This is a genomic window from Bacteroides mediterraneensis (assembly GCF_016900355.1).
Lineage (GTDB): Bacteria > Bacteroidota > Bacteroidia > Bacteroidales > Bacteroidaceae > Phocaeicola.
Map to the genome: position 1 here is coordinate 1 of NZ_JACJKA010000028.1, position 49,087 is coordinate 49,087.

Here is a 49,087-nt window from a genome sequence, read left to right on the forward strand (position 1 = left end):
TTATCAAACTGAATACCGAAAAACAAATATTTATAAAACAATGACAGATGGATTCAATTTTTATCAGCCATGCAAACTGTTACAGGACTATGTCAGATATTACTGGATATTTAAAAGTAATCAGGTGATTGAGACTTATACTTTTCCAACCGGTTGCCCTCAAATTATATTCCACAAGAGGTCTACTTTATATATTCCTGAATTAAATACGAGACAAGACAAACTGACAATTAGCGGACAGGTAAATTTCTCATCACATATCAGCGCAGCGAATAGTGTGGAAATGATTGTAGTTGTATTTCACCCTTACGCCATGAATATCTTTCTCAATATCCCCATGTCTCTGTTATACAATAGAGAAGTTTCCGGTTATGGATTAGAGAATAAGAAATTAAATTATCTCGCTACTAAAGTTTTAGATTGTGAAAACAATAATCTATGTATAAAACTTATCGAGCAATGGTTGATTTCACAATTAAGAGCCAATTCTACTTCAAAACCTAAAATAGACATTGCCCGAATGGCAACAGTCATCCGTCAAATGTATTTTACCCCCAACAAGCAGATTTCAGAACTGGCATCCATAGCTTGTCTGAGCACGAAACAATTTGAGCGCATATTCCTTTCCACAATAGGGATGAACCCGAAAGAATATGCGCGAATAGTACGTTTTCAGAAATCTCTTCAACTTATGCAAAATCAGACTGAAAACATCAGTCAAGCCCAGATAGCCTATCAATGTGGTTATTCAGACCAGTCGCATTTCATTCGGGAATTTAGAAAACTCAGCGGATATACTCCCTTGTCACTAAAAGAAATAGGCGAGCCATATTCCGATTTATTTACCACCCCCGTATAATGTCTATTTTGTTCTATCCGTAGCCAGAGGCTCTCTCTATTTTTGCATTATAGCTTAAAAGAGACAAAAATGAAGAAGGAAATAAATCCCGCAACGACAACACGTGCATACGCATACGAAATGTGGATGCAGGCCCCCATGCCGATGGTCACATTCTTCAAAACAATTGATGTGACTAATCTTGTAAAAATTAGTAAAAAGAAAGAAGTGAAACTGAATATGATGATATGCTGGTGTATAGGAAAAGCTGCTTCCGGTATCAAAGAATTCTATATGCTTCCTGTTAGCAACAAACTAATTCAATATGATACAATTGCTGTAAATACAATTGTAGCAAACAAAAATGGGGAAGTAAGTTCCTGCGATATTCCGTTCTCAGAAGACATAAATCAGTTTAATCATGACTACCTCCGATTAACTAGACAAGTAGCTGAAACCTGTCAGAACTACGATCTAACGGAAAGTATGGTTATTGGTACCTCAGCACTCGTAAATTATGAAATAGACGGTGCAGTTGGCATGTATAGCGGTATCTTCAATAATCCATTCTTAATATGGGGAAAATTCAGAAAACATTTATTTAAAAAATACCTGACCGTATCATTTCAGTTTCATCATACACAAATGGACGGAGCTCATGCTGCACAATTTTTGAAGCAACTCCAACTTGAAATAAACAATATCCAACAATAATTGAGAAAATACCTCAACTAATTGTATCATCTGATGAATTATTTTCCATATTTCTCACCTAAAATCATACAATTTCTGCCTGAGAGACATAAAAATCTCAGGCATACTTTTCATCTGCACCAGTGAATTTTCCAATCCATATAAAAGAGGAAAAATTAGAATCAGAAAAGATGCTTGCGCATCACAAACTCCTCCCCTGTCTCTTTTATAATCTCAAATCCAAGCTTTAGATACATACGGACAGCGTAATTAGCCTTTTGAACGGAAAGAGAGACATGATGATAACCTTTATTTTCAAGCAGATTCAGCATCTCCTTCATCAACCGGCTGCCCATTCCTCTGTTCCGATATGCTTTATATAAGGAAATGGAAAGCGAAGGGGTATTCTCATCCACATGACCATAATCCTTCATGATACGTGTCCACACTGCCCCAACCACCTTGCCATCCTGCTCAACTACCAAGCAACAATCATCTTTTTTCTTGCCAAAATCCTCCACATACAGCCTCAACTCGGGCAAATCCACCACATCCCTCGACGGAGGTTCAACTCCTTCGGGAATAAAAATCGCTTCATAAAGAAAATCCCTCAGCAAATGGATTTCCTCTGGATACAAAGGACGAATCATATAGTCTGCTACACTTTCCATGGAATCAATTATTCGTTTTTTCCCAGTCCTTTTTCGTCAACAAAGTAAAATGTTCCATCCGTACATCACCTAATGGAGAAAGTTTGCACTCTTCTGTATGATGAAACTTGAATCCACATTTATCCATTACTCGACGGGATTTGGTGTTCCCATTATAATAACCACACCACACTCGTCGTATCTCCAACTCCTCAAAGCAACGACTCAGTAGGCGATTGACAGCCTCAGGAATCAAACCGTGCCCCCAATAAGGAACTCCAATCCAATAACCAATTTCTGCATCCCCCTCCTGCATCTCGGCACTATGTATGCCATCTCCAAACATAATGCCCACACTGCCAACAGGTTCATTAGTTTCCTTCAACACTACCGCATAAGTTTCCGGAGCCGAAAGAATATCCCGTATCACTTCCCTACTATTTTCTACAGACGTATGTGGTGGCCAACCGGCAATCGGTCCTACAGCCGGATCCTTGGCATATTTATAGAGCGAAGGTGCATCTTCCTCACGCCACGGCCTGAGAATCAATCTTTCTGTTTCCATAATTATGTATGTTTTTTATACGTTGCAAGATTATCCATCATCTTTTTCAAATTGGCTTCATTCTCCTCATCCGAAATGGAAGGGTCTTTCATAAAACGGCTACAAGGTAAATCCGGGCATCCTCCACAATTTTCCCGCTTCTTTTCCTTGCAGCATTTCCAGATGGGACATACGGTATCGCCCGTGTATTGAAGCCAGTGCACCTTGCCTTTTATCTTTCTGCATCCTTTGCATACCTTTGGGAATGACGAGCAATCCACACACCTTGCTCCACACGGAGAGGGATAAAAATAATCATCTTCCCAGTACCACCATCTGCATTTCTCTCTATCAGGATTTTCCGTATGAACAAAATATTCTAAAGCCCGATACAGATAAAGCTGGCAACGGTCTATCATACACCCACGCAAACGACATTCTTCCTCATACAAATCCTCTGCTTTCTTTCCTTTCAGCGATTCGACAGAGGTATATCCCATTGCTATCAGGTCTTGTTCGGTCTGTGAACCTACGTTGGGAATTTGTCGCAGAGAAGAATTTCCCCGACTTGACTCTGTTTCCTTCATCAATGATTCCACTACTTTCATTGCATTTCTCCTGGCAGCCGCAATACTTGGCGCCATTTCATATTCCAGCATATCCAGACAAACTTTCAATTCATTAGCCAACTCCGGAACCAACCGACACATCTTGGCTGCCAGATTAATCATCATCGAACGACTACTGTCTGCTTCCCTTTTATCGGCAATATGAGCGAGACAAAAATCAAACAAGTCCGTTCTGAAATTACTATCGGTCACCAAGTCCAGCAAAATTGAAAGTACAAGTCCCCGTCGCATCTTCAATTCAGGTGCCATGCCCAAAGTTGCAATCTCATCATAAAAAGGAAAGAGATAGATCCTTTTGTCTGCTGTCGGTAAATGATAGAGTATCCATGCCGCATTGGAAGCCACCCGGGCATCTTCCGCAGAAAGCATAAGACGACAAAACGTACGGATACCAGCCTCATCATGGTGCAACTCACGGGAGAGAGCCATTACTTGCCGCTTAGACAGCCTGTCATGCAAATGTTCCATTACTTGTTCGCTTTTTCTATACTATAGCGACAAATCTAAAAAATAAGCTCCAGAATAACAAACGGAAAGCAGTCTTCTCCCCGCAAAACAGACGTAAAAACAACCCATTTCAGACTCACTCCACCCTCTCTAAAAAACGCAAGTGCGTTTCGGTTCAAACGCAAGTACGTTTTCAATAAAACGCAAGTGCGTTTCAATCCAAACGCCAAAGCGTTTTCTGTCAAACGCACTTGCGTTTTTTCCAAACCCTCAGAATTCCTGAAAAATCTTTTTTTATTCAAAAAATATACGGTTTAAAAGGATTTTACTATCTTCGCCCACAAACTAACTAACCTAGCTAACCCATGTCTTCCTTCCAACATCACATAACCTTGTTGAAGTACTCCGGAGGAGTGCTGTCTCTACTTTTATGCATGCTTTTCTCATGCACTCCATCGTCTCATAAAGTGCCTTCCTCACAGACTGAAGAAACGAACCCTCAAACCGACAGCCTGCTGCAGTTCAAGATTTATCTGGAACAAGCCCGCATCAGCCGTTTCAAAGCAGATACCCTGGAAGAAAAACGCGCTTTAGAAGAAGCTGAAAAAATGGCCCGGTTCTTGAACGATTCAGCCTCATATGCCGACTTATGGCAGGAAAAAGCATTGTATTTTCTACCGCAGAATCCTGAAAAAGCCAAGGAGTATTTCCAAAAGGCACTGACCTACATGGCCTCCGGAACCTTGACAGCCACCGTACACAACGAACTTTACCTTTCACGCATCTACCTGGAACAAGGACAAGCGGACAGTGCATTCCATTATATTGACAATGCCATCCACAATAACCTTTCCCACAAAGAGACGCCCATCCTGCACCTTCAAAAAGGATACATTTTTGCCTCCCTTTTGCAAGCTGATTCAGCCGTACATTATATCCTGCCTATTCTGCCCAATGTGTCCCTGAAGCAACGTACAGAGGCTTATCGTCGTCTGTTTGAAATGTACAGGAAAAAGAAAGACGTGAAACAGGAAAGCCACTATATGCGTAAATACATCCGCTCACACGACTCGCTGAGCACGGAGCGGAAGGAAATGGTCATCGGAAAAATACAGGATATGCAGGAATATAAACTGCAACGCGAACGGGCCAACAAGGCAGAAATGGAAACAGCTCACCACAAGCTGATCTTCTACCGGATTGTGGTGGCACTGGGACTGGTAATTCTGATTCTGCTACTATTACTCCACCGTATCCGCACGCACAAACAGAAACTGACCGCAGAACTCAAGGAAAGCCAGTGGATGCGGATGGAAGAAAGTTTGAAACGGAAAGAGGCAGAAGTAGCCCTGGCTCACGAACAGGAACGACTGAAACAACAGGAAATTGACCGGCTACACAAAAGTGTGGAATATTACCAGCAACTGAATGCCATTACCCTTCCCTCACTGCTGCGAAAAAGAAATTCCCAAGGAGCCCTTCACCTGACGGAAGAGGAATGGGATATCATCCAGCAGAATACAGACACGTGCTTTGACCGCTTCACCACACGCCTGAAAGAGCGCTATCCCCAACTCACGGAAGAAGAGCTACGCTTCTGCTGTCTCATAAAAATGAATCTGCCGCTGGCCATGCTGTCCGAAATCTACCACATAGCCAAGGGTAGTATCTCCCGCCGGAAAATGAGACTGAAAGAGAAAATGCACATTGAAAATATCAGTTTTGATGAGTTCATCGAGGCCTTTTAAGTACGATGTACATCAGAAAAACTATCAAACACTTAGTATTCAATGATTTATATATAGTCTGTGTACATCATTATTTGCTGACAGTTACGGGCAGACGCTCTATCTTTGCCACCGTAAATCTAACCCAAACATGTGCAAATTTATGAATGTAAAACAACTCTTTTGTTGGATGATGTATGGCTTATTGGTTTTCTTCACTGCGGGATGCAGTGGAGAAAACTCCGAAGATTTGCCAGACAACGTATCAGTCTATCAGAAATATCTGGTCGCTTTTTCCGACTCACAACCTACACTGGCCTATGCCCATTTTTCACGGGAAAAAGATACTCCCCTGAAAGATATCAGGCTGACAGGAGGCTCATCCGTCAAGGCAAACGGCAAGGAAATGGAATTCAACTCTTTGGACAGAAACGCCATTTTCGGTTATTCTTATTTCGTTTCACTCGGAAAAGACGAAACAGTGTCGTTTGTGTTCCAGCGTACCCAACAAAAAGAAACGCGCATGTGGGTCAACTATGCCTATAAAGAATGGATTAATCCCATACATATACCTTCCACACGCACCACGGTGACCAATCAGGAAATGATAAGATGGACGGGAGAAAAAATAGCGGCCAATGAAGAACTGGAGGCCACATTGGATAACCCCAACCGTCAGGAAGAATATACCGTATATTATGGAACCCTGAACAAAAGTCGTGACGGAGTTTCTTTCGATAAGGTGCCCAAAGGAAAATATATGCTGACGTTGAAACGAAGCGTAAAACTGGAAACCAAAGACAACGATACTCCAGCCAAAGGAGAAATCGTATTGGTCTTCTATGACAAGAAAGAAGTGACCGTTGAAGAACAAACTGAATAAAGAAAAAGGCAGCAGAATGAAAATCCTGCTACCCTTATAACCCTGGCTATATCCCTAATTCCACAGGTGTATGGACTCCTATGAAGAAAATCACAACTTCCCCCTCTGGAGTCTTTATCCTTTGATAATCTCTCTCTGGGATACACCTTCTCTAACCTTGACCCTTACTCTCTGGCGTCCGGGAAATTGTTTTCGATGGAAAACGAGCCCCATCCCGGGAAAAAACGCCCATTTTTTCATTCACTCTCTCGTTTGGGATAGGCTGGCGGTTTTAGGAACTGGGTCGGATTAACGTCCGGCCCAGTTTTTTATTCTACTCATGGCTTCCTGACAGTCTTCTCGGTTACCGAAAGCGGTCAGACGTAAAAAGCCTTCTCCGCTGGGTCCGAAACCTACTCCAGGAGTACCCACTACATTCACTTCGTGAAGCAACATATCGAAGAAGCTCCATGAATCCAGACCTTCCGGTGCTTTCACCCAGATGTAAGGTGCATTGACACCTCCATAGAGGGTAAATCCGGCACCCTGCAGACCCTCGCGCATCAGACGGGCATTCTCCATATAGTATTCAATGGTTTCCTTGATTTCTGCCTGACCTTCGGGGGTATAGATAGCCTCTGCACCACGTTGGGTAATGTAACTGGTACCGTTGAACTTCGTACACTGACGGCGGTTCCACAAATGGTTCAAAGCTACCTCTTCGCCTGAAGTCGTCATGGCCTTCACCTCTTCCGGTACCACGGTATAACCGCAACGTACACCGGTAAATCCGGCAGTCTTAGAGAAACTGCGGAATTCTACGGCACAAGAACGTGCTCCTTCAATCTCATAAATGGAATGAGGCACATCGGCTTCGTGGATGTAAGCTTCATATGCTGCATCATATAAAATCAGTGCCTTGTGCTCCAATGCGTATTCTACCCACTTCTGCAATTCGGCCTTCGTCAGTGTAGTTCCAGTCGGATTGTTCGGATAGCACAGGTAAATCATGTCTACCGGTTCTGTGGGAAGAGACGGCACAAAATGGTTTTCTGCCGTACAGGGTAAATAAGTCAAGTGGCTCCACTGGCCGTTTGCTTTCAGGTCACCAGCGCGTCCGGCCATGACATTGCTGTCGATATATACCGGATATACCGGGTCGGTCACGGCTACCTTGTTGCCTGTACCAAGAATGTCGCCGAAGTTACCCGTATCGCTTTTCGCTCCATCGCTCACAAAGACTTCCGTAGGACGCAGTTCGATACCTCTCGGCTGATAATCATGAGCCAGAATAGCCTGAATCAAGAAATCATATCCTTGTTCGGGACCGTATCCATGGAAAGTGTCTGCACTGGCCATTTCGTCTACTGCATGGTGCATGGCCTTGATGGCAGCAGGAGGAAGTGGACGAGTCACGTCGCCAATCCCCAGACGAATCAGTGCAGCCTCCGGATGGGCTGTTTTAAACGCATTTACTTTTTGGGCTACGCTCGAAAACAAATAATTTCCGGGCAATTTAATGAAGTTTTCGTTAACTTGTATCATGTGATGTTCTGTCTTACTCTTTTAATTCTATTGTTCCGTCAAATACTTTGACCGCAGGACCAGTCATATACAAATGGGCTCCCTCTCCTTTCCAGTCGACGGTCAGCTTGCCTCCGTCCATACAGATGGTAGCATGATCGCCGCATCTGCCCGTGAAAGCTGCTGCAACCGCAGTCGCACAAGCACCTGTGCCGCAGGCCTGCGTAATGCCGGAGCCTCTCTCCCACACCCGCATGCGGATGGTTTCATTATCCAATACCTGGGCAAACTCCACATTCACCCGGTCAGGAAACAGCGGATGATGCTCAAGCACCGGTCCTACTGTGGCCAAATCCACCTCTTCCATCTTCTCCACGAAGATGACCAGATGAGGATTTCCCATGGACACAGCAATTCCCTTCTGATAAGGATAAGACTCACCCAAATCCACCGGATGAATATCGGCCGGAATACCCATATCGACCCGTACGCTCTCCACTTTCCCCTCATTTACCTGCAGATGCAGTTCCTTGATACCGGAAAGCGTATCCAAAAGAATGTCGGTCTTTGTAGTCAGTCCGTATTCGTATAAATATTTTCCGATGCAGCGGCTGGCGTTTCCACACATCTTGGCTTCCGAACCGTCGGCATTGAATATGCGCATGCTGAAGTCAGCCTTGTCTGAAGCACCGATCAGCACCAGTCCGTCACTGCCTATCCCCGTATGAGGACGGCTCCACTCAATTGATTTTTCTTCAGGGTTCGTCAACGGGTATTTCATCGTATTCACATAGATGTAATCATTACCCAAACCATGCATCTTTGTAAATTCAATCTTCATAAAAATTTGTTTAGTTTTTATATCCTTCTTCGTGTACATCGGCCACCGCACGTCCGCTCGGCTCATTGACATTTGCGAAAGCTTTGTCCCATGCCAGTGCTTCAGCTGTAGAACAAGCGACACTCGGCACACTCGGTACACTCTTAGCCGCGCTGTCGCTCGGGAAGTGTTCCTCGAAAATAGAACGATAATAATATTCTTCCTTGTTGCGTGGAGGATTGATGGGGAAACGTTCAGCTGCATGAGCCATCTGTTCGTCGGATACCTCTTTGGAAGTAAATTCCTTCAGCGTATCAATCCAGCTGTATCCCACTCCGTCACTGAACTGTTCTTTCTGACGCCATGCCACGCTCTCAGGCAGCATGTCGGAAAAGGCCTCGCGCACAATCTTCTTCTCGATGGTCTTTCCCGGACACATCTTGGCTTTCGGGTTCAAACGCATCGCGATATCCAGGAACTCTTTATCCAAGAAAGGCACACGTCCTTCCACTCCCCAGGCAGCCAATGCCTTATTGGCCCGCAAACAGTCGTACAGATAAAGTTTTGACAACTTACGTACCGTTTCTTCATGGAAAGCACGTGCATCGGGAGCCTTGTGGAAGTAAAGATAACCGCCGAAAATTTCATCAGCACCTTCACCACTAAGCACCATCTTGATACCCATGCTCTTGATGACACGAGCCAGCAAATACATCGGAGTAGACGCACGGACGGTGGTCACATCGTAAGTTTCAATGTAATAAATCACATCACGAAGTGCATCCAGACCTTCCTGAATGGTATAATGAATCTCGTGGTGCACCGTACCGATAAAATCTGCCACCTCACGTGCCTTGGCCAAGTCGGGTGCTCCTTCCAGACCAATGGCAAAGGAATGAAGCTGGGGCCACCAAGCAGCCATCTGTCCGTCAGTTTCTACACGGCGGGCTGCATAACGCTTAGCAATGGCAGAAATAACAGAGCTGTCCAGACCACCTGAAAGCAATACGCCATAAGGCACATCACTCATCAGCTGTCCACGAACCGCCTTTTCCAGTCCTTCGCGCAGGGCGCTCACTGAAGCCGGTGCGTCGGCCACTGCCTCATAGCTGGTCCAGTCGCGCTTGTACCAACGTACCATCTTGCCTTCCTTGCTGGAATAATAATGTCCCGGCAGGAAAGGTTCATAGCGTTCGCAAAATCCCTCCAGCGCTTTCAGTTCGCTGGCACAATATACTTTTCCATCGCTGTCATAACCGATGTAAAGAGGAATTACTCCAATCGGGTCGCGGGCAATCAGGAATTCATCCTTCTCTGAATCGTAAAGAACAAAAGCAAAAATACCATTCAGTTCTTCCAAGAAGTTGATACCATGATTCCGGTAAAGCGCCAAAATCACTTCACAATCGCTACCGGTCTGAAACTCATACTTACCTGCATATTGTTTACGAATGTCGCGATGATTGTAAATCTCGCCATTGACAGCCAGTACGACCTTCTTGTCGGGTGAATACAATGGTTGTCCCCCACTCTCAGGGTCAACAATTGACAAACGTTCATGAGCCAAAATAGCTGACCCTCCGCAATAAATTCCACTCCAGTCTGGTCCGCGGTGACGAATCTTACGAGCCATCGCCAAGGCTTTTCCACGTAATTCTGGAGTTTGTTGTTTAATATTTAAAATAGCTGCAATGCCACACATAATCGTTCTATTTATATTTTGTATGAAAATCTATTATTTCCGGCTCAGATAGGCATCAATGTCGGCAGCTGCTTTACGTCCGCCTGCAATGCATTTTACTACCAGGCTGGCTCCCGTAGCAGCATCACCTGCCACAAACACATTCTCCGGGAACTCCGGCTGTACCGGACGAAGGAAGCCCATGGCCAACAATACCAACTCAGCTTTCAACACTTCTTTCTTACCAGTCGGCTTCATGACCGGACGTTCGCCTTCTGCACCTGGAATCCATTCAACCTCTTCTACTTCCACTCCACAAACTTTTCCATCCTTTTCCAGGAAACGATTGGAAGTCAAGCTCCAGCGGCGTACACAACCTTCTTCATGGCTGCTGCTGGTCTTCAGCACAATGGGCCACTGTGGCCAAGGAGTTTTTGGATTATAACCTACCGGTGGTTTCGGCATGATTTCAATCTGTGTCACGCTGAGTGCTCCCTGACGGTTGCTGGTACCGATACAGTCGCTACCGGTATCTCCACCGCCAATAACCAGCACGTTCTTTCCTTTGGCACTGATGCGTTCATCTTTCGGAATCTGCTGACCGGCCAGTACACGGTTCTGCTGTGCCAGCATCTCCATGGCAAAATGGATACCTTTCAGTTCACGGCCCGGGATGTTCAAATCACGTGCCTGCGGCGTACCCGTACAAACACAATATGCATCGAAACCTTCGGGCAGATGAGTGACATCAATATCGGTATTCACTTGGAAAGTAATTCCTTCTGCTTCCATTACCGCAATACGACGGTCTATGACCGACTTGCTGAGTTTGAAGTTCGGAATACCGAAACGCAACAGTCCGCCTACATATTCCAGCTTTTCAAAGACTGTGACCGTATATCCTTTCTGATTCAACTGGTTGGCTGCAGCCAGTCCGGCAGGACCGGAACCGATGACGGCTACCGATTTCCCATTCCGTTTATACTGACGAGGCTGTACGTAGCCTTCACGGAAGGCAGCTTCAATCACTGCCGCCTCATCCTCACGGATAGTGACCGGCGCATCCATACTCAGTTTCAATACACAACTTTTTTCGCACAATGCCGGACAAATACGTCCGGTGAACTCCGGAAAGTCATTGGTTTCGGAGAGTATTTCATAAGCTTCTTTCCATTTTCCCTTATAAATGGCATCCTGGAACTCAGGAGGACGATTGCTAATCGGGCATGCCCAATGGCAAAAAGGTACCCCGCAGTCCATACAACGTGATGCCTGAAGCTTGCGCTCACTTGTGTTCAACGTCTGTTCCACTTCACTGAAGTCTCTGATACGGTCGTGTATCGGACGATATCCGGCTTCTTGTCTGGGAACGGTCAGAAATGCTTTTGGATTTCCCATATATTTAGTTTTTTACTATTCAACAATTAATTAATAATCACGCTGTACTTCTGCAATTTTCTGCTGCAATTTCCGCATCTGTTCTTCAGCCAGAACTTTCTTGTACTCAATCGGAGTTACCTGTATGAATTCTTCCACATAGTGTCCCCAGTTATCGAGCATCGTACGAGCCAGCTGAGAACCTGTGTACAAGTAGTGCTGACGAACCAGCTCATGCAGTTCCTTGCGGGCAGTAGCATCTTCCAGCAAAGAAAGTTCTACCATCTCCATGTTGCAGAAATAATCGAAGTTGCGGTCTTTATCCCATACGTAAGCCACACCGCCACTCATACCTGCGGCAAAGTTACGTCCGGTCTTACCCAAGACTACCACACGTCCACCGGTCATGTATTCACAGCAGTGGTCGCCCACTCCTTCTACTACGGCAATAGCTCCGGAATTACGTACAGCAAAACGTTCGCCCACGCATCCGTTGATGTATACCTCACCGCTGGTGGCACCATACAACAGGGTATTACCTGCAATCACATTGTTTTCTGCCAGGAAGTTACTTCTTACAGGAGGCTGTACGGAAATGTGTCCGCCGCTCAGGCCCTTGCCCAAATAGTCATTGGCTTCACCTTCCAGCTTGAAGCTGACGCCGTGTGGCAGGAAGGCACCGAAACTTTGTCCGGCCGAACCTTTGAACTTCACCTGAATGGTCTGTGCCGGCAAACCTGCCTGACCATATTTTGTAGCTACTGCTCCCGACAACATCGCACCTACCGAACGGTCTGTATTGGATATGGCATATTCCAATGATACTTCCTTACGGTTTTCCAATGCTTCACGTGCGGCAGCCAGCATGCTGACATCCTTCACATTTTCAATCTCATGACGCTGTTCGGTCACATTATGCAAAGCAGCTCCGTTGTCAACCTTATGCAACAGTTTGCTGAAATCAAGCAACGAAGCTTTTTCGTTGGTAGTCGGGCGTATTTCAATCAAGTCTGTACGACCTACGATATCTTCCAGACGAGAGAATCCCATTTCTGCCAGATACTCACGAACCTCCTGAGCCAGGAAGCGGAAGAAATTGACTACATAACGATAGTGACCACGGAAATGTGCCCGCAGTTGCGGATCCTGTGTAGCGACTCCCACCGGACAAGTATTGGCATGACACTTACGCATCATCACACAACCCAATACAATCAGTACGGAAGTTCCGAATCCAAACTCTTCTGCACCCAGCAAAGCCATGCTGATGATGTCACGTCCGGTCTTCAACTGACCATCGGTCTGCAAACGTACCTGACCGCGAAGGCCATTCAGTACCAACGTCTGCTGTGTCTCGCTCAATCCGATTTCCGGAGAGATACCTGCATAACGCATGGAAGAGGCAGGAGAAGCTCCTGTACCACCTTCTGCTCCAGAAATGACAATCAAATCGGCCTTGGCTTTTGCCACACCGGCCGCAATGGTACCGATACCACTTTCAGCCACCAGCTTCACACTGATTTTAGCCTTCGGATTAACATTCTTCAAATCGAAGATCAGCTGTGCCAAGTCTTCAATTGAATAGATATCGTGATGAGGTGGAGGTGAAATCAAGGAGATACCCGGAATTGAATGACGGGTCTTGGCAATCACTTCGTTGACCTTGAAGCCCGGCAGCTGTCCACCTTCACCCGGCTTGGCACCCTGAGCCACCTTAATCTGAATTTCTTGGGCATTTACCAAGTATTCAGTCGTGACACCGAAACGTCCGGAAGCCACCTGTTTGGTCTTGCTGCACAAAGAGATGCCGTCGTAAGTTTCATGGAAACGATCGGAATCCTCACCTCCTTCACCCGTATTACTACGTGTGTTGAGCTTGTTCATGGCCAAAGCCATGGCTTCGTGTGCTTCCTTGCTGATAGAACCGAATGACATGGCTCCTGCCACAAAATGTTTCACGATTTCTTCCACCGGCTCTACATCGTCCAATGGAATCGGGTTACGACGGAAAGTGAAGAAGTCGCGCAAGAAAATCGGACTTTCCTTCTCGTCTACCCGACGAGTATATTCTTTAAATTTGGCATAGCTACCTAAGCGAGTAGCCAGTTGCAAGGCACTGATAGTTTCCGGATTCCAAGCATGTTTTTCTCCATCCTTACGATAAGAGAACTGGCCGATATAAGGCAGCAAATCGCTCACCTCTTCTTCTTCAAAGCCAGCATCATGGAATGCCTTGTAATCTTTGGCAATGCTTTCCAGTCCCACACCACCAATAGAAGAAGAAGGAGTACCGAAATAAGTAGAAAGGATTTCACTACCCAAACCCACAGCCTCAAAAATCTTGGCTCCACGGTAAGAACGTATCGTACTGATACCCATCTTACTCATTACTTTATAAAGTCCCTTGCAAACAGCCTTAATATAATTCTTTTCTGCAGTCTCATAGTTCAACTGTACGTCGCCCTTCTTCACCATGTCGTCCAAGATGGCAAATACCATATACGGATTGATGGCGCTGGCTCCATATCCCAACAGCAGAGCAGCATGCATCACTTCACGAATTTCACCGCTTTCTACAATCAACGCAGTCTGTACGCGCTTCTGTACAGAAATCAGGTGATGGTGTACGGCACTAACTGCCAGCAAAGAAGGAATAGCCGCATGTGTCTTGTCAATTTCCCGATCAGAAAGAATCACGTAATTTACGCCTTCGTCTACAGCTGCTTCCGCCTTCTTGCACAATTCGTTCAACGCTTCACGCAAGCCTTCAGCTCCCTTGGCGGCATCAAACAACATCGGAAGTTTTACAGTCTTGAAACCTTTGTAGCGGATATTACACAAGATATCCAACTGTGTATTGTTCAAGATAGGATGCGGCAGACGCACCATCTTACAATGTGATTCGCTCGGCAACAGAATGTTCGTACCCACCGCACCGATATATTCCGTCAATGACATTACCAACTCTTCACGAATCGGGTCGATAGGCGGATTGGTTACCTGTGCAAACTGCTGGCGGAAATAGTTGAACAACACCTGAGGCTTATCTGACAAGACTGCCAACGGAGTATCATTACCCATGGAAGCAGTCGGTTCTGCTCCGTTGATACACATCGGAGTCAATGTACGTTCGATATCTTCACGCGTAAAACCGAAAGCCCGCAAACGACGCTCGTAGTCTGGCACGGAATTGGAAATCTTACGGCCACTACGCAGCGTATCCAGCTCGATACGGTTAGTAGAAAGCCACTGACGATAAGGTTTGGCTGCTGCCAACTGGTCTTTCAACTCGCCATCGTAATAGATACGTCCTTCCTGAGTATCGACCAACAAAATCTTACCCGGCTGAAGGCGACCTTTCTCCTTGATAGCCTCCGGTTCAAAATTGATGACACCAGCCTCACTGGCTACCACCATCATGTCATTTTTCGTAATCAGGTAACGTGCCGGACGCAATCCGTTACGATCCAGCATACCTCCGGCATAACGTCCGTCGCTGAACAGCAAAGCAGCCGGACCATCCCAAGGTTCCATCAAAATAGAATGGTATTCATAGAAAGCCTTCAAATCTTCACTAATCGGATTCTTGTCATTGAAAGATTCCGGTACCAGCATTGCCATGGCATGGGGCAAGCTCAAACCAGACATGACGAAAAATTCCAACACATTGTCGAGTGAAGCACTATCACTCATTCCCGGCTGGATAATCGGACCAATCTTTTTCACATCGCCCAGCAAAGGAGTGGAGAGCACACTTTCACGTGCTTCCATCCATCCGCGGTTTCCACGAATGGTATTGATTTCTCCGTTGTGTGCCAGCAAACGGAACGGCTGCGCCAAACTCCAAGTAGGAAATGTATTCGTACTAAAACGAGAATGCACAATGGCCAGTCCACTGGTAAAGTATGGTTGAGTGAGGTCCTGGAAATATTCACGCACCTGCACGGAAGACAACATACCTTTATATATAATGCTCTTGCTGGACAAAGAAACAATATAAAAATCTTTATGATGTACACGACGTTCAATCTTCTTGCGTACGATATATAAGGTACGTTCGAAGTTCTCCAAATCGGTGGCTCCGGTGATAAACACTTGTTTGATGTCCGGTTCTGTTTCCTGCGCACTCTTTCCCAAAATGGATGAGTTCACCGGTACAGAACGCAAATGCATCAATGACAGGCCTTCACGTTCCACCTCTTCTATCATGATACTTAAAATAGACTCTTGTTCTTTCAAATCTTTTGGAAGGAACACCAAACCCGTACCATATTTACCTTTTTCAGGAACTGGAATTCCTTGCAGCAGAATGAACTCGTGCGGAATCTGCAACAGAATACCCGCACCATCGCCCGTCTTGTTATCTGCTCCTTCCGCGCCACGGTGTTTCATATTTTCCAACACCTTCAGGGCAGCATCCACCAAATCATGCGATTTATTACCGTGAATGTCTACAATCATTCCTACACCACAAGCATCATGCTCGTACTCCGGATGATAAAGGCCGGAAGAAGCCGGACGACTTTCCGCAACTTCTGCTTTTTCTTCTTTCTTCATAAAATCTCCTGCTATCCTCATTTTGTCTTTCTTATTTAGCACCTAATTCACTATTTTTCATTCTATTTGTCCACAAAAATAAGAATATTACTTCCGATATGACACTTTCAGACAAATTTTCATAGCAATATTTTCCTTACTATATAGAGCACCTTTCAATTTATAGAAATAAACCTATAAAAAACATCAATATAAAACCGAATTTAATTGTTTTTATTACAATTATAAAATCAGGTGAGAATAAATCTATTTTTTCATCTACATGCATTTAGGGTTTTAAGAATTGTCTGTTATTTTGTAAAAGGAAAATTTTTCAATAATAGGAACCCAATAATAAATGGAAACATTAAAACATGAATGTGGCGTAGCCCTTATACGGCTTTTGAAGCCACTGGAATATTATCAGGAAAAATATGGCACGTGGATGTATGGCTTGAACAAGCTGTACTTATTGATGGAGAAACAACATAACAGAGGACAAGAAGCAGCGGGATTAGCCTGCGTAAAACTACAAGCCAACCCGGGCGAAGAATACATGTTCCGTGAACGAGGATTAGGGGCCGGAGCTATTACTGAAATTTTCAACAATGTACATCAGCAATACAAGGATCTGACAGAAGAGCAACTGCACGATGCGGAATTTGCCAAAAAATGTCTGCCTTTTGCAGGTGAACTTTACATGGGGCACCTCCGCTACTCTACCACAGGCAAAAGCGGAATCTCTTACGTACACCCCTTCTTACGCCGCAACAACTGGCGGGCCAAAAACTTGGCATTATGCGGGAACTTCAATCTGACCAATGTTGATGAAATCTTTGCTGAAATTACTGAAGCCGGACAACATCCGCGGAAATATGCCGACACCTATATTATGTTGGAACAGGTGGGTCACCGTCTGGACAGGGAGGTAGAACGCCTCTACAACCAATGCAAGGAAGAAGGACTGAAAGGCATGGACATCACTCATGTCATCGAAGACCGGATTGACCTGACCAACGTGCTGAAAACATCTTCCCCCAAATGGGACGGTGGATATGTAATCTGTGGAATGACGGGAAGCGGTGAAGCCTTCGCTGTACGCGACCCATGGGGCATCCGTCCGGCATTCTGGTATCAGGACGATGAAATCATGGTATTGGCATCAGAACGCCCGGTTATCCAAACCGTGTTGAATATTTCAGCAGAAAGCATTCATGAACTGATGCCGGGACAAGCCCTCCTGGTAAACAAAAAAGGACAACTCCGCCTAGCACAAATCAACAAACCGGCTGTGGTGAGACCCTGCTCATTCGAAAGAATTTATTTCAGCCGCGGAAGTGATATAGATATCTACCGCGAACGAAAGAAATTAGGAGAAATGCTGACAGAGCCCATTCTTTCGGCTGTAGGACACGACATCGCACATACCGTCGTTTCTTTCATCCCCAATACGGCAGAAGTAGCCTTCTACGGTATGTTGCAAGGACTCGACAATTACCTGAACAAACAAAAAATCAAAGAAATAGAGGCTCTTGGACACAAGCCAGACCATCAGGAACTGGAAAAAATCCTGTCACAGCGTATCCGCAGTGAAAAAGTAGCCATCAAAGATATCAAACTGAGAACCTTCATCGCAGAAGGCAACACAAGAAATGATTTGGCCGCACATGTGTACGACATTACTTATGGCAGCTTAGTTCCCAAGGAAGACAACTTGGTCATCATTGATGACAGTATCGTACGCGGTACAACCTTGAAACAAAGTATCATCAGCATTCTTGACCGTCTGGAACCAAAGAAAATTGTCATTGTTTCTTCGTCACCTCAGGTTCGCTATCCGGACTACTATGGTATCGACATGGCCAGCATGGAACAATTCATCGCCTTCAAGGCAGCCATCGCCTTGCTGGAAGAGCGCGACATGCAACACGTCATTGAGTATGCCTACAGAAAATCAAAAGAACAGTTGGCTTTGCCGAAGGAAAAGATGCGCAACTACGTAAAAGAAATTTATGCACCTTTCACCGACGAAGAAATCGCCGAAAAGATTGCCGACCTGCTGACTCCTGCAGGGACACGGGCAAAAGTTCAAATTGTATACCAGACCTTGGATGGCTTGCACGAAGCTTGTCCGGATCACCCGGGAGACTGGTACTTCAGCGGAGACTATCCTACTCCAGGAGGAACCAAGCAAGTAAACAAAGCCTTCATCAACTGGGTAGAAGAGAACTACCAGTTTTGACAAACAGACAATATAGTCCTATCAAATACTCCTTAAAAGCATCTTTGTTTTTCAATCCGGAAAGCAAGGATGCTTTTAAGTTTATCCCCTTTTTCTCTACCAATGGCAGACAAAAAAAGACTCAAAAAATCTTTTTAAAGAGATGAATTTTTGACAACTCCAGTTTGCAATATTATGAAGTATTCGTATCTTTGCAGCGTAGAAAAAGAATTCATGGAAGCATTTTACAGAACACATAGCTATTTGGTAGAACATACCAATGCCCCTGTACGTCGTGACCTGATGGACGAGATTGACTGGAACGACCGATTGATTGGCATTAAAGGTACAAGAGGAGTAGGAAAAACCACCTTTCTTTTACAATATGCAAAAGAAAAATTCGGGACAGACCGTTCATGCCTGTTTGTCAACATGAATAATTTCTACTTTTCAGAATACAGTCTGGTGGATTTTGCAGGAGAATTCGTCAAACGAGGCGGAAAAGTACTGCTCATCGACCAAGTGTTCAAACTTCCTAACTGGAGCCATGACCTCCGCACATGTTACGAAAAGTATCCGCAACTTAAAATCGTATTTACCGGTTCATCCGTCATGCGACTGAAAGACGAAAACCCGGAACTGAACGGCATCGTCAAATCGTATAACTTGCGAGGATTCTCTTTCCGTGAATTTCTGAATCTACAAACAGGAAATCATTTTTCGTCTTATACCCTCAATGAAATCCTGCAAAACCATGAGCACATCGTAAAAACGATTCTGCCTCACATCAACCCGCTGAATTATTTTCAAGACTACATTCATCATGGTTTCTACCCCTTCTTCCTGGAAAAAAGAAACTTTTCGGAAAACCTGCTGAAAACCATGAATATGATGATTGAAGTAGACATTCTTCTCATCAAACAAATTGAACTGAAATATCTGTCTAAAATCAAAAAATTACTATATTTGCTCGCCGTAGACGGACCGGTTGCACCGAATGTCAGCCAGCTGGCCAGTGAGATACAAACCTCACGTGCTACGGTCATGAACTACATTAAATACCTGGCAGATTCGCGACTGATCAACATGGTTTATCCCAAGGGCGAAAGCTTCCCGAAAAAGCCCGCCAAAATCATGATGCACAACACGAATCTGATGTATAGTATCTATCCGGTAAAGGTGGAAGAGCAAGATGTTCTCGAAACTTTTTTTGTCAATACATTATGGAAAGACCATAAGGTAAATAAAGGAGAAAAGGGCACCTCTTTCATTGTAGACGATACCCTTCATTTCCGGATATGTGGAGAAGGCAGTAAATACAGAAGCAATCCGAATATTTACTATGCCATGCACAAAATGGAAATAGGACACGGCGACCAAATACCTTTATGGCTGTTTGGCTTTTTATACTGATAACAACATAACTGTATTACTCAATATTTAATTAGTAATTATATGACTAAACAAAAAAAATTCATCACTTGTGATGGTAACGAAGCTGCTGCTCACATTTCGTACATGTTTACGGAAGTAGCTGCTATCTACCCTATCACTCCGTCATCTACCATGGCTGAGCATGTAGATGAATGGGCTGCCGCAGGTCGTAAAAACATCTTCGGCGAAACTGTATTGGTTCAGGAAATGCAATCTGAAGGTGGTGCTGCCGGTGCAGTACACGGTTCTCTTCAGGCTGGTGCATTGACAACTACTTATACCGCTTCTCAGGGTCTTCTGTTGATGATCCCTAATATGTACAAAATCGCAGGTGAATTCTTGCCTTGCGTATTCCATGTTTCAGCACGTACACTGGCTTCTCACGCACTGTGTATCTTCGGTGACCATCAGGATGTGATGTCTTGCCGTCAGACTGGTTTCGCTATGTTGTGCGAAGGCTCTGTACAGGAAGTCATGGATTTGGCTGGAGTAGCTCACTTGTCTACAATTAAATCTCGTGTTCCGTTCGTAAACTTCTTCGACGGTTTCCGTACTTCTCACGAAATCCAGAAGATTGAAAAACTGGACAACGAAGACTTGGCTCCGCTTATCGATCAGAAAGCTTTGGCTGAATTCCGTAACCGTGCTTTGTCTCCAAACAAACCGGTAGCTCGCGGTATGGCTGAAAACCCGGATCACTTCTTCCAGCACAGAGAAGCTGGCAACCCGTTCTATGATGCAGTTCCTGCTATCGTAGAAGAATATATGAACGAAATCAACAAGATCACAGGACGTAACTACGGTCTGTTCGACTACTATGGTGCAGAAGATGCAGAAAACATCATCATCGCCATGGGTTCTGTAACAGAAGCTACTCGTGAAGCTATCGACTACCTGACAGCTCAGGGCAAGAAAGTAGGTTTGGTAGCAGTTCACTTGTTCCGTCCGTTCTCTGCTAAGCACTTCCTGGCTAAGATTCCTAAGACTGTAAAACGTATTGCAGTTCTTGACCGTACTAAAGAACCGGGTGCAAACGGCGAACCGTTGTATCTGGATGTAAAAGACGTATTCTACGGACAGGAAAACGCTCCGTTGATCGTAGGTGGACGTTACGGTCTGGGTTCAAAGGATACTACTCCGGCTCAGATTCTGTCAGTATACGAAAACCTGGAACTCCCGATGCCGAAAGATCACTTCACTATCGGTATTGTGGATGACGTTACTTTCACTTCTCTGCCTCAGAAAGAAGAAATCGCTCTCGGTGCAGAAGGTGTATTCGAAGCTAAGTTCTATGGTTTGGGTGCTGATGGTACAGTAGGTGCTAACAAGAACTCTGTAAAAATCATCGGTGACAACACAGATAAATACTGCCAGGCTTACTTCTCTTACGACTCTAAGAAATCTGGTGGTTTCACTTGCTCTCACCTGCGTTTCGGTAATCACCCGATTCACTCTACTTACCTGGTAACTACTCCGAACTTCGTAGCTTGCCACGTTCAGGCTTACCTGCACATGTACGATGTAACTCGTGGTCTGCGCAAGAACGGTACTTTCCTGTTGAACACTATCTGGGAAGGTGAAGAACTGGCTAAGAACCTGCCGAACAAGGTGAAGAAATATTTCGCAGAAAACAACATCACTGTTTACTATATCAACGCTACTCAGATTGCTCAGGAAATTGGTTTGGGCAACCGTACCAACACCATCCTGCAGTCTGCATTCTTCCGTATCACAGGCGTTATTCCTGTAGACTTGGCAGTTGAACAGATGAAGAAGTTCATCGTGAAGTCTTACGGTAAGAAGGGTGAAGACGTTGTCAATAAGAACTACGCTGCCGTTGACCGTGGTGGTGAATACAAACAGTTGACTGTAGACCCGGCTTGGGCTAATTTGGAAGTAGAACCTGCTGCTGCTAACAACGATCCTGCATTCATCAACGAAGTAGTTCGTCCGATCAACGCTCAGGATGGTGACTTGCTGCCGGTATCTGCATTCAAGGGTATCGAAGACGGTACTTGGCATCAGGGAACAGCTAAATACGAAAAACGTGGTGTAGCTGCATTCGTTCCGGAATGGAATCCTGAAAACTGTATCCAGTGTAACAAGTGTGCGTATGTTTGTCCTCACGCTGCTATCCGTCCGTTCGTACTCAACGCAGAAGAACAGAAGGGTGCAAACTTCCCGATGCTGAAGGCTGTCGGCAAACAGTTCGACGGTATGACCTTCCGCGTACAGGTAGACGTTCTCGACTGTCTGGGTTGTGGTAACTGTGCTGATGTATGTCCGGGTAACCCGAAGAAGGGTGGCAAGGCTCTGACAATGAAACACCTGGAAAGTCAGTTGCCTGAAGCTGCTAACTGGACTTACTGCTCAGAAAATGTGAAGTCTAAACAGCACTTGGTTGACATCAAGGCTAACGTGAAGAACTCTCAGTTCGCTACTCCGTTGTTTGAGTTCTCTGGAGCTTGCTCTGGTTGTGGTGAAACTCCGTACGTAAAACTGATTTCTCAGTTGTTCGGTGACCGTGAAATGGTAGCCAACGCTACTGGATGTTCTTCTATCTACTCTGGTTCTGTTCCTTCAACTCCGTACACTACCAACGAAAAAGGTCAGGGTCCTGCTTGGGCTAACTCATTGTTCGAAGACTTCTGCGAATTCGGTTTGGGTATGGAATTGGCTAACAAGAAGCTGCGTAACCGCATCGAAGACGCTATGAAGGCTGCTATCGCTGCTGAAGGTACTCCGGCTGAATACAAGGAAGCATTCCAGGAATGGATTGACGGACGCAACGATGCAGAAAAGAGCAAAGCTGCTGCTGAAAAGATCATCCCGATGGTAGAAGCTGCAAAAGACAAATGTGGCTACTGCGCTACTATCGCTGAATTCAAAGACTACCTGATCAAACGTTCACAGTGGATCATTGGTGGTGATGGTGCTTCTTACGATATCGGTTACGGAGGTTTGGATCACGTCATCGCTTCTGGCGAAGATGTAAACATCCTCGTACTGGATACAGAAGTTTACTCTAACACTGGTGGTCAGTCTTCTAAGGCTACTCCGCTGGGTGCTATTGCTAAATTTGCGGCTTCTGGTAAGCGTGTACGTAAGAAAGACCTGGGTCTGATTGCAACTACTTACGGTTACGTATACGTAGCTCAGATTGCAATGGGTGCTGACCAGGCTCAGACTTTGAAAGCTATCCGCGAAGCTGAAGCATATCCTGGACCGTCATTGGTTATCGCATACGCTCCATGTATCAACCACGGTTTGAAAGCTGGTATGGGTAAATCTCAGGCTGAAGAGGCTAAGGCTGTAGAATGTGGTTACTGGCACTTGTGGCGTTTCAACCCGGCATTGGAAGACGAAGGTAAGAATCCGTTCTCACTCGACTCTAAAGAACCGGCTTGGGATAAGTTCCAGGATTACCTGAAAGGTGAAGTTCGTTTTGCATCTGTAATGAAACAGTATCCGACCGAAGCTGCTGACTTGTTCAACGCTTGCGAAAAGATGGCTAAGAAACGTTACGATTCATACAAACGTATGGCTGCAATGGACTGGAGCGACGAAAAAGCTGAATAATCTTATTTAGCCCTCATCATAGAAACGGCTGCCTGCATAAGGTGGCCGTTTTTTTATGACAAATGCCCGCTTTTCACTAAGTTTGCAACAATTCTAATATAAAATGACCTTTTTAATATGAAGTATTTAATTGTCTCAGATATCCATGGATGCCTGCCTGCTTTGGAACAGGTACTGCAATTCTACCACCAACATCACTACGATATGCTGCTCATCTTGGGAGATATATTGAACTATGGGCCCCGCAACGGACTCCCAGAAGGGCTGAATCCCAAAGGCATTGCTGAAAGACTCAACGAAATGGCTGTACAAATCGTAGCCATACGTGGCAACTGCGATTCTGAAGTCGACCAGATGCTGTTGAACTTTCCTATCTTGTCAGACTATACACTTATAGTAGACGAAGGAAAGAAACTGTTCCTTACCCATGGCCATGTCTATCATGAAGAAAAACGACCCTGCAATGGATATGACGCTTTTTTCTACGGACATACCCATCTGTGGAAATTGGAAAAAACAGAGAAAGGCATCATTTGCAACACCGGCTCCATCACTTTCCCCAAAGGTGGAAACCCTCCTACCTTTGCCAGCTATGAACAAGGAAAAATTACCCTCTACCAGCTGAACGGAGGAAAATTAAAAGAACTCTCCCTCTGAAAAGACATGAAAAAGACTGCCCCCCACGTAACCCGTCACAGACAAACACACGATTACGCTGGCAAGGCAGTCTCTATTTTATAGCAACAGATAATGATTTTTACAATTCAGAGAAAGGCTTCTGACCTCCTCCTAACGGGAAAGAAATGCCCAGGAAAGCATTCACAGCACGAGAATTGCTACCAAAGAACATATAATCAGTTCCCACAAACAACGAACCCAGTTTCACAGCCAAACCAAATGATTTACCTCCCGCCTGAATTGGAGAATAACTGATGGCCGCATTCAACCAGTTCTTAGGACGAACCGTAGCCAGGAACGTCAATTCATTCAATGTTTTCGGCTGAGCAAAACGGGTGGTATACATTGCCCCTACACTCACTTTATTATTCAACAACCCATATTCTCCTGCCAACAGCAAGGTGGAATACAAGCGAGTTTTCGTCTTTACCTTGTCGGGAGAACCTTCTTTAAAGTCAAACCGTTCGAATGACAAGAAATCGCCTCCAATATAGCGGTCATAGTTTGTAGCATCAATCGTCACATCATCTCCTCCTGTCACCGTAGCGACGGTGGTTTCACTTTCCTTCCATTTCAAGAATCCCAAATCGAGGATAGAAGCCGATACAGTCAGGTTATCCCAAACCTTATAACTTGCACCCAAATCGATACCGAATCCGGAACCTGCAATACCTAAATCTCCCCCGTCAAAATCAAAATCATCAATCCTTCCGTCACGGTCAAATGTCATGCCTCCCCCTTTCAAGGTCGTAATCACATTGCCGTCTGCCGCATAATCATAATGAGTCCCATACCAATTCTCAGGCTCCAACTCTCCACGCGATGTGGATCCGTAACGATTCAATTCAGGAACCTCCATATTCACGTTGAACTTGTTCACATTCATTTCGGCGCGGGCCAATCCCAGCAAAATCTTTACACGTGCACCTACAGTCAGTTTTTCTGTAATCCGTCGGGAATATCCTAAACCTACTTCGGCATACATCTTCATATTCAACGTCTGATTAGACATATTGTAACTCTGACTGGTACCTGCAATATCTTCCAGTGAAAAACCGTTCATGGTACGCATCATGGAAAACATATCCTTTGCCAATGCTACGCCAAAATCTGCACGCAAACCGGCATTGACACTCCAGAAACCCTTTCCGCTATACCAGCCAAAAGATAAAATATCTGTATTCAGATTGATATTAAACCGGTTGTCATCTTTCAGACGATCAAACAATTGCCCATTTGAATAAAGTTCACTCCCAGAGCCTACCAGATCAATGATATCACTCATACCCAACACATTGGAAGAGGCAGACATATTGAACGAACCCAGCACAGGGATATTAAAATAACCTTTTGTCGGTTGCAATCCCGGATTCAACTGTAAACGTGCACTTGTCCCTTCCATAAAATAGGAGGAACGCAGATACTGAGCCTGTAACGTTCCTCCCCATACCAGCATGCCCCCCAACAGAAGCAAGCCTTTACATCCTAAGTTTTTCATACCCTCTATGATTAAAATATAATACAAAAATAAAAATATTCATCATAGAGAAGAAAGCGGAAAGTGCACTCTTGCAACCAAACGACAGATATGTACCACCAAGCGCTTGTTTTTTGCAACTAAATAGTCAAAAACTGTTTACTAAAGTTGGCAAAAGCGTTCCATCATCTCTTTCCGGTATTTTTTAGAGACCTGCAATTCATCCACTTCATTAAAAGGAGGATACATCACACATTTCCCTCCTTGCACCATCAGCAAATAATTCATGTTAATGATATAAGACTGATGAATCTGTACAAAAGCGGCGTCATAAGCACACAAATTTTCGGCTCTCGTGTTCCGTTTCAAAGGAATAAACGAACCGTTGGTCAAAGCCACTTCCCAAATTTTCCGGTCGGACACATACCGGAAATAACCAATCTCCGATACACGCAATATCCGTAAATCTCCCATCGGAGTAACCACCATAAAAGATTTTTCTCCCTCATGCCCATTAGTCACCAAGAAATTCGTAGGGTTCTTCATGCCATCCGCTTCCCGCAGACGTCCTAAAGCCTTCGACAACTCCTCTGAGTCGACAGGCTTCAACAGAAAATCAAAGGCATAACTTCTCAATGCATCTATCAGGTATTTATTGTAGGCCGTGTAAAAAATAATATGCATGTCCCAGTTTTGAATCTCACGTACCTTGATAGCCACATCCATTCCCAACATGTCGGGAAGTTCCACATCCAAGAACAAGAGCTCCGGATGTTCTTTTTCAATCAAGCGAATGCCCGATTTACCATTATGGGCTACCCCATCCACGGATATCCACGGATACTTTTTTAACTCAAAACAAAGATTATCAATAGCCGCTTCCTCGTCATCTACAATAACCGCTTTCATTCTATCATTCATGTTTCTTCGTTTTCTTTAGTTGATAAGAATAATTCAAAGGAACCACAAACCGGACTTCACATCCCATTTCCTTCTCCTCTCCCATTTCCACGTTATTAATCCTCACCGCAATAGGACGTGAATTATACATATTCAGCAACTGAATAGTTTGAGTAATCACCTTCATACCGGTACCTGTACCATGGTTCACACTCCCTTGCCGGTAGCCTCCTCCATTGTCACAAACAGTAATCTCAGCCTGGTTATCCTCTGTCCGACGTACCTTTATCTGCAACAGTCGTTTTCCTTCCTTTAACCTCAGGCCATGCTTGATGGCATTCTCTACTGGTATCTGCAACAGCATGGAAGGTACTTTCACAGCTTGCAGGTCTATCTGTTCATCCACCTCCAGCTGATAATGAAAATCGTCTCCCAATGAATCCTTCTCCAGATTCACATACGTATCCACGAACTCCAGCTCATCTGCCAGCGACACCGCCAAACAATCCGTCAGTTCCAGGTTACGACGTATCAGCTTTGTCAATCCAATCAGATTTTTACTTTCTTCTTTTCCCTTATGCAAATTCATTTCCCGATTCAAGACATTAAATACAAAATGCGGAGAAATCCGGTTACGCACATTCTCCAGACGCAACGAAGTAATGGCATTCTGCATACGCCATTGCTCCTTCTCGCGCAGACGCTTCCGATATAAAATTATGAGAAAGACTACAGCTATCAGCAAAAAGCAACCACCCACAATGACATACATCCACTGGTGCAACTGAAGTACCTGATTTTCTTTCTCACGGATAAAAATCTCCTTTTTCATCAGTGTACTGTCTTGCGCATACTTCAGTTCAATTTCTGCTGCCCGCATTTTCACTCTCTCATTCCGTATGGAGTCGTCCATACGATGGTTTTCTTGCAGATAATGATAGGCCTGCTTGTAGTCTCCCACCTTCTCGTAATACCGTTGCAGGTAACGATTACGCACATGAATCATATTGGGCTCCACCTGATCGTATTTCCGGGCATTTTTCAATCTTTCCCTGGCCAACGGCACATTTCCCTGTTTCAGCGCCAACTCCATCAGCTGTGTGTCAATGCAATACAAAGCCGTTGAATGCTGGATGGAGTCAAAGAACCGACGACATTTCTGCAAGTAATAAGAAGCTGAATCCAACTGGTTCAGCAGTAGGAATATCTCTCCCAAGTTAATCATGGTCAGATTCCGTTCAAAATTCATATCCGGATATTGATTGACCACCTTTAACGACCGACGAAAATAAGTTAAAGCAGTCTTATAATCCTGCCGGTAATAATACGAGTTACCTCGGTTGTTCAGGTAAATATGCTTCTCAAAAGGATGCATCTTGTCATAATACCGCGAAGCTAAATTATAATAATAATCACATGCTGCAAAATCACGTAATTCCATATTCACCTGCGCCAACCCATAATAAGCCGGAAATCGCTTTTCATCAGGCATATCCAGCGAATCTGCAATAGACAATGAACGGTTATACCACAAAGCCCCTAAATCATAACGGCCCTGTTTCACGTACACATCGGCCAGATTCAGACAAATGTCAGGCAAAGATCCCTTACTACCTCCTCGCGTAGCATATTCAAAAGATTTCAAATAGCATTGACAAGCAGAATCTGCCAGCGATTTACGCACATAAATGTTTCCTCTTGCATTATAAGCCATCGCATACAACTGAGCTATTTCCGGACTTCCGGCATGCGCGTCACAAAAGGCACTGATTCTATTTATAAAATAAGAGGCAGAATCCAATCTGAACGACAGGAAACAACTTCTTACTTTCAAAAACATCAACCGATAATACATCAGACTATCTTTGACAGACGGCATAATCTGGTCGACCATCCGACTGACATGTTCCGGAGAATCAGCAGAAATTCTTTCCATCTGCTGGTAGAACCTTTCGAAATAATCCACCGTATTTTTATGGTCCTTTCCCCCACACCCCATCATCAACAACAAGAAAAAAAGACCAATTCCTATTCCTCCTTTATAACAATTCTTCATAAAAAACTCGTTTCCTTTATCTATATAACAAAAATATAAAAAAATATTTCAATAAACAAAAAAGATTCCATTCTTTCTTACAAGATCCAAACTTGTTTTACGGATAGACAAATTTGTAAAGAAATTAGACAAAACAGATACTTTTTTTTCGTACAAAACTCTTACCCATAAAAAGTGAATTCTCAAACGAACCTCCCATGTTTTGCGAGGAAATGTGTACATTTGCAATTATAACTTCAAACTGACACACCCATGAATGATAAAACCTCTTACGAATTGCCTGATTTGAGTCACTCCATGGGAGCTCATTTAGGTATTCAGTTTCTCGAAATGGAAGAGGGATATGTCAAAGCCCAAATGCCGGTCGATGAAAAGACCTGCCAGCCATTTGGCATACTGAATGGAGGAGCTTCATTGGCTCTTGCAGAAATTGTAGCCGGACACGGATCCATTCCATTGTGTGCCCCGGGAGAGATGCCCTGTGGCATTCAGGTCAGCGCCAATCATCTCCATATGGTCCCCAAAGGCGACTATGTGATTGCGACCGGACGACTGATTCACCGAGGTCGTACCTCCCATCTGTGGAACGTAGACATCACCAACTCCAACGGGAAATTGATTTCCACTGCACGTATTGTCAACCAAATAGTCAAGAAACGTCCATGAAAACGCCGGAAACCACTTACCACCACCTCATCGACTCATTTACCCGACAAGGAGTCTGCTTTGCCTTGTACCGACTCCCGTGGACAGACGAACCGATTCTGGTCATGCAGGAAGAAGGAGAGCCTACCTTCTTGTCCAATTTAGAAGCCCTCAACCAAAAGAAAGGCTTTCTTCTGGCCCCTTTCCAACTGACTGAGGCACGTCCGGCAGCACTGATTCAGCCGGATATCGTGGCGCACGACTGGGAAAATATCAAACAGGCCTTGCAAGAATGGAGCAATCGCCACAAGGAATATACCGTGGAATCTTCCGCTCTCCCGCCAGAGAATACGGCTTCTGTTACACAGCCTTCCGAAAAAGAAGAAAAGGAACGCTATACCGAAACCTTCAGCCGCTTCATCTTACCACTGAAGGAAAAACAATTCCGTAAACTGGTACTTTCCAGAAGTACCACTCATGCGCTTCCCCCACAATTCTCTCCATTGGCTACATTCATTCAGGCCTGCAACAGCTATCCGCGCATGATGATTTCCTTGTGCCACACTCCTTCTACCGGTACATGGATAGGCAGTACCCCCGAAATCATCCTCAGTGGGCACGAAAAGGAATGGCACACCGTAGCCTTGGCCGGCACCATGCCCATGCAGGGAGAAACCATGCCGACGGAATGGAGCAAGAAAAACCAGGAAGAGCAAGCATTCGTGGGAGAATACATCCGCAAAACCGTCAAGAAGTTCGGCACCAAACTGACCGAGAAAGGACCTTATACAGCCCGCGCCGGCCAGTTGGTACACCTGAAAACTGATTTTCATTTCTGCCTGAAGGATACCGACCATCTGGGCCACATACTTCAGGAACTACATCCCACACCCGCTGTCTGCGGTTTGCCTAAGGAAGAAGCCTATCGGTTCATTCTACAGACCGAACCGCACGACCGACTCTTCTATTCCGGCATCATCGGATGGATAGACCCAGAGGGCGATACCACCCTTTACGTCAACCTTCGCTGCATGCATTTGGAAGGAAATACGGCCACCCTCTATGCCGGAGGCGGCATCCTGCCCGACTCCACGGCCGATTCCGAATGGGAAGAAACGCAGCAGAAAATGAATACCATGCGCAATATTCTGTCAACCTAAAACGTATAAAGAATCATGTACACAGATAAAAAAAATATCCTGCAGCTGGTGGCCTTGCTGAAGGCCCACCGGATACAGAAAATCGTGTTGTGCCCTGGAAGCCGCAACATTCCGATTGTACAAACCCTGACCAACATGCCGGAATTCACTTGCTATCCGGTAACCGATGAACGGAGTGCCGGATTCTTTGCCTTGGGACTGGCCCTGAACGGCGGCAGTCCGGCAGCGATCTGCTGTACCTCGGGTACGGCTTTGCTGAACCTGCATCCGGCCGTGGCCGAAGCCTTCTACCAGCAAGTACCGCTCGTAGTCATTTCAGCCGACCGTCCTGCGGCATGGATTGGACAGATGGACGGGCAAACCCTTCCCCAGCCTGGCGTATTCGGTAATCTTGTCAAGAAATCAGTCAACTTGCCGGAAGTACAGACGGAAGAAGACGAATGGTACTGCAACCGCCTCATCAATGAAGCTCTCATGGAACTCGACCACCATGGGAAAGGACCCGTACACATTAACGTGCCTATCAGTGAGCCCTTCTTCAAATTACCAGTGACAGAACTTCCCGAGGCCCGGGTGATTACCCGTTACCAGGGGCTGAACGTGTACGACAAGGACTACCAGCCACTCATCGACCGCCTGAACCGCTACCAGCGACGCATGGTGGTAGTGGGACAAATGAACCTGATATACCTGTTCGACAAGAAATATACCAAGATGCTCTACAAGCATTTTGCCTGGTTCACCGAGAACATCAGCAACCAGACCATTCCGGGACAGCCCATCCGCAACATCGAGCCTTTGCTTTGCTCCATGGATTTTGAAGCCCAGCAGAAGATGCGCCCGGAACTACTCATCACCTACGGCGGACACATCATTTCCAAACGGCTCAAGAAATTCCTTCGCCGTCATCCGCCGGTAGAGCACTGGCACGTGGCTCCCGACGGACAAGTGGCCGACCTTTTCGGTTGCCTGACTACCGTCATCGAGATGGACCCGTTTGAATTCCTTGAAAAGATTGCCCCGATGATGGACAGCCGTACACCGGAATATCCGCGTGCCTGGGAGGCTTTGTCCAAGCAGATTCCACAGGCCGAATTCCCCTATTCCGAGATGAGTGCCATCGGGAAAGTCATCGGCCACCTGCCGACACCTTGTTCGCTGCACCTGGCCAATAGTTCCACCGTACGCTATGCCCAACTGTTTCCTCTCCCTCAGGAAGTAGAAGTCTTGTCCAACCGGGGAACCAACGGCATTGAAGGTTCCTTGTCTACGGCCCTCGGTTACGCTACCGCCTCCGACAAGCTTAACTTCATCTTCATCGGCGACCTGAGCTTCTTCTACGACATGAATGCGCTCTGGAATGCCAACTACGGAAGCAACGTACGCATCCTCCTGCTCAACAACGAAGGAGGAGAAATCTTCCATGCCCTTCCGGGACTGGAGATGCAGGAAAACAGCCGCCGCTTCATTACGGCTACGCACCGCACCTCGGCCAAAGCTTGGGCCGAAGACCGCGGCTTCCAGTATCTTTCTGCCCATAACGACGAGGAACTGGACCGGGCGGTAGAAACCTTCACCCAACCTTCCATCACTTCACAACCGGTGCTGCTGGAAGTGTTTACGGAGAAGGACAAAGATATCGAGCATTTAAAAACGTATTATCACAACTTAAAATAACCATATTATGTCACAACCCAGAGAATGGAAAACCATCAAAGAATATCAGGATATTCTGTTTGATTTCTATCATGGTATTGCCAAAATTACCATCAACCGTCCGCGATATAGAAACGCGTTTACCCCGAAGACTACTTCTGAAATCAGCGATGCCCTGCTCATCTGCCGTGAGTGCCAGGACATCAACGTGGTGGTACTGACTGGAGCCGGCGACAAGGCCTTCTGCTCCGGCGGCGACATGCACGTGAAAGGTCACGGAGGTTATGTAGGTACCGACGGGGTACCCCGCCTGAACGTGCTCGACGTACAGAAACAGATTCGCTCCATCCCGAAACCGGTCATTGCCATGGTCAACGGATATGCCATCGGGGGCGGACACGTGCTCCACGTGGTCTGCGACCTGACCATCGCTTCTGAAAATGCCATCTTCGGACAGACAGGTCCTCGGGTGGGTAGCTTCGATGCCGGATTCGGTTCTTCTTACCTGGCCCGCATTGTGGGACAGAAAAAGGCTCGTGAAATCTGGTTCCTCTGCCGTCAGTACTCTGCCCAGGAAGCCCTGGAAATGGGACTGGTGAACAAGGTGGTACCTTTCGACCAGTTGGAAGACGAAGTAGTGGAATGGGCCGAAACCATGATGCAGCACAGCCCGCTGGCCCTGCGTATGATCAAGGCCGGACTGAACGCGGAACTGGACGGACAGGCCGGTATCCAGGAACTTGCCGGAGATGCCACCATGCTGTATTACATGACCGATGAAGCGCAGGAAGGTGGAAAGGCATTCCTCGAGAAACGGAAACCCGACTGGAGCAAGTATCCTAAATTCCCCTGATTAACTATCTGAATAAGTATATGCCGGACAGAAAGCAGACCCCTCTTTTGCTCTCTGTCCGCTTATTGTTTCATCCCTTACAGAGTTTATCATGTATTCACTGAAAATATTTCCGCGTACCCTCCATTTTAAACAACCGGCCGGTACTTCCCGTGGGGTGTATCACGTACGGCAAGTATGGTACCTCCTGCTTACCGATACAGAAACCGGACAGTACGGTGTGGGCGAATGTGCCCCCCTGCCTGCCTTGAGCTGTGACGACCTACCTGACTACCCTCGCCTGCTGGCCGAAATCTGCGAAAAGACCGCAGCCGACGGTCGCATCGACTACGAGGCGCTTCGTCCTTATCCTTCCATCCTCTTCGGACTGGAAACAGCCTTTGCCCACCTGCAGGCCCAAAGCCTGAGATTCTGGGACACCCCCTTCAGCCGGGGTACACAAGGCATTCCTATCAACGGACTGATTTGGATGGGCAACTTTGACGAGATGTACCGCCGCATCGAAGAAAAGATGAAAGCCGGATTCCGGTGCATCAAAGTAAAAATCGGTGCCATCGAATTTGAACAAGAACTGGAATTACTGGCTCACATCCGCCAACATTTCTCCGCTTCCGACATCGAACTGCGTGTAGATGCCAACGGAGCTTTCCGGCCGGAAGATGCCCTGCGAAAACTGACACAGCTGAACGAGTTCCAACTTCATTCCATCGAACAGCCGATACGGGCCGGACAATGGGAAGCGATGAAAGCCCTGTGTGTCGCCTCTCCTTTCCCCATCGCACTGGACGAGGAACTGATTGGCGTAAACGAAATTGAACGGAAAAAAGAACTGTTAGATACCATCCGCCCGCAATACATCATCCTGAAACCGTCGCTCCACGGGGGCATCCGAGGAGCCGAAGAATGGATTTCCCTGGCCCAGGAAAGAGGTATCGGCTACTGGGTAACTTCAGCACTGGAATCGAACATCGGCCTGAATGCCATCGCACAATGGTGTGCCACGCTTCATCCCACCATGCCGCAAGGACTGGGCACTGGACTGCTCTTTACCGACAACCTCGACTATCCGCTGCACATCGAGGGGGACTGCCTGTGGTTCCACCCTGAAGAAGAGACACCCGATTTTCTGACTTTCTTGAACCGTATCTGACATGAGCCATCCTACCTTTATCACCGACATTGCCCGCCAGCACATCCGGATAGAAGGAGTAGACTATTCGGCCGCAGAGGCCCGTTCCCGCCAGGAAGGACAACTTAGCCTCCTGCAGGAAACTTTCTATACCCGATACGGAGCAAACAGTTTCCAAGCCTCTTTGGCTGATTTCCTGCATGAATGGTTCGATGACCACGACACCGTACTGGTACACACATCCGGCTCGACGGGAACCCCCAAACCGCTGCGCGTAGAGAAACAACGCATGATGCAGAGTGCCATGCTGACGGTCCGTTTTTTAGGATTACATACAGGCGACACCGCCCTGCTCTGCATGCCATTGAAATACATCGCTGGAAAGATGGTCGTCGTACGGGCGCTGGTAGCCGGACTGGACCTGCTGCCTGTCACTCCCAGCGGACATCCACTGGCACAGACAAGCACCACCCCCGTTTTTGCGGCCATGATTCCCATGCAGGTATACAATTCCTTGCAGGTACCTGAAGAGAAAGAACGCCTTCAGCAAATCCGTCATCTCATCATCGGCGGAGGAGCCATCGATACGTCTTTGGGAAAGCAACTGTTGTCATTCCCCCACGCGGTGTGGAGCACGTACGGCATGACGGAAACCCTGTCGCACATCGCCCTGCGACGACTCAACGGACCGGAAGCGTCCGACTGGTACACGCCTTTCCAGCACGTCAAGCTGTCTCTTTCCCCGGAAAACACCCTGACCATCGAGGCACCGGCTGTTTGTCCGGAAATTTTGACCACGAACGACATCTGCGAGTTCAATGCGCAGGGACAGTTTCACATCTTGGGACGGAAAGACAACACCATCAACACGGGAGGCGTCAAGGTACAGATTGAGCAAGTGGAAAACGCACTGCGGGCTACTCTCTCCTGTCCTTTTCAGGTGACTGCCGTGCCCGACCCCAAGTTCGGTGAACGCATCGTGTTGTTGCTGGAGGACCCGGAAGCAGCTTGTCCTGAATCTGTGCTGACAGAGGCCTTCCATACCCTTTCCCCCTATTGGCGGCCCAAACAGGTTTTCCGTATCCGGCAGTTACCGCAGACCGGTACCGGCAAACCCGACCGAGCTACAGCCCGCAAGCTGGCCAAAGAAATTGCAGAGAAAGAAACGAAATAAGCGGTTGTCCGCTTGTGTATGAGCATTCGATTCTTTAACTTTGTTAAATATTCAAATGCTCATTTTTTATTGAACCTCAAACCTATGGAAGAATACACCTTTCTTGCCCCTCTGTTGCTGACCATCGGAGGACTCATTATCGGAGCTATCCTGAAAGCATTGCTCAAGCACAGCCGTCTGCCCTACACCGTCGGCCTGTTTGCCATCGGAATTCTTGTAGGCGTGCTGAACCGCACCGGAGTGTTCCAGTCTCTGCCGGAACTGCACAATGCGGTCAACTCCGTAGCCAACATCAATCCTGACCTCATTCTTTACCTGTTCCTGCCCATCCTAATCTTTGATGCGGCCTATGAACTCAACCTGCATATTTTCAAGAAAACCCTGGCCAATGCGACCTTGCTGGCTGCTCCGGGACTCGTCATCTGCATGCTGCTGACAGGAGCTTTCCTCATGGGCATCGCGACGTTTGTTCCGGGACTGGAATCGTGGACGTGGGCATTTGCCCTCATGTTCGGTGCCCTGATCAGTGCCACCGACCCGGTAGCCGTCGTGGCCCTGCTGCACGAACTGAAAACCAGTAAACGCTTCTCCACCCTCGTCGACGCGGAATCTCTGCTGAACGACGGAACGGGTATCGTGTGCTTCATGCTTTTCTTCGGTGCCTACGTTTCGGGAGAAACTGAGCACACCTCTCCGCTGGTCACCTTTATTCAGGAAGTGGGCATCAGTACCATGTTAGGATTCTTCCTGGCACGTATTGTCATCTGGTTCATCACCCGCATCAATTCGGAAGAAATGGTGCAGAACAGTGTCATTATCCTGGCGGCTTACCTCACCTTCATCCTCTCACAGTATTATCTCGGGGTATCGGGCGTGATTGCCCTCGTGGCTTTCGGACTGACCGTGACTTACGTAGGCAAACCGCGACTGAAACCACAGGTGAATACTTTCATGGAACATTTCTGGGAATTGCTCACCTACATCGCCAACACCTTGATTTTTATTCTTGTAGGTATCGTCATTGCCGAAAAAGTGGATTTCTCCTGGAGGGCATTCGGCCTGCTGGCACTCCTCTATGTGGCCCTCAACCTGATTCGCTTTGCCATGATCATGCTGCTGTATCCGGTCATGAAACGGTTGGGATACGGACTGACCAAACGCGAATCGGTCATCCTGACTTGGGGTGGACTGCGCGGGGCACTGGCCATGACACTGGCTCTGATGGTGTCCTACACCCCAGCTATTCCCGAGGATATCCGGAGTCAGATATTGTTCTTCACGGCCGGTATCGTGACCCTGACCCTATGCATCAATGCCACCACCATGCGCGCATTGCTCAACCGCCTGGGACTGACCCACATTCCTTCGGCACGTACCTTGCTGGCATACCGCGTGGAAAAATCAGTTCGGGAGAACTCTGAAAAATACTTAGAAAGCCTGAAAAAGAGAGATGCATTGGATGGAGCCAACTGGCAGAAGGTGGAAAATTACATGACCGCCCAACCTCAAGAACCGGCCAAGAATCCTCAAAACAAGGCCATGCTTCCAGAAATCCGCTTGCGGGTATTGGACAAAGAAAAAGCGGTCTGCCGCCAGATTTATGAAGAAGGAGTCATTTCAAAAGTGGCCTTCCTGCGCCTCATGAACTCGCTCGACGAGCTCTATGACCACGACGGGAACTACCCGCTGAACATGCGTCATTCCATTTTCAACTTCTGCCAGCGTACCGACCTGCTGAACAGCCTGCGGGGCCTTCCTTATCTCCAGAACTGGATGACCTTCTATTTCCGCGAACGCATTACGGTGGTGTACGACCTGGGCAGAGGATTCATCATCCTGCAAAAGGAAAGTCTGAAACTGCTGAACGACCTGGCCTCTTCCGACTGGATTACCAGTGAACAACAGCCGGTGCTCGAAGTATTACGGGGAGAAATCAATGACAACATGACCCGCATGGGAGCCTTTATCAGCAACCTGGCACAGAACTTCCCGAAGGCATACGGTCATGCCCTGACCATCAAATCCATCCGTATGTTGCTGAGCAACGAACGGCGTACCGTCAAGCAGATGGTCAATAGCGGCATGCTGTCTGAAAAAGACGCAGAGAAACTCCTGAATGACATTGACGACCGTACCGATGAAGTCAATTCATTCAGCCATACCTTTGCCGCCTCTTTCCTGAGGTGGCTGTTCTTCATCAAGAAAAAGAAAATTTACCGTAACTGATGCAAGAGATTCCTGTGCCCCCTTTCTTACAGGGCACAGGTTCCTTGTCCGGCATAATCATCGCCCACTTCCCCTTGATACTCCGGATGACGCTGCAACCATATGACCGCGTATGAACAAGTGGCAATAGCCTTCAGTCCCTTGCAACGGCCATAATCGTAAGCAGCCTTTACCAACGCAGAAGCAATACCCCTGCCTCCAATCGCTTCCGGCACAATGGTATGCCGTATGTCCAGTCCTCCGTCGTGAATCTGATAGGCTACATGGGCCCGGTGCCCTTCCAGTTCCACATAAAACTCCTGCCGGGATTCGTCATGCTTGATTTCCATATGATTTCTGATTGGTTCACCACACAAGATAGGATTTTTCTACTTCACGACCAAACGATTCCTGCAATTTTTATACCAGAGGACATACCTCAACATGTACGTGATGAACTCTCGACACGTTCGTGTCGACCTCTCGTCACGTACGTGACGAGGTCTCCGCACGAACGCGTCGAGCTAAATTTGTCCCTGCGATTTGACTATAACTGTGTGTACTTAAAAGAACCTCCGAGAATCATTTTCTTTCGGCCAAAGTCTTTCCTTTCTCCCGAAGATAGGCCAAATGCTTCGGACTTCCAATCAGCTGAGCCGTATAGATACCCGTATGGCCGGAAAACAAGTAGGCCACTACACAGGCAATGCCCAAGTAAATTCCCGGTTCTGCCCCAAACAATTCGATACCCATCAACGTACAGGCTATCGGCGTGTTGGTAGCCCCGGCAAACACCGCTACAAAACCAATACCCGCCAGCAATCCCATGGGAAGAGGCACGATGGCCGACAAGGCACTTCCCAACGTAGCACCCACAAAGAACAAAGGAGTTACTTCTCCTCCCTTAAAGCCCACACCGATGGTAAAGGTCGTAAAGAGAATTTTCAGCAGAAAGTCATACCACATCTGCTGCTCGGAAAACGAAGCAACAATCGTCGGCACACCCAAACCGATGTATTTCGTGGTTCCCATCAGCCATACTGCTGCGGCTATCACCACCCCTCCTGCCAACGGACGCAACGGCGGATAACTGATACGTTTGGCCACGCCCGACCAAAAACCGATGGAACGCGAAAACAACATGGCAGCTAGGCCGAAAAGAATACCCACTGCTACCGTCCACAGCAGTTTACCTCCATCAAGCGTAGGTACTTCCGCTACTATATAATGCGTATGTGCCACTCCCCAGGCATGACACACCATGCTGGCTACAGCCGCTGAAAGGAAACTGGGCAAGATGGCTTCGTAGCGCATCCGTCCCACCACAATAACTTCCAGACCGAAAACAGCTCCCGCCAGCGGAGTCCCGAACACAGAAGCAAACCCTGCACTGATACCGATGGCCACCATCAACCGATGGTCTCTGCGCCGCATGCGAAACAAGCGGGAAAACTGGTCGGCAATCGCTCCACCCATCTGCACACCGGTCCCTTCCCTTCCGGCAGACCCACCGAACAAGTGCGTCAATACCGTACCGATATATACCAAGGGAGCCATTCGAAAGGGAATGATGTCATGGGGTGAACGGATTTCTTCTATCAGGTAATTGTTTCCTTTGGAAGCCGACCCAGCCAGGTAATGATACATCAATCCAATGACCAGTCCGGCCACGGGCAACAAAGCAATGATCCAAAGATGCTGCTCACGATACTGTGTGGCCCATTCCAACGATACCAGCAACAACGCAGAGGCGGAACCTATGCAGGCACCCGACAATGCGGACAGAAAGAGCCACTTGAGCAAATACAAGAACAAAGGAAACTGCTCCAGTTTCCACCAATACTTCCGATTTTTTAATGTCTTCATACAATTCGTTATTTTCTTACATCCAATGCGGTTTTCACTAAAACCAAAGTGGCAAGCATTCCACAAAGTCTGGATGCAGATACAATTCGTCCTGCCGGTCCTCTGGGAAAGACCCACCTTGGCAGGAACTATCAGCTACTCATTAGCGGTTTATCACAGGGAAGTCCCATTCCCTTGATTCGAAAATCGGATGCAAAGGTATAAAAAATCTGGAAACATAAAAAAACTGTTCCCCGACTCTCGTCGGAGAACAGCCACAACACAAACACAAAATAAAACACGACAAAACTACTATGCAAAAATACAACTCCCCGCTTGTTCCAAGTGGAAGTCAGCTGCTCCCATCATCTATTCACATAGACCATAGTCACAAGAGCTGTACATCACATATAACGTTATAAAAACGTATTTAGTTCAATATTTTCAATTCTATTAACACTTCAAATTACATAATACCTTTTTCACGCAAGTGAACCTGCCACTTCCATGCAGAACGCAAGGTATCTTCGATAGAAGTTTCAGCCTTCCAGCCCAATTCTGTATTAGCATAAGTCGGGTCGGCCCAAACTTTAACGATATCGCCTGCACGACGTCCTGCAATCTGGTAATTCAGTTTCACGCCCGTAGCTTCTTCAAACTTGTGAATCAGTTCCAATACAGAAAGACCACGTCCGGTACCAATGTTGAAGACCTCTACTTTGTCTTTCTGCTTGTCACTCAATATACGGTCCATAGCAATTACGTGAGCTTTTGCCAAGTCAACCACATAAATATAATCACGGATACATGAACCGTCAGGAGTATCGTAATCGTCGCCGAATACACTCAATTTTTCACGGATACCCATGGCAGTCTGCGTCAAATACGGAATCAGATTCTGCGGCACTCCGTTCGGAAGTTCACCAATCAATGCAGTAGGATGTGCGCCAATCGGGTTGAAGTAACGCAACATGATGGCATGAATTGGAGAACCGGAAGCCACTGTATCGCGGATGATTTCCTCATTAATCTGCTTGGTATTACCGTATGGAGATTCAGCTTTCTTGATAGGAGCTTCTTCAGTGACAGGCAGTTTATCCGGCTGTCCGTATACAGTACAAGAAGAAGAGAAGATAATACCTTTCACGCCATGTTTAGGCATCAGCTCCAGCAAGTTAATCAATGAAACCAAGTTGTTACGATAATACAGCAACGGTTTCTGTACGGATTCACCTACAGCCTTGCTTGCCGCAAAATGAATGATACCTTCAATACCCGGATATTTAGTAAATACCGCATCCAAACCAGCCTGATCCAAGCAATCAACCTTTTCAAATGCAGGACGTATGCCTGTGATCTGTTCAATACTATCTACTACATCTGCACGAGAATTAGAAAGGTTGTCTACAATTACGACATCGTAACCGCTATTCTGCAATTCAACCACAGTATGAGAACCGATGTATCCGGTTCCACCTGTCACGAGAATTCTTTTTTTCATAACACTAAGGTTTACTTTTATTTAACTCCTTTATTAAAGTCATTTACTATATCTCCACAAAAGTAGGAAAAAAGATTGAAATGTGCGCCAACCCGTTATTAAAAAATTAAAAAAGTGTTACCCGGGAACTCACCGGATAACACTTTTTTTTAAAAGGTATTCTATTAAAATGATAAAATCAGTTCAAGCCGAACAATACGGCAAGTCCTTTATCTACCCCTGAGAAGCCCATAAAGGCCATGGCCAGCAATCCGGCTGTTACCAAGGCGATAGACATACCGCGCATGCCTTTCGGAATGTTGACCAAGCTCAACTGTTCCCGAATACCGGCAAAAACAATCAATGCCAGTGCAAAACCCAAGGCAGTAGAGAAGGCATAAATCACACCTGTCAGCAGATCAAAGTCTTTCTGAATGACCAGAATGGTCACACCCAAAATACAGCAGTTAGTGGTAATCAGCGGGAGGAATACACCCAATGCCTGATACAAAGAAGGAGAAACTTTCTTCAAAATGATTTCCACCATCTGCACCAGGGCGGCGATGACAAGGATAAAGGCAATGGTCTGCATATATCCCAGTCCGAAGGGATCCAGCACAAACTTCTGAATGGCGTAGGTCACGATAGTGGACAATGTCAGCACGAAGGCTACCGCAGCTCCCATACCCATGGCCGTTTCAACTTTCTTGGAAACGCCTAAGAACGGACAGATACCCAAGAATTGTGACAACACGATGTTATTCACAAAGATTGCGGTGATAAATATCAATATATATTCCATATCTTTCTATTTTTAAGGGTTATGCTTTTTTCAAGCGGTTTACAATCGCAATGAGGTATCCCAATACAATGAAAGCTCCAGGAGCCAGTACAAAGATCAACATGCCATAATTCTCCGGCATAATAGCCACATTGAACAACTTGCCAGTTCCCAGGAATTCACGAACACCACCCAGTAAAGTCAAGGCAATGGTAAATCCAAGACCTATACCCAGACCGTCAAAGAAAGAAGCTACCGGATTGTTCTTGGCAGCAAAGGCCTCGGCACGTCCTAACAAGATACAGTTCACCACAATCAACGGAATGAACAAGCCCAAAGTAGCGTACAGTGCCGGCACGTAGGCCTGCATCACCATCTGCAACACTGTCACAAATGAAGCAATGACCACCACAAAGATAGGAATACGTACCATATCCGGCACCAGGTTCTTGATCAGGGAAATCACCACGTTAGAGCAAATCAGCACAAACATGGTGGCCAGTCCCATACTCATACCGTTGATGGCAGAAGAAGTGGTACCCAAAGTCGGACACATACCCAAAAGGAGTACAAATGTAGGATTCTCTTTTACAATCCCATTCATTAACACTTTAAAATTATTCATAGCCTGTCCTCCTATTCTTTTACGGGTTCTACATTCGTGGTATCTGTGTCACATTTTTCAGCCGGTTTAGCCTGCTGAGAGGCTCCACTGGCACTGTCCACATGTTGATTCTTATAGGCTGCATACGCATTATTGACAGCCAGCAGGAAGGCACGTGAAGTAATGGTAGAGGCCGTAATGGCATCAATTTTACCTCCATCCTTGCTGACGGTCAGCGGTTCCTGTCCCGGATTCTTTCCGGTAATATCGCCTTTCGCACCTTTCTTGAACCACTCAGCTGCCTTGGAACCCAATCCCGGAGTCTCGGAATGGCTCAGCAGCGAATAGTCGATGATGTTTCCATCATTGTCGAATCCAACCAGCACAGTCAACGGCCCGCCAAATCCATTGGAAGCAGACTGTACGGCAGCCCCCACAGGTTGTCCGCCTTTGGTGGCCTTGTAAATGATATATTGAGCTCCATTGACTTCCACTGTGTCAGCAGCTTCCGCCGGATTGTTGTCAAAACCCGGAACCACCACGGCAATGGCATCGCTCAATGTCTTAGCATTAGCCTGCGCAATAGGTTCAGCAGTCACACTGTTCACCCAGCCCAGCAGCGCTCCGGCCACTACGGAAAATCCGGTCAATGCCAGAGCCATATTCTTTAAAGATGATTCTAACTTTTTCATTTCTTCACTACCTCCCCAAAACGTTTTGGTTTACAATAAGTATTGATCAACGGAGTAAATGCGTTCATGATGAAAATAGCGAACGACATACCTTCCGGATAAGCACCGAAAGTACGGATAACCACGGTCAGGAAACCGATGGCTACGCCATAAATCAACATGCCTTTGTGAGTCATCGGTGAAGTGACATAATCAGTAGCCATGAAAATGGCTCCCAACATCAGACCTCCAGTAAACAGATGAGCAAACGGAGAAGCATACACCGTAGGATTAGCCAGGTGCATCAGGCCGGAGAACACAAACACGGTTACCAAAATGGAAACCGGAATATGCCAGGAGATGATCTTCTTCCACAACATGTAAACCAGTCCAAGCAACAAAGCCAGCGCACTTACCTCACCGATACATCCCGGATTATTTCCCAGGAACAAAGAAAGTGTATCAGGTAACTTGCTCAGGGCTGTAGCATCGCCATGAACGGCCATTTTCATCAAGGCCAGCGGAGTAGCTGCGGTTTCCGCATCGGTATAGCTGGTAAGCTGTCCGACTACCGGCCAGGAAGTCATCTGCACCGGGAAAGAAATCAGCAGGAAGATACGTCCTACCAGCGCAGGGTTGAACGGGTTGCATCCCAGTCCCCCAAATGTCATCTTTCCTATACCGATAGCCACCAGTGCCCCGATGATGATGATCCACAACGGCAGATTGGAAGGCAAGTTGAATGCCAGCAACACACCGGTCAACGCAGCCGATCCATCGGTAATGGTGGTGCGCTCACGCTTCAAGATATATTTGGTGATAGCCCATTCAAAGAACAGACAGGCCACAACAGAAGTCAGTGTCACCACCACTGCTCCCAAGCCGAACATGTAGAAAGAGACGAGCAAGGCCGGTATCAGCGCAATCAGCACGCCATACATGTTTTTCTGTACACTGTCGCCACTATGTACATGCGGCGATAAGGATACTATTAATTTGTTTGCCATAAGATTCTCAAATTATTTTTTTGCATTACGTGCACGGATGATACCGCCCACCTTACCTTTACCTAAACGGATGTAGTCCAACATCGGACGATGAGAAGGACACGTAAACTGGCATGAACCGCATTCGATGCACGACATGATCTTTTCGTGTTCCACGCGCTCCCAGTCGCCGTGAGCTGAACAAGTAGCCAGCAGGAAGGGTTCCAGGCCCATCGGACAAGCACTCACACATTTTGCACAACGGATACACGGCTGAGGTTCTGCACGGCGTGCTTCTTTCTCGTTCATGATCAATACGCCGGAACTACCTTTGCAGATAGGCACTTCAATGTTGACCAATGCCTTACCCATCATCGGGCCACCGCCGATTACCTTTCCGGTATCTTCCGGCAGGCCACCGGCTGCTTCAATCAGCTGGCTCATCGGAGTCCCCATACGGGTCAGGAAGTTAGACGGGTTCTTCAATGACTTACCGGTCACGGTTACCACACGTTCAAACAAAGGTTTATTCTTCTGTACGGCTTCATATACGGCATAGGCTGTACCTACGTTCTGCACCACAGCCCCTACATTGATAGGGATAGCTGGAGGAGCCGGCACCTGACGACCGATAATGGCATCAATCAACTGTTTTTCACCTCCTTGCGGATATTTCACTTTCAACGGAACCACTTCGATGCCTGGATAAGCTGCTGCTTTCTGCGTCATCAGCTGAATGGCATCGGGTTTGTTGTTTTCAATACCGATATAAGCTTTGTTCACTTTGGCTGCCTTCATCAGAATCTGTACACCGACCAGAATCTCATCCGACTTTTCCAACAGCAAACGGTGGTCAGCAGTCAGATAAGGTTCACACTCCACGGCGTTGATAATGACACATTCAGCCTTGCATCCGGGAGGAGGAGTCAGTTTCACATGTGTCGGGAAGCAGGCACCACCCATACCGACAATACCGGCATTCTTAATTTTAGCAACAATTTCTTCCGGAGTCAGGTTACATTCCTTGACCAACTCCGTACTACGGTCAATCGATTCTTCCCACTCGTCACCTTCCACATCGATGAAGATGGCAGGTTTACGATAACCACTTGCATCAATCACACTGTCTATCTTGTTCACCTTGCCGGAAACGGAAGAGAAGATAACGGCCGAAACAAAGCCTCCTGCTTCCGCAATCTTGGTACCAACCTTCACTACGTCGCCTTTCTTTACAATGGCAGTAGCTGGGGCTCCAATATGCTGGGACAACGGAAATACCGCTTGCTTGGGAAGCGCAAGCGTTTCAATGGCCTTTCCGGCTGACAATTTATTTTCTGCTGGATGAACTCCACCAATTCTAAATGTCTTCACTGTTATGTTATTTAGTATTATACAATTATAAGATTAAGCTTCTGTACTTTTCGGAGCTTCTGCAGCCGGAGTCTCAGCCGGACTAACCTTCTTTGCAGCTTCGGGGCTTACCGGAGCAGCAGCAGGCTTCTCCACTGCCGGTTTGTCAGCAGCCGGAGTGTCAGCCTTCGGTTTGCGTGGCGGGAAGTTCACAGCTACGATGGCATGCTGCGGACATTCCATTTCACACTTACGGCAAGACTTACACTTGGCCGGGTCAATGTAGGCCAGGTTGTTTTCCAACGTGATGGCTTCAAACGGACAGACTTTCACGCACTTTCCGCAACCGATACAAGCTGCCGCACAAGCTTTGCGGGCCACAGCTCCTTTGTCTTTGTTGACGCACTGTACATACACTCTGCGGTTGTTCTTTCCTTTCGGACGGATTTCGATGATGTGACGCGGACAAGCCTTACTACAAGCTCCACAAGCCGTACACTTCGATTCATCCACTTCCGGAAGACCGGTTTCCGGATTCATGTGAATAGCATCAAACTGACAAGCAGACACACAGTCACCGCATCCCAGACAGCCAAACGTACATCCGCTTTCGCCTCCGAAGGTCGTATTGGCTACCACACAAGAACGAACGCCGTCATACTGGGTCAGTTTCGGACGGTTGGCACAAGTACCGTTACATCTTACTACTGCCACCTTCGGTTCAGAAGCTACCGACTCCAATCCCAAGATGCTTGCCACCTTGTCCATTGTAGGCTGACCACCTACCGGACACATTTTTCCTTCCAAGGAACCGGCTTTTACACAAGCTGCGGCAAAACCGGAACATCCCGGGAAACCGCATCCGCCACAGTTGGCCTGAGGAAGCACTTGTGCCACCTGTCCAATGCGCGGATCTTCATACACAGCAAACTTCTTAGAAGCCACATACAAGATAACGGCCGAAACCAAACCGATGGCACCCAATGAAATTACTGCAACTAAAATTAAACTCATAATATAAAGTTAGTTTATTAATTATTAATTGATTCTAGAACAAAAACAAAAGTGCGTCTGAACCTCTCCCGGTACAAGAAAAGTATCAGATAATAAGGTATCAGCATACACAAGGACACCAGTGAGGAAACAGCCTCGTCACCTCCCGTCACAGACATGGATATAAAAAGTGAAACGAGCAACACCACAAAGGGAAAAACAAAAGCCCACATAACTGCTTTCATACCCAATGATGTCGCTCCGCTTATCGTAACCTGACTGCCAACCTGACAATCCAGCCCGTCCTTATTATATACATCTATCAGTTTTTCTTTCGACTCTGCTGCACTGCAATGCCCCTTGACACTACATGAAGAGCAGGCAGACGTTTGTACAATCCTTACTTTCAAGTAAGAACCGTTGATGCTTTCCACAATACCTAGATGTTTTACTGTATTAGCCATTTTTGTAAACCACACATTACAAATGTGTGGCAAATGTACGATAAATATTGTTTCGTTGGTAACGCTAACGGAGAAATTCTGTTTAAAAAAAGTAAATTTACAAGGGTGGTCTTACTCAAAACGAACCACCCCAGCCCCTTTGGTTCAATCCACGATGGAATATCCCGCCTCTAACAATGCATTCCGAATCTGTGCGATATGTTCCGCATTACGTGTTTCCATCACTAAACGCAGGAAACAAGCGGTCACATTACTGGTATTGTTGTTGCGTTCGTGCAAAACGGAAATGATATTTCCACCCAGACGAGCGATGACGGCAGCTACCCCCATCAGTTCTCCCGGTCTGTCGTGCAAATCAAGTGTCACCGTATAAGAACGGCCCGACATATTCAATCCTCGACTAATCACACGGCTCAAAATCGTCACATCGATATTACCTCCGGAAACTACACAAATGGTTTTCTTTCCAGCCACCGGTACCTTATTGAACATCGCAGCCGCTACTGATACAGCTCCCGCTCCTTCCGCAATTAGTTTCTGCTGTTCCATCAACGCCAGGATAGCCGCACAAATTTCATCTTCAGTTACTGTGACAATACCGTCCACGTATTTGCTACACAGTTCAAACGTATGTTCTCCCGGTTCTTTCACTGCAATGCCGTCGGCTACTGTAGCCACTGAAGCCAGACACTCACGTTTGGCATGTTCGATAGACCGCAGCATGCTCGGTGCACCCTGGGCCTGCACACCATATACCTTCACACTCGGTTTCAATGATTTCAAGGCATAGGCCACACCTGAAATCAATCCGCCACCTCCTACCGGAACAATCACGACGTCCACATCCGGAAGCTGATTCAACAGTTCCAAACCAATGGTACCCTGACCGGCAATGACGTATTCATCATCAAAAGGATGAATGAAAGTATATCCCATTTCCTCTTTTAGTTCCAATGCTTTCTTATACGCATCATCGTATACGCCTGGAACCAGGCAAACCTCTGCCCCGTAACGTTTGGTGGCCTCCACCTTTGAAATCGGAGCACCTTCCGGCAGGCAAATCAAAGATTTTATGCCATGCTTGGTGGCTCCCAAAGCCACTCCCTGAGCATGGTTTCCTGCTGAACAGGCAATTACACCTTTTGCTTTTTCTTCATCTGTCAGACGAGATATCTTATAACATGCCCCTCTCAATTTAAAAGACCCGGTATATTGCAGATTCTCCGGCTTCAAATAAATCTGGCTTTCAGGATTTATTTGAGGAGCATAAATCAAATCTGTTCTTCGTATTACATTTTTCAAGGCAAATGAAGCCCGATAAATACAATCCAATGTTAACATAATGATATTCTTTTATTGTTTTCGTGTGCAAATGTACAAAAACATTGGATTTTAAAAGAATAAATCCGATAAATAAGAAAAAAAGCATTCAGATAGAAAAATCCATCTGAATGCTTCTCACTTTACAAATTATCATCAAACGACTTTAAGTCCATGCCCTCATCTATAAACTTTCTTCGAAGTTCAACTAAAATTCTTTGATAATGTTTGAAACAAGCCGATTTGCTGATTCCCCTTTTTTCCCCTGCCTGACGAAAACTCATTTTATAATAGATAATATCGTGAATCAAACTTTGGTCGTCCAATGAAAGTTCCAAAACCGCTTTTTCCTCTTTTTCATAATAAGCTTCCAGCAGAAGAGGATTAGAGGATTGAGAGACCTCCGTTTCAATTAAGGCAATCAAATCTTTATCAGAAGAAACCATTACCGGAGACCGTTGCTTTCTACGATAAAAATCACGCACCACATTCATCGTAACAGTCAATGCCCATGATTCAAAATGCCCACGCTCATCATAGTGTGATAAAGAAAAAGCTTCACAAATTCGCAACAAGGCTTCTTGTTGTAGGTTAGAGACATCATCCGAATTTCGGACATGAGAACTTACATATGTTTCCACGATATGCATACATTGACGGAAAAGTATCTTTCTTCTCCGTTCTTCTTCACTTGGTTCCTCTGAAATATCTTCACCGGAACCGGAAAAATGAGTGTGATTTTTCATTTCTCTTACATTTAATCTTACTCTTTCAGTCTCACTCAAAAAGTAAGAAGGTTAACAAAAAAGTGAATTTCAAATAATAGATTTAAAGAACAATTCAAGAAGACCTAAGGCTAATCAATTATTTAAAAATCTTTTATTTTGACAACAAATATAAGACTTTAATTTGTATATACAACAATTTTTTACACAATATTTTACATAAAAAAATTACGATTCGACAAATAAAAAGAGGATGTGTCAAAATGATGCATCCTCTTTTTCGTTATATAATCATCGTTTTGCCATTTTTCATAGAGTATGATTTATGTTTTTCCTATGTCCATGCCTTTTGGTGGTATAATGTGCTGTAGAT

The 49,087-nt window shown here is 46.2% G+C and carries 38 protein-coding genes and 1 riboswitch; of the genes, 15 read left to right on the forward strand and 23 right to left on the reverse strand.

What is annotated here, in order from left to right; translation table 11 throughout:
• Nucleotides 1-40: 40 nt before the first annotated feature.
• Nucleotides 41-859: a helix-turn-helix transcriptional regulator gene (locus tag H6A28_RS12825; protein WP_204480728.1), complete on the forward strand. Its 819-nt coding sequence runs from the start codon at nt 41-43 to the stop codon at nt 857-859.
• A 69-nt stretch (nt 860-928) separates the two neighbouring features.
• Nucleotides 929-1,552 carry a CatA-like O-acetyltransferase, family 2 gene (locus tag H6A28_RS12830; protein ID WP_204480703.1) on the forward strand — a complete coding sequence of 208 codons (624 nt, stop codon included), beginning with the start codon at nt 929-931 and terminating at the stop codon, nt 1,550-1,552.
• Nucleotides 1,553-1,713: 161 nt separating this feature from the next.
• Here the strand turns inward: H6A28_RS12830 and H6A28_RS12835 are convergent, their stop codons facing one another.
• The 3 genes from H6A28_RS12835 to H6A28_RS15210 are packed head-to-tail and all read right to left on the reverse strand — an operon-like array spanning nt 1,714 to nt 3,822.
• Nucleotides 1,714-2,202, reverse strand: a complete 489-nt coding sequence (locus H6A28_RS12835; protein WP_204480705.1) for a GNAT family N-acetyltransferase — start codon at nt 2,200-2,202, stop codon at nt 1,714-1,716.
• A gap of 4 nt (nt 2,203-2,206) precedes the next feature.
• A complete protein-coding gene (locus H6A28_RS12840) occupies nt 2,207-2,746 on the reverse strand; it encodes a GNAT family N-acetyltransferase (RefSeq protein ID WP_239465361.1) in 540 nt (179 codons plus the stop codon).
• A 2-nt stretch (nt 2,747-2,748) separates the two neighbouring features.
• Nucleotides 2,749-3,822, reverse strand: a complete 1,074-nt coding sequence (locus H6A28_RS15210) for a helix-hairpin-helix domain-containing protein (protein ID WP_239465362.1) — start codon at nt 3,820-3,822, stop codon at nt 2,749-2,751.
• Between the two features lie 413 nt (nt 3,823-4,235).
• Here H6A28_RS15210 and H6A28_RS12850 point away from each other — a divergent pair, with 413 nt between their 5' ends.
• Complete coding sequence (locus H6A28_RS12850) at nt 4,236-5,549, forward strand: tetratricopeptide repeat protein (protein ID WP_204480706.1); 1,314 nt, start codon at nt 4,236-4,238, stop codon at nt 5,547-5,549.
• Nucleotides 5,550-5,691: 142 nt separating this feature from the next.
• Nucleotides 5,692-6,411, forward strand: coding sequence for a hypothetical protein (locus H6A28_RS12855; RefSeq protein WP_204480708.1), 720 nt, complete (start codon nt 5,692-5,694; stop codon nt 6,409-6,411).
• 288 nt (nt 6,412-6,699) lie between these two features.
• On the opposite strand, the gene H6A28_RS12860 is transcribed toward H6A28_RS12855, so the two are convergent.
• From H6A28_RS12860 to gltB, 5 genes are read right to left on the reverse strand one after another with little or no spacing between them, the layout of a single operon-like run.
• Nucleotides 6,700-7,935: an LL-diaminopimelate aminotransferase gene (locus H6A28_RS12860; RefSeq protein WP_204474191.1), complete on the reverse strand. Its 1,236-nt coding sequence runs from the start codon at nt 7,933-7,935 to the stop codon at nt 6,700-6,702.
• A 13-nt stretch (nt 7,936-7,948) separates the two neighbouring features.
• Nucleotides 7,949-8,755: a diaminopimelate epimerase gene (gene dapF / locus H6A28_RS12865; RefSeq protein ID WP_204474193.1), complete on the reverse strand. Its 807-nt coding sequence runs from the start codon at nt 8,753-8,755 to the stop codon at nt 7,949-7,951.
• 10 nt (nt 8,756-8,765) lie between these two features.
• Nucleotides 8,766-10,436: an asparagine synthase B gene (asnB, locus tag H6A28_RS12870; protein ID WP_204474196.1), complete on the reverse strand. Its 1,671-nt coding sequence runs from the start codon at nt 10,434-10,436 to the stop codon at nt 8,766-8,768.
• A 33-nt stretch (nt 10,437-10,469) separates the two neighbouring features.
• Nucleotides 10,470-11,813: a glutamate synthase subunit beta gene (locus H6A28_RS12875; RefSeq protein WP_204474198.1), complete on the reverse strand. Its 1,344-nt coding sequence runs from the start codon at nt 11,811-11,813 to the stop codon at nt 10,470-10,472.
• A 30-nt stretch (nt 11,814-11,843) separates the two neighbouring features.
• Nucleotides 11,844-16,349, reverse strand: a complete 4,506-nt coding sequence (gene gltB, locus H6A28_RS12880; protein WP_204480710.1) for a glutamate synthase large subunit — start codon at nt 16,347-16,349, stop codon at nt 11,844-11,846.
• 337 nt (nt 16,350-16,686) lie between these two features.
• Here gltB and H6A28_RS12885 point away from each other — a divergent pair, with 337 nt between their 5' ends.
• From H6A28_RS12885 to yfcE, 4 genes are all read left to right on the forward strand, one after another.
• Nucleotides 16,687-18,570, forward strand: a complete 1,884-nt coding sequence (locus tag H6A28_RS12885) for an amidophosphoribosyltransferase (protein WP_204480712.1) — start codon at nt 16,687-16,689, stop codon at nt 18,568-18,570.
• Nucleotides 18,571-18,783: 213 nt separating this feature from the next.
• Nucleotides 18,784-19,962 carry an ATP-binding protein gene (locus tag H6A28_RS12890; protein WP_204474203.1) on the forward strand — a complete coding sequence of 393 codons (1,179 nt, stop codon included), beginning with the start codon at nt 18,784-18,786 and terminating at the stop codon, nt 19,960-19,962.
• 42 nt (nt 19,963-20,004) lie between these two features.
• On the forward strand, nt 20,005-23,562 hold the full coding sequence (gene nifJ, locus H6A28_RS12895; protein WP_204474205.1) for a pyruvate:ferredoxin (flavodoxin) oxidoreductase: 3,558 nt from the start codon (nt 20,005-20,007) through the stop codon (nt 23,560-23,562).
• A gap of 117 nt (nt 23,563-23,679) precedes the next feature.
• Nucleotides 23,680-24,219 carry a phosphodiesterase gene (yfcE, locus tag H6A28_RS12900; protein ID WP_204474207.1) on the forward strand — a complete coding sequence of 180 codons (540 nt, stop codon included), beginning with the start codon at nt 23,680-23,682 and terminating at the stop codon, nt 24,217-24,219.
• Nucleotides 24,220-24,319: 100 nt separating this feature from the next.
• On the opposite strand, the gene H6A28_RS12905 is transcribed toward yfcE, so the two are convergent.
• From H6A28_RS12905 to H6A28_RS12915, 3 genes are all read right to left on the reverse strand, one after another.
• Nucleotides 24,320-25,738 carry a DUF5723 family protein gene (locus H6A28_RS12905; RefSeq protein ID WP_204480714.1) on the reverse strand — a complete coding sequence of 473 codons (1,419 nt, stop codon included), beginning with the start codon at nt 25,736-25,738 and terminating at the stop codon, nt 24,320-24,322.
• A 141-nt stretch (nt 25,739-25,879) separates the two neighbouring features.
• Entirely contained in the window at nt 25,880-26,638 is a 759-nt protein-coding gene (locus tag H6A28_RS12910) for a LytR/AlgR family response regulator transcription factor (protein WP_204474211.1), read from the reverse strand.
• Nucleotides 26,631-28,673, reverse strand: coding sequence for a tetratricopeptide repeat-containing sensor histidine kinase (locus tag H6A28_RS12915; protein WP_239465363.1), 2,043 nt, complete (start codon nt 28,671-28,673; stop codon nt 26,631-26,633). The genes H6A28_RS12910 and H6A28_RS12915 overlap by 8 nt, the downstream gene beginning before the upstream one ends.
• A 252-nt stretch (nt 28,674-28,925) precedes the next feature.
• On the opposite strand from H6A28_RS12915, the gene H6A28_RS12920 reads away from it, so the two are divergent.
• The 7 genes from H6A28_RS12920 to H6A28_RS12950 all read left to right on the forward strand — a co-directional run bounded on the left by H6A28_RS12920 (nt 28,926) and on the right by H6A28_RS12950 (nt 37,516).
• The gene (locus tag H6A28_RS12920; RefSeq protein WP_204474213.1) at nt 28,926-29,339 is read left to right on the forward strand and encodes a PaaI family thioesterase; all 414 of its coding nucleotides are present in this window, start codon (nt 28,926-28,928) and stop codon (nt 29,337-29,339) included.
• Nucleotides 29,336-30,478: an isochorismate synthase gene (locus tag H6A28_RS12925; RefSeq protein WP_204480716.1), complete on the forward strand. Its 1,143-nt coding sequence runs from the start codon at nt 29,336-29,338 to the stop codon at nt 30,476-30,478. Before H6A28_RS12920 ends, H6A28_RS12925 begins: the two co-directional genes overlap by 4 nt.
• Before the next feature lie 15 nt (nt 30,479-30,493).
• The gene (gene menD, locus H6A28_RS12930) at nt 30,494-32,155 is read left to right on the forward strand and encodes a 2-succinyl-5-enolpyruvyl-6-hydroxy-3-cyclohexene-1-carboxylic-acid synthase (RefSeq protein ID WP_204480718.1); all 1,662 of its coding nucleotides are present in this window, start codon (nt 30,494-30,496) and stop codon (nt 32,153-32,155) included.
• Between the two features lie 7 nt (nt 32,156-32,162).
• Entirely contained in the window at nt 32,163-32,987 is an 825-nt protein-coding gene (gene menB, locus H6A28_RS12935) for a 1,4-dihydroxy-2-naphthoyl-CoA synthase (RefSeq protein ID WP_204474219.1), read from the forward strand.
• Between the two features lie 91 nt (nt 32,988-33,078).
• Nucleotides 33,079-34,137, forward strand: a complete 1,059-nt coding sequence (locus H6A28_RS12940; RefSeq protein WP_204480720.1) for an o-succinylbenzoate synthase — start codon at nt 33,079-33,081, stop codon at nt 34,135-34,137.
• A gap of 1 nt (nt 34,138) precedes the next feature.
• On the forward strand, nt 34,139-35,290 hold the full coding sequence (locus H6A28_RS12945; protein WP_204480722.1) for an AMP-binding protein: 1,152 nt from the start codon (nt 34,139-34,141) through the stop codon (nt 35,288-35,290).
• Between the two features lie 84 nt (nt 35,291-35,374).
• Nucleotides 35,375-37,516 (forward strand): cation:proton antiporter, encoded by a 2,142-nt coding sequence (locus H6A28_RS12950; RefSeq protein ID WP_204480724.1) that lies wholly within the window; start codon nt 35,375-35,377, stop codon nt 37,514-37,516.
• Between the two features lie 26 nt (nt 37,517-37,542).
• Here H6A28_RS12950 and H6A28_RS12955 read toward each other — a convergent pair whose 3' ends face one another.
• The 12 genes from H6A28_RS12955 to H6A28_RS13010 all read right to left on the reverse strand — a co-directional run bounded on the left by H6A28_RS12955 (nt 37,543) and on the right by H6A28_RS13010 (nt 48,735).
• Entirely contained in the window at nt 37,543-37,845 is a 303-nt protein-coding gene (locus H6A28_RS12955) for a GNAT family N-acetyltransferase (protein ID WP_204474231.1), read from the reverse strand.
• 232 nt (nt 37,846-38,077) lie between these two features.
• A complete protein-coding gene (locus H6A28_RS12960; protein ID WP_204480725.1) occupies nt 38,078-39,361 on the reverse strand; it encodes a voltage-gated chloride channel family protein in 1,284 nt (427 codons plus the stop codon).
• A gap of 115 nt (nt 39,362-39,476) precedes the next feature.
• Nucleotides 39,477-39,544: riboswitch (Fluoride riboswitch) on the reverse strand.
• A 262-nt stretch (nt 39,545-39,806) separates the two neighbouring features.
• A complete protein-coding gene (gene galE / locus H6A28_RS12965; protein WP_204474234.1) occupies nt 39,807-40,841 on the reverse strand; it encodes a UDP-glucose 4-epimerase GalE in 1,035 nt (344 codons plus the stop codon).
• 178 nt (nt 40,842-41,019) lie between these two features.
• Complete coding sequence (rsxA, locus tag H6A28_RS12970; RefSeq protein ID WP_204474236.1) at nt 41,020-41,622, reverse strand: electron transport complex subunit RsxA; 603 nt, start codon at nt 41,620-41,622, stop codon at nt 41,020-41,022.
• Nucleotides 41,623-41,641: 19 nt separating this feature from the next.
• The gene (gene rsxE, locus H6A28_RS12975; RefSeq protein ID WP_204474238.1) at nt 41,642-42,226 is read right to left on the reverse strand and encodes an electron transport complex subunit RsxE; all 585 of its coding nucleotides are present in this window, start codon (nt 42,224-42,226) and stop codon (nt 41,642-41,644) included.
• Between the two features lie 11 nt (nt 42,227-42,237).
• The gene (locus H6A28_RS12980) at nt 42,238-42,897 is read right to left on the reverse strand and encodes an RnfABCDGE type electron transport complex subunit G (protein ID WP_204474244.1); all 660 of its coding nucleotides are present in this window, start codon (nt 42,895-42,897) and stop codon (nt 42,238-42,240) included.
• The gene (locus H6A28_RS12985; protein ID WP_204474246.1) at nt 42,894-43,883 is read right to left on the reverse strand and encodes an RnfABCDGE type electron transport complex subunit D; all 990 of its coding nucleotides are present in this window, start codon (nt 43,881-43,883) and stop codon (nt 42,894-42,896) included. The genes H6A28_RS12980 and H6A28_RS12985 overlap by 4 nt, the downstream gene beginning before the upstream one ends.
• Nucleotides 43,884-43,895: 12 nt before the next feature.
• The gene (gene rsxC, locus H6A28_RS12990) at nt 43,896-45,233 is read right to left on the reverse strand and encodes an electron transport complex subunit RsxC (RefSeq protein WP_204474248.1); all 1,338 of its coding nucleotides are present in this window, start codon (nt 45,231-45,233) and stop codon (nt 43,896-43,898) included.
• Between the two features lie 33 nt (nt 45,234-45,266).
• Nucleotides 45,267-46,226: a Fe-S cluster domain-containing protein gene (locus tag H6A28_RS12995; protein ID WP_204474250.1), complete on the reverse strand. Its 960-nt coding sequence runs from the start codon at nt 46,224-46,226 to the stop codon at nt 45,267-45,269.
• A 17-nt stretch (nt 46,227-46,243) separates the two neighbouring features.
• A complete protein-coding gene (locus tag H6A28_RS13000; RefSeq protein WP_204474252.1) occupies nt 46,244-46,669 on the reverse strand; it encodes a SoxR reducing system RseC family protein in 426 nt (141 codons plus the stop codon).
• 144 nt (nt 46,670-46,813) lie between these two features.
• Entirely contained in the window at nt 46,814-48,010 is a 1,197-nt protein-coding gene (ilvA, locus tag H6A28_RS13005) for a threonine ammonia-lyase (RefSeq protein ID WP_204474253.1), read from the reverse strand.
• A 122-nt stretch (nt 48,011-48,132) separates the two neighbouring features.
• On the reverse strand, nt 48,133-48,735 hold the full coding sequence (locus tag H6A28_RS13010; RefSeq protein WP_204480727.1) for a sigma-70 family RNA polymerase sigma factor: 603 nt from the start codon (nt 48,733-48,735) through the stop codon (nt 48,133-48,135).
• Nucleotides 48,736-49,087 lie beyond the last annotated feature (352 nt).

Excerpts from the sequence above, each read along its gene's own strand:
- H6A28_RS12985 (WP_204474246.1), bottom strand. The coding sequence starts at position 43,883 with ATGGCAAACAAATTAATAGTATCCTTATCGCCGCATGTACATAGTGGC.
- gltB (WP_204480710.1), bottom strand. The coding sequence starts at position 16,349 with ATGAAGAAAGAAGAAAAAGCAGAAGTTGCGGAAAGTCGTCCGGCTTCT.
- H6A28_RS12940 (WP_204480720.1), top strand. The coding sequence starts at position 33,079 with ATGTATTCACTGAAAATATTTCCGCGTACCCTCCATTTTAAACAACCG.
- H6A28_RS12885 (WP_204480712.1), top strand. The coding sequence starts at position 16,687 with ATGGAAACATTAAAACATGAATGTGGCGTAGCCCTTATACGGCTTTTG.
- H6A28_RS13000 (WP_204474252.1), bottom strand. The coding sequence starts at position 46,669 with ATGGCTAATACAGTAAAACATCTAGGTATTGTGGAAAGCATCAACGGT.
- menD (WP_204480718.1), top strand. The coding sequence starts at position 30,494 with ATGTACACAGATAAAAAAAATATCCTGCAGCTGGTGGCCTTGCTGAAG.
- H6A28_RS12860 (WP_204474191.1), bottom strand. The coding sequence starts at position 7,935 with ATGATACAAGTTAACGAAAACTTCATTAAATTGCCCGGAAATTATTTG.
- galE (WP_204474234.1), bottom strand. The coding sequence starts at position 40,841 with ATGAAAAAAAGAATTCTCGTGACAGGTGGAACCGGATACATCGGTTCT.
- H6A28_RS15210 (WP_239465362.1), bottom strand. The coding sequence starts at position 3,822 with ATGGAACATTTGCATGACAGGCTGTCTAAGCGGCAAGTAATGGCTCTC.
- nifJ (WP_204474205.1), top strand. The coding sequence starts at position 20,005 with ATGACTAAACAAAAAAAATTCATCACTTGTGATGGTAACGAAGCTGCT.
- H6A28_RS12955 (WP_204474231.1), bottom strand. The coding sequence starts at position 37,845 with ATGGAAATCAAGCATGACGAATCCCGGCAGGAGTTTTATGTGGAACTG.
- H6A28_RS12905 (WP_204480714.1), bottom strand. The coding sequence starts at position 25,738 with ATGAAAAACTTAGGATGTAAAGGCTTGCTTCTGTTGGGGGGCATGCTG.
- H6A28_RS12920 (WP_204474213.1), top strand. The coding sequence starts at position 28,926 with ATGAATGATAAAACCTCTTACGAATTGCCTGATTTGAGTCACTCCATG.
- H6A28_RS12840 (WP_239465361.1), bottom strand. The coding sequence starts at position 2,746 with ATGGAAACAGAAAGATTGATTCTCAGGCCGTGGCGTGAGGAAGATGCA.
- asnB (WP_204474196.1), bottom strand. The coding sequence starts at position 10,436 with ATGTGTGGCATTGCAGCTATTTTAAATATTAAACAACAAACTCCAGAA.
- H6A28_RS12825 (WP_204480728.1), top strand. The coding sequence starts at position 41 with ATGACAGATGGATTCAATTTTTATCAGCCATGCAAACTGTTACAGGAC.
- H6A28_RS12950 (WP_204480724.1), top strand. The coding sequence starts at position 35,375 with ATGGAAGAATACACCTTTCTTGCCCCTCTGTTGCTGACCATCGGAGGA.
- yfcE (WP_204474207.1), top strand. The coding sequence starts at position 23,680 with ATGAAGTATTTAATTGTCTCAGATATCCATGGATGCCTGCCTGCTTTG.
- ilvA (WP_204474253.1), bottom strand. The coding sequence starts at position 48,010 with ATGTTAACATTGGATTGTATTTATCGGGCTTCATTTGCCTTGAAAAAT.
- H6A28_RS12830 (WP_204480703.1), top strand. The coding sequence starts at position 929 with ATGAAGAAGGAAATAAATCCCGCAACGACAACACGTGCATACGCATAC.
- H6A28_RS12890 (WP_204474203.1), top strand. The coding sequence starts at position 18,784 with ATGGAAGCATTTTACAGAACACATAGCTATTTGGTAGAACATACCAAT.
- menB (WP_204474219.1), top strand. The coding sequence starts at position 32,163 with ATGTCACAACCCAGAGAATGGAAAACCATCAAAGAATATCAGGATATT.
- H6A28_RS12875 (WP_204474198.1), bottom strand. The coding sequence starts at position 11,813 with ATGGGAAATCCAAAAGCATTTCTGACCGTTCCCAGACAAGAAGCCGGA.
- H6A28_RS12995 (WP_204474250.1), bottom strand. The coding sequence starts at position 46,226 with ATGAGTTTAATTTTAGTTGCAGTAATTTCATTGGGTGCCATCGGTTTG.
- rsxE (WP_204474238.1), bottom strand. The coding sequence starts at position 42,226 with ATGAATAATTTTAAAGTGTTAATGAATGGGATTGTAAAAGAGAATCCT.
- H6A28_RS12855 (WP_204480708.1), top strand. The coding sequence starts at position 5,692 with ATGAATGTAAAACAACTCTTTTGTTGGATGATGTATGGCTTATTGGTT.
- H6A28_RS12925 (WP_204480716.1), top strand. The coding sequence starts at position 29,336 with ATGAAAACGCCGGAAACCACTTACCACCACCTCATCGACTCATTTACC.
- H6A28_RS12960 (WP_204480725.1), bottom strand. The coding sequence starts at position 39,361 with ATGAAGACATTAAAAAATCGGAAGTATTGGTGGAAACTGGAGCAGTTT.
- H6A28_RS12945 (WP_204480722.1), top strand. The coding sequence starts at position 34,139 with ATGAGCCATCCTACCTTTATCACCGACATTGCCCGCCAGCACATCCGG.
- H6A28_RS12850 (WP_204480706.1), top strand. The coding sequence starts at position 4,236 with ATGCTTTTCTCATGCACTCCATCGTCTCATAAAGTGCCTTCCTCACAG.
- H6A28_RS12835 (WP_204480705.1), bottom strand. The coding sequence starts at position 2,202 with ATGGAAAGTGTAGCAGACTATATGATTCGTCCTTTGTATCCAGAGGAA.
- rsxA (WP_204474236.1), bottom strand. The coding sequence starts at position 41,622 with ATGGAATATATATTGATATTTATCACCGCAATCTTTGTGAATAACATC.
- H6A28_RS12915 (WP_239465363.1), bottom strand. The coding sequence starts at position 28,673 with ATGAAGAATTGTTATAAAGGAGGAATAGGAATTGGTCTTTTTTTCTTG.
- dapF (WP_204474193.1), bottom strand. The coding sequence starts at position 8,755 with ATGAAGATTGAATTTACAAAGATGCATGGTTTGGGTAATGATTACATC.
- H6A28_RS12910 (WP_204474211.1), bottom strand. The coding sequence starts at position 26,638 with ATGAATGATAGAATGAAAGCGGTTATTGTAGATGACGAGGAAGCGGCT.
- H6A28_RS12980 (WP_204474244.1), bottom strand. The coding sequence starts at position 42,897 with ATGAAAAAGTTAGAATCATCTTTAAAGAATATGGCTCTGGCATTGACC.
- H6A28_RS13010 (WP_204480727.1), bottom strand. The coding sequence starts at position 48,735 with ATGAAAAATCACACTCATTTTTCCGGTTCCGGTGAAGATATTTCAGAG.